Raw genomic sequence first — 57,671 nt, 5'->3', positions numbered from 1 at the left:
CATCCTCAAATCAAACGCCTCACACCCGTCATCCCGAGCGGAGCGCAGCGCAGTCGAGGGATCTTATGCCTCACACGATCTGGCAGAACTCGATGGTCTCGCCGTTGGGGCCGTAGACGTTGAAATAGCGGATGCCGTTGTCCCAGAACGAGGGAATGGACTGGATCTCTGTGTCTTTGAAATCGAGCCCCAGCGCCTTCGCGTTCTCGAACGCGGCCTCGATGTCCGGCGTGTCGAAGGCCCAATGGTTGATCGCGCCCGTGGTCATCGGCGCGGGATCGCCCTCCCAGGTTTCGATGGTCAGATGCCCGTAGCGCAGGAAGGCGCAGCGGTTCTCGCCGTTCTTGAACAGGCCGGCCAGTTCGAAGCCGAGCTTGGTGGTGTAGAACTCGATGGTCTCGTCCAGGTCCTTGGCCGGCATGCCGGAATGCTGCAGGTCGGTGGTGAACGCGGTCATAGGTGTGGTCATCATGGTCCTCCTTTGGATTGGATTGGGTTTTGTTTTCTAGGGTAAGTCCGCGGGCCAAACGTTTCATCAACGCAACGCCGTGCATATCGTCGTCGACCGGATCCGCCGTCCGGACCCGGCCCGCGAGCGTCGCCGCGTTATGCGGCCACGGCGCCCACGTCGAGTGCCTGATGCTTGAACGAGGGGAACACGTGCGTGTCGGCCCAGCCGGTGATGCCGCCCTGGAACAGGAAGGCGAACACGGTGCCCAGACCGAAGAAGTTCACCGTCAGACCCCCGTTGGACACCGACAGCAGCGCGATCGAGACGACGGCCACCAGCGCCGGCGGCACATACGACAGCCACATGGCCACCGCGGCGTTCCCCTTGCAGTATTTGAACCGCAGGATCTGCATGAGGTCGTCGGCCGGATGCAACGCGATGTTCGCACGCTGGTAGATCGAGATGGCGATGGCGATGCAGGCGACGCCGACGAAGTTCACCAGCACGTACGCCGCATGCATGGCGACGTTGGAGCCCGCATAGGGCAGACCGTCCCAACCGGGCGTGTAACGGCCGAGGAAGAAGTCGGTGAACACGCCCACCAGCAGCGAGAACGGCACGAGGAAGATCACATTGCCGAGGATGCGAGTCCAGTTCACACGGCCGACCAGCAGCTGGTTGACGACGATCACCGCCAGACCGACCAGAAAGAACGACCAGAACTGCAGGTTGAAGACGCCGCCGACGTTGAGCCATGCAGGCAGCACATCGGCGAAATTGTATTCGGCCGCGGTCCAGAACGCCGCGCCGAGATAGGAGGCCTGCGCGCCCTCGCCGGCGACGCGGTTGCTGGAGACGGCGGTGAGCACGTTGCCCAACGCGTTGAGCGGCAGGGACAGGATGAACAGGGCGATGGTGGTGCCCATCGAAGCGGTGCGGCCAGCCGCGTTCCGGGAAGACTCCTTCCGGGTCCGATCGGCCGGGGACGAGGCGGCGAGCGCGACGCCATCCGGGAGACGCGGCGAAACGGACGCGGACGCGGCGGTGCGCGAAGAGGTGAAAGACGAGGTCATCGTTGACTCTTTCCTTGACTGGGCATATGCCCGCCGGCGAGACGGTCTCGGCGGACATATGCGGCATGGATTACACGTGCCGCCGTCGCCCGGCGGGCGCGCCCGGCGTCGGCGGCGGGGAGGGAGGAGCTCACTTGCCGAGCTTGACGACGGCCTTGGAGACGCCGGTGATCTTGCCGTCGAGGAAGTCCTGCACCTGTTCGAGTTCCAGCTCGTGGCTGATCAGGCCGCCGATGTTCATCTTGCCGGCCGACACCAGCGAGATCGCGTCGCGGAAGGTGAGCGGGTTGATGAAGGAGCCTTGGATGGTCAGCTGCTTCTTGTAGATGTCGTAGGTGTTCATCTCGAAATGCGCCTCCTGCGGGCCGACGCCGAACATCAGCACCTGCGCGCCCTTCTTGGTGGCGGCCACGGCCTGCGCCTGGGTGGCGGGCAGACCCACGGCCTCGATCACCACGTCGTAGGAGTCGGCGGGGATGGCCTCGCGGGTGGTGTTGTAGATGTTGGCGACGCCGAACTCCTCCTGGTTGCGCTTGAGTTTCTCGTCGAAGATGCCGGCGAGGTCGACCTGGTGCACGCCGTAGGCCTGCAGCAGCTGGGCGAAGATCTGGCCCATGAAGCCGTCTCCGATGACCAGCGCCTTCTGGTAGGGATGCAGGTCGAGCAGGTCGAGGCCGTGCACGCCGCAGGAGACGGGTTCGATGGCGGCCGCGTCGCGCAGGGAGACGTTGTCGGGCAGCTTGTAGACCACGGTGGCGGGGGCGGTGAACTGTTCGGCGAGGCCGCCGTCGCGGGTCACGCCTACGGCGGAGAGATGGTCGCACAGTTCGGGGCGCTGCGTGAGGCAGAACTCGCACTGGCCGCAGTAGATGTTCGGGTCGACGGCCACACGGTCGCCGACGACCACATTGGTGACCTCCGAGCCGACGGCGGCGACCACGCCGGAGTTCTCGTGGCCGAGCACGATCGGCGGCACGGCGGCGGCGGAGCCGGGGCGGCCGGCGTACAGATCATGGTCGGTGCCGCACACGCCCGCATAGGCGGTGTTGATCAGCACCTCATTCGGCGCGATGGTCGGGGTCGGCAGTTCCTGGATTTCGAATTCCTTGACGCCGGTGAGCACGAGAGCCTTCATGATGGTTGTCCTTTCCACTGCGAAAGTGTGTGATCCACGATGATTTGTGTTTGCCGCCGCTCCGTCTGCGGTGCGGTGTTGATAACGAGCATATCTTATTTAATTCTGTTTTGCAAATTCGTTTTCTAAAACTTGTTTATACGGCGTGTCGGTAGAATACAAGCTATGAGGAATCCGAAACTTCACCGGTATGCGACGAGGCCCGGTCTGTACTTCACCGACGACGGCGGCGCCGACGCCGTCGTGCGCTCGGAAACCGCCGACCAAGTCTGGCTGTCCGTGCTGGAACCCATCGACCAGCCCAGCGCCTTCTTCGGGGAATCCGTCCGCCTGTTCGACACCCCCAACGTGCCCTTCGTGCGTCAGATCCAGGAATTCGCCGTCTGCTCGCGCGTCATCGAATCGCTGTACGTGCGCGAGACGCTGTTCCGCATGCAGGGGCCGAACTACGGCCTGTGGTACGTGCATCTGCCCAAAGCGTGGGACGGCATGCGCTACGGCTACCGCGTGGACGGCGCGTGGGACCCGAAGCACGGCGTGCGATTTAATCCGTACAAGCTGCTGCTCGACCCCTACGGCAAAGGCATCGACGGTTCCATGGAGCTATGCCCCGCCGCCTTCTCCTACGACTGCGACGTGGTGGACGGCAAAGTGAAGGGATCCGCGTTCGGTCCCATGAACACCATCGACTCGCTCGGACACATGCCCATATCGGTGGCGATCGACGACCGCGACTCCAAAAAACACGAGGGCGACCCGGACCATCCCCACGTGCCGTGGAGCAAAACGGTGATCTACGAGCTGCACGTCAAAGGCTTCACCGCCAACGCCCCATGGCTGCCCGAGGAACTGCGCGGCACCTACGCGGGCCTCGCGCACCCCATCACCTTAAGCTATCTGCAGAACCTCGGCGTCACATCCCTCGAGCTGCTGCCCATCCAGGCCAAACAGGACGAACTGTTCCTCCAAGAGCACGGCCGCAGCAACTATTGGGGATATTCCACACTGAACTACTTCTCCCCCGAACCCTCCTACGCCACCAAGGCGGCGCGCGAGCAAGGCGCCGGCGCGGTACGCCAGGAGGTCATCGACATGGTGCGCGCCCTGCACGAGGCGGGCTTCGAGGTCATCATGGACGTGGTCTACAACCACACCTGCGAAGGCGGCGTGGAGGGGCCGACCGCCTGCTGGCGCGGTCTGGACTCCGTCTCCTACTACCGGCATCAGAAAGACAACGCCGGCCGGCTCGAAGACACCACAGGCTGCGGCAACAGCCTCGACTTCACGAACACGCATGTGATCACCTTCGCCATCGATTCGCTGCGCTACTGGGCCAAACGCATCGGCATCGACGGATTCCGCTTCGACCTGGCGGCCTCGCTCGCCCGGCTCGACGGCGAATTCACCCGCCACCACCCCTTCCTGTACGCGCTGCGCTCCGACCTGCTGCTCGGCAATCTCAAACTCATCATGGAACCGTGGGATCTGGGCAATCTCGGCTGGCGCACCGGCCAGTTCGGCAGTCCCTTCGGCGAGTGGAACGACCGCTTCCGGGACACGACCCGAACCTTCTGGCTCACCGACACGGAGGCCGGCCCCGGATCGGGCCGCGTCGGCATGCAGGAAATGGCCACGCGACTGTGCGGATCGGCGGACCTGTTCGCCACCGACCCCGGACGCGGCGCCTCGTCCTCGATCAACTACGTCTCCTGCCACGACGGCTTCACCCTCACCGACCTGACGCAATACGCCGTCAAGCACAACGAGGTCAACGGAGAGAACAACAACGACGGCTCGAATGTGAACCACTCCGCCAACTTCGGCGTGGAGGGACCGAGCGACGACCCCGCCATCATACTCAAACGCGAGCGGGCGGCGATGAACATGCTGGGCACGCTGCTGCTCAGCCTCGGCACCCCGATGATGCTCGCCGGAGACGAGTTCGGCAACACGCAGCACGGCAACAACAACCCCTACAGCCAGGACAACGACATCACCTGGCTGACGTGGGACTGGCTGTACGCCCCGGAGAAGACGCCCCAGATGAACCGTCTGGACAACGTCTCACGGCTGCTGTCGCTGCGGCGCTCGCTGGACATGTTCCACCATGAGGATTTCTTCACGCGATTGAGCCAGCTGGGACTGCTCAAACCCTCCAGCCGCGTGCAGTGGTTCCTGCCCAACGGCACGACCCCCATGGAACGCGACTGGTTCGATCTGGGGATGCGCAGCTTCACCATGCGCCTGCTCTCCAACAACGAGGTGGACGTGCTGCTGCTCGTCAACGGCGTGAACGAGGATGTCCCCTTCCGCCTACCGTCCGACAGTGAATGGACGTCGTTGTGGAGCTCGGCGGAATCGACCGGACAGCGTCCCGGACATGGGTTGGCGGCGGAGGATCTGCCCACGGACGACTCGCAATCCACATGGACGAAAAACGTGCCGCCCGACAGCTCCGTGCATTATCTGATCAAGCGGATGCAGGAACGCTCGACGAACGGCGATGCGATCCATCTGGTGTCGATGGGCGAGGCGAAGGGCGGAGCCGGATCCCTGGCGATGCCGGCCGCACGCGACGCGGACGCGCATACCGGCGGCATGCACGACGCGGGCGCACGCGACGCCGCACGCGGATCATCGGCCGCCCAAACCAGCCCACAATCCCCGGTCCAATCGCAATCGCAATCGCAACCACAATCGGAGGGCGCGTCCACGGCGGAACAGCCCGACGACAATGTCTGGACGGCACCCGCCTTGAGCATCAGCCTGATGAAACAGGTGGGATAGCAGCCACCCGCAACGCCGTCATCCCGAGCGTAGTCGAGGGATCTCCTGGCGAAGGGAGATTCCTCGACTACGCTCGGGATGACGATGATAACGGTTATTCATCACGCTGAGCGGAGCGCGACGAGGCGCAAACATCTCCATGGGATGACGGTTCCCATCAAGAAACGAGAAAGGCCCCCGGATGATCCGGGAGCCTTTCGTATAACGCGTGTCGCGCCAAGCTTAACGCTTGGAGAACTGCGGTGCGCGGCGAGCCTTGTGCAGACCGGCCTTCTTGCGCTCCACGACACGGGAGTCGCGGGTCAGGAAGCCAGCCTTCTTCAGGGTGGCGCGGTTGGCATCGCGGTCGATGGCGTTGAGCGCGCGGGCCACGCCGAGACGGATGGCACCGGCCTGGCCGGTGGTGCCGCCGCCGTCGACGAGGACGATCGCGTCGAACTTGCCTTCGAGCTTGAGCAGCACGATCGGGGAGTTGACCTCACGCTGCAGCAGCTTGGAGGGGAAGTACTCCTCCAGGGTGCGGCCGTTGATGGTCCACTTGCCGGAACCCGGAATCAGGCGCACGCGGGCGACTGCTTCCTTGCGGCGACCGGTGCCGTAGCCCGGCTCGATCGCGGACGTGCCGGTGCCGGCACCCGCGTTGGTCTCGGTGGTGTAGCTGGTGAGCTCTTCGGTCTCCTGAACCTGGGAGTCGTTGGTGTTTTCAGCCATGATTCTTATCTCCTCCTACGGTTCACTTGGCCTGCTGCGAGACCTGGGCGATCTCGAAAGCCTGCGGCTTCTGGGCGACGTGCGGATGCTCGGCGCCGCGGAAGATGCGCAGACGATCAAGCTGCACCTTGGCCAGACGGTTCTTCGGCAGCATGCCCTTGACGGCGGAACGGATGATGCGCTCGGGGTTCTTCGCGAGCAGCTCGGCGTAGGAATCGCGACGCAGACCGCCCGGACGGCCGGAGTGCATGTAGAGTTCCTTGCCCATCTTGTTGCCGGTCAGAGCAATCTTGTCGGCGTTGATGATGATCACATGGTTGCCGGAATCGGCGTGGGGCGCGTAGGTCGGCTTGTTCTTGCCGCGCAGCAGGGTTGCGACCTGGGAGGCGAGACGACCGAGCACCACGTCGGTGGCGTCGACAACGTACCAGTCATGAGTCAAATCAGCTGGCTTCGGAGTGAAAGTTTTCACTAGTGTACCTTTTCTATTCATTGTGTTCCGGGCCGTCCAAATCCGGGCATGCGTTGAAGCGGCGCAAAGCCCGGCTTTTCAAGCCTCATTATCCGTGGGCTCCCTGAAAGTCCTCGATGGCGAGTGGGAAAGCGCTTTGAAGGACCCCTTAGGGAAACACAACAATCCACTAGTATATCGCCGGCCTTGACTTTAGGCAACCAGCGGGTTGCGCGTCAGCCCCGCATAATCGCGGCGATGCGCTGCACGGATTCACGGTCGAACAGCCCTTCGACCGGAACCACGTTGCCCCGCTCGTCGCCCAACGGGATACGCCAGTTCAGATACTCGTTGTTGGTGCCCGGCTGGTTCTGCGCGCGCTTCTCGCCCACCGCGTCGGTGATCGAGGCGGCGAGCAGCTTGCACGGCGAATCGGTGAGCGCGCGGTACAGAGCCTCCACAATCGCCTTCTCGTTGGCCACACGATCCGCCGCGGCCTGCGCGTCGAGATAGCCGTTGTCGACCAGCATCGCGATCATCGCGTCCTGCTCGGCCTGGGCGCTGGCCTGGAACTCCTCGACCGGCCCGGACAGCAATCCCAGACGCTCGCGGATCTTCACATGCTCGTATTCGAGATAACCGGCCGCCGGCGGCATATCATGCGTGTTCACCGAGGCGAGCGCGTATTCGCGCCACTGCTTCGGCGTGCGGAACACGCCGTCGCGCTGCTCGAACCATTCGACCGCGCAGCCCAGCAGGCCGTGCGAGGACAGCGAGTCGGCCACATACTCGGGAACCACACCCAAGTCCTCGCCGACGACGACGCCGCCGGCACGCGAGGCCTCCAGCGCGAGGATGCCCAGCATGACATCGGCATCGTAGTGCACGTAGGCGCCGTCCGTCGCGCTGCGGCCCTCGGGAATCCACCACAGGCGGAACAATCCGAGGATATGGTCGATGCGCACCGCGCCGGCGCGGGCGAACATGCCGTGCACCATCTGACGGTAGGCGGCATAGCCGGTACGTTCCAGATCAAGCGGGTTCAACGGAGGCTGGCTCCAATTCTGGCCCTGTTGGTTGAACATGTCCGGAGGGGCGCCCACGGTCGCGCCCTTGGCGAAGCGCTCGGGATTCCACCACACTTCGGAGCCGTTGGGATGCACGCCGACGGCCAGATCGGCCATCACGCCGATGGCCAGTCCCGCGTCGCGGGCGGCCTGCTGCGCCGCGTTGAACTGCTCCACGGCGATCCACTCCAGCCAGCGGTAGAAATCGAGCGTGTCGGGGAACTGCTCCCTCAACGCGACGACCTGCTCGGAATCCTTGGTGAGCACGCGCTCCCAGTTCCCTTCGCTTCCATCGGGCGCGCCCCACTTGTCATAGCACAGGCACCACGTGGCATAGGCTTCCAGATCATCGCCCTGCTCCGCTTTGAACGCGTCGAAGTCCGCCTGGCGTTCCGCGGTGCGCCCGGCTTTGAAGATCAGCCACAGCGCGCGCATCTTCACACCCCACATGGTGTCGCGGTCGATGATCTGCGAATCGCCGTTCAACGGATCGGTTTCGGCGTGAAGCGCGTCGACCTGGGCGCGCGAGGCCTCGTCCAGCCTCGCGTATTCGGCGACGGTTTCGGGGCGGATGTAGGTGAAGTTCACCAGGCTTCGCGAAACCGGCAGATACGGCGATGGGGTCAGCGGGGAGACGGGCTCGGCCGCATGCATCGGATTGATCAGCATGAAATCGGCACCCGTGCGCCGCTTGGACTCCACCAGCAGGGTTTTGAGATCCTCGTAATCACCCACGCCCCACGATCCGGCGGAACGGATGGAGTACAGCTGCGCCATCCACCCCCACAGGCTGCCGGACTTCATCCCATCCAGCAATTCCACCCGTTCGGGGGCGCTGATCAGCGTGGCGCTCTCGGTGCGGCCGGCGACCGTGACGTGCAGGGTATGGTAGCCGGCCGGCAGGTCTTCGGGAATGACGAGCGAGGCGGTGGAGACGAACCTGCCGTCCACCTCGTAGGCCTTCGAGCCGTCGCCCGGTCCGGGGACCAGCGCGCTTCCGTATTCCTCACCGCTCTCCAGGGTGATCGAGCCCGAAGGGATCTCCAGGATTCCGGTGTTCACCAGCACGCGGCCTTCACGGCCGGCGATATGCAGCACGGTGGGGGCGACCAAACGGCCATGGCGTTCGTGCAGGATTCCGCGGATGGAGTCGAGCGCGACGGCCTCGTCGCGGGCGTCGATGCCGAGCGCGGCCAGCACTTCGATCAGGACGTCATCGTCGATCTCATGCCAGTCATGACTCATGCCGGTGTAGCTTGTGGCGATTCCAACCAGCCGGGCCAAGCGAATCAGCGGCCGTGCCAGACGTTCTTCACTCTCATTGTTCTCTGTCATAGTCATTAGTGTAACCACCGACAAACCGCGCCACGCGACTGTTTTGCGGTTTCTGCAATCGTTGTCAGAAAAATGATGGGGGGGGGGATTCTTGGGCACAATCCCTGTCTCGTAGGAAAATACCCTGTTCACGGAATCCACATCCGCCCCCGCCAGCCCCCTCCAATGGAAACGACACAACGGCGTGCCGGCGAACGATCAGCTTTAACCCAGCGGAAACCACCGCCAAGCATCAACCTTCGCGACCAAAGGGTGGCGATTCGACCCCGAACACCGCCGGGACTTCAGCAGCCCGACTCCTTCCCGACGGACCGTCCACTCCCATCATCTACCGTCCGGCGGCGCGACGCACCTCTTCGGAGGGATCAGTCGCCAGCTTCTCCCGCATTTGCGCGCTGGTGTTGGGATTCAACGCCACGGCGCGACGCACCATGGACGAGAGGATCGGAGACGCGCCCGGCTCGATCTCCGTGCCGAGAACACCGAGATAATCCAGGGTCTTCGCGTCCGTTTCGGGGTTCTGCGCCCCCTCCAGACGCATCTTCCACGATGTGTGCTTGTTGACAAGCGCGGTGTCCCGCACCTCGGGAATCGGATCCTTGGTCAGACGGCCGAGCAGCCAGTTCTTGCTGTCCTCGTTGGCGGCAACGGCCTGACGCACCACAGGCTCCGCATCAACCGACAACTTGATGAGCACATTCGGAAACGGCATGGTTTGGGCGAGAAACAGGCGATCCTCGACGGGTGTGTGGGGATTGCCGGCCACGGCCTCCAACAACGCCGTGGCTCGCGAGAACGAGGCCTGATCGGCGCGGTCGGGCAACGGGCGACGTGCGAATTCGCTGAGTTCCGTGGAATCGGTGGAGTGACGCAAACGCTCGTAGGTTTCCGTCAGCGGCTCGAAGTCCTGCGCGGCCGTGGTCTCATTGCTGTTCTCGTCGGTCATACCGACCAGCTTAGTTCAGGGTCCGCGACGTTGACTCGCCGCGCCGTTCGCACCCGCACTGTTTCATACGCCGATCGGACCGGCATCCGCGCCCGAGCCCGCATCCGGCACGGCGCGGTTCACGCAATCCAACGGTTCCGGAATCAACGCGGCGTTGAACGATTCACGCACCCGCTCCTCGAAGCGCGCCGCACCCTCGACGGGCACGGCCACCACCAGTTCCACCTTGTCGGTGTAGGTCTCCTGATCCTGCGTGCCGTCGCTTTGCGCCAGCAACTGCCGCAATCGGGCCAACTGCGGATAATCCAACACCAGCCGATACCGCCGGCAGGGCACGATGCTCGCCGTGGCCGCGGCTTTCATCGCCAACGAAGCGGCCGACGAATACGCGCGCACCAAACCGCCCGAGCCCAGCAGAATGCCACCGAAATAGCGCGTGACCGCCACCACGCAATCCGTGGAGCCGCTTTGCCGCAGCACGTCGAGAATCGGCTTGCCAGCGGTGCCGGAGGGTTCGCCGTCATCACTCATACGCTCGCTCAGCCGGCCGTCCGCTCCACCTATCACCGCCGCATACGCCACATGACGGGCTTTGGGATGCCGTTCGCGGATCGTCTCCACGAACGCGAGCGCATCCTCAAGCGAGTCGATATGCGCGGCGTCGCCGATGAATTCGGATTTCTTCTCCACCAGCGAGGCGTGCGCCGGCTGGTCGACGGGATTCAGAATCGTGCGCATCAGCGTTCCGACACCACGACGTTCAGCCGCCCGCCTTGCAGGAACGCGGCCGCGCAGGCGACCATCTGACGGGTCAGTTCCACGAACGCGCCGTCGGTGCGCCATCCCACATGCGGCGTGAGCACGATGCCGGGAATCCGACACAGCGGATCGTCCGCGGTCAGCGGCTCATGGTCATACACGTCGAGCGCGGCGGGGATGTCGCCTCGTTGCAGTCGGGAGAGCAGCGCGCCCGGCTCGATCACCTCGGCGCGGGCCGTGTTGACGAACAGCGTGCCCGGGCGCAGGCGCTCCAAATGCTCGGCGGTGATGATGCCGCGCGTGCCATGCTCGCCTTCCAGCAACGGCATATGCACGCTGACCACATCCGCCCCCTCGATCAGCTCGCCCAAATCCGCCACGGGGGTCGCGCCGCAACCGGCGAACATCTCCTCGGGCACATGCTCGCTCCAAGCGCTCACCCGCATGCCGAAGGCGCGGGCGATGCGGGCCACGGTGGCGCCGATGCCGCCGAGTCCGATGATGCCCAGACGTTTGCCCGCCAGCTGCAGGCCGTCGCCGCCCGACCAGGACCAGTCGCCGCGTTTGGTGGCCGCGTCGAGCTCGCCGGTGCGGCGGATCAGCTCGAACAGCAACGCGAAGGTGAGTTCGGCCACCGCGTTGTCGCCGTAGTGCTCAGCGTTGCACACACGCAGGTTCAACGTTCCGGCCAATTCGAGATTGACGTAGCTGGCCACGCCGGTGCCGCAGAACACCAGGCATTTGACGCCGCCGTCGGCAAGACGGCGCAGCAGCGCGTCACTGATGTGGTAGCCGCCGATCAGCAGCACATCCGCGCCGCGCGCGCGTTCGGCAAGCGTGTTTTCGTCGGAGGTGAACTCCTCGAACATGCGCACGCGGGCGATGTCGCGCAGCTGCGGGAACTGGGCTTTAATCGGCTCGACCATCGCATCGAGCACCGCGGGCATCACCACAAGCGGCAGGTCGGCGTGGTCGGGCTGGGTTTCGAATACTTGCGTCATGGGCAACACCTTAGGCACACCAGCAGAAAAGGATGTCAGCAGGTGGCGGACGGAGCGGCGGACAGATGACGGACGCGACGGACGTCGGGATTGGGAGGCGGGGCAGGCGGCGGAGCGGCGGACGGCGGCGCTATTGCGCGGTCTGCTGCGTCTGCTCCTCGGTGATGTTCCATTCGCGCACCACATTCTGGTCGGCGCCCATCGAATAGACGACATCCCATATGCGTTGCCGCACCTGGGCGTCCTGGTCATCGCCCCAACATGGGCCATCCGGCTTGTCCGCGGCGATCGAGCACCATTGGTAGCCGCCTTGGCGCACATTCGCGGTGGGGATCCAATCGATGCGGTTGACGCGCCATGAGCCGGCGACGCCCTTCTTGCCGGCGAACTGGACACGGGCGGTGACGCCCTGGTTGTTGACGATGGTCGCGGCGGTGTTGGCGGATTCGGTGACCGCGTTGCCCAAACCGTAGATGATCCACGTGCCGTTGTAGTTCTCGATCGGCTGCGCGCAATGGCATCCGGCACCGTAGATCACATCGAACGCACCCGTGTCGGCGAGCGCATGGGCTTCGGAGATCTGCCAGGAATCGGCGTAGTCGATGTATTCCTGCACGGAGTGCATGGCCATGGCCACCACGTCGGCCCCTTGCTCGCGCGCGGCCTCGGCCTTGGCCACGGCCTTGTCGATATCCGACTGGTAGTTCGGGTCGCCGGATTCGCGCAGACGGTCCACCTGCCAGTCGTGGTCGGCGGTCATGCCGTTAAGCGACACCGTGCCGGTCACAAGCCCCAATTTGCCACCGCCGGTCGGCGAATCGATGACGAGCGGTTTGGTGGAATCCTCCTCGGTTTTATAGGATCCGGTCTGGGCGATGCCGTTCGCCTCCAGCGTGTCCCACAGGCGGGCGATGCCGTCGGCGCCCTGGTCCCACGAATGGTTGGTGGCGTGTGTGCAGGCGGTATAGCCCACGTTCTTGACCGCATCGGCCACTTCGGCGGGGATGTTGAAGATCGGGTACGCCGCGTAGGGGCCGCCGCGCTGGGCGATGGGCGTTTCGAATTCGCAAACGGCGATGTCGGAGGCCTGGATGTATTTGCGCATCGGCTCGAACAGCGGGTCGAAGTTGAATGCCGTGCCGTCGGTGGCGGAGGTGTCCGCGCCGGCGAACTGGCTCCACAGGCCTTCGTGGAACAGCAGGTCGCCGTTGACGAGCATGGCGATGCAGTCGGTGTCGGGGCAGTCCGGCGAGTTGCCGTGGTGTTCGACCACCGGGGTCGGCGTCGCCTCGGTTTTCTCCAAATCGGTTTGGACGCTGGCGTTGGGGGCCGCATTGGACGCGCTATCCGTGGTGTTGGTCCCGCGGGTGGCGAACCATGCCGCGACCACCACGAGGATGGCGACCACAATGCTTAGGGGGACCACCCATGCGGCGCCGCGATTGCGCGGTGCGCCGTATTGGCCGTAGCCGTTCGCGTGTTTCATACTGGACTCCCTGCTCTTCTCGCACTTTCCTCTACCAGACTACTGGCCGCCGCCTGCATTGGAAAATCGCATGCCGCCGCTGGCGAGGACTCGCCGCGCCCATCGCCAAGGGGCATGAGGGGCTAGGATGTCATGTGGAGACGGACGGACAATGGCGTACCTCCGCTCCACCTATCGGATCCCCACCGCCCACCGCGCGCCCGAAGCCATCGTCCGCGACGGGGTGCGTCTGCGAGATGATCTCCTGTTTCGCGCTCGACCTTCGGAGCGCGCTTTATTGCGATCGATCTCGACTGCGCCATCATCGGCATGGCCAAGATGACCCCGTCATTCGGATACGCAGGACGTCGGGAAGGCGACGCCCCGGAGATCTCTTCGGTTTTCGGCGCGACTTTCCCGATGCGGCGGGCGAGTCGCATCCACACCCAGTGGTAATGTAATATGCTGTTGCGCTCATATGAGCATGTATGAATGCAGCGCCGGAGTCATGCCTGAGTGGCCGATAGGGGCACCCTGCTAAGGTGTTAGTCGTTTATAGCGGCTCGAGGGTTCGAATCCCTCTGACTCCGCGAGGAGCGAAAGGACGGTACGCGGTACCGTCCTTTTTCGTATGCCTGCACCCCCTGAAAACCCAATGATTCCAAGGGTTTGCGAGCTGCCGCGCAAGGTTGCGCAGTGTCCGCCCAAAATCCGGCAAAACAGCGCGATACTGCATAATATGACACGAAAAAGCGCGACTAATGTACTTTTAATTGACTCACGAAAAGCGCCAAACGGAGTGTGGTCACGATGACGACACTCCGCAGCTTCGGATGCATCACCCGGGTCAAACGACAAGGCAAGGTCACCGCCATCAAAGCCTCGTACCCCACACCGGTAGAGACGTTCTCCCAGTGGGGACGTCCGTGAGAGCCATTGCCTCCCCTGTTTCCCGCGCGCCCTTGCCGTGGATTGGATGACCCGCCACGGATCACCCCGTGGCGGGCTGAGTGTGCCGCTACTGGCGGCTGATTCCTGCTCTGATCGCATACATGGTCAACGCCAGTATCGCGACATCGGCTGCGGTGGAGTCCACCTTGGCCGAAAGGGCAATGACGAGCACCGCCATGAGCCAGATTATCGAGCCGCCGCGCGGCTCCTCATTTGGATTATGCATATTGCATAACCTTTCTTACACAGCCGCGCCGCGTTGGACGCGGCAACGTCGTCCGGCGATCGCCGGACGGTCTAATCCGCCCCTGCTAGGAGACGTTTTCGATATACGCGATTCTATCGGCTATGATGGGTACCGCCGGAGCGAACACTGCTAGCGTTCCCCACCTCAAGGCGGGCAAACTGACTTCAGAGGGAACGGTTCGCAACGGTAGGTGCTTCTGGATGCACCTCCTTTCTTATACAGCGAAAAGCCGGTGTCTTCGGACACCGGCTTTTCGCTTTCTCCCCGCACGATGACGCCTCACCGAACCGCCCGCATCGAGGAGCCGAGAAACCCAAACCACTCAATCACTTCAACTTGATTACATTGAGGAATTGGGTCATGGACCAATTGCGATGCGCCCATCTCTATATGGGATTATGTGCACGAAATGGCGCGCCATGGGGCGAATCCCACATCGGGGTCGGAGATCGCGTCGAAGATGCTTAGCGGGACGCGGCGGAATCGCCGGAGAAGGTGACGACGACGGCCAGAATCACCAAGGCCACGCCGCCGAGCTCGCCGAGACTGGGGATTTCACCGAACGCAAGGCCGACGGCCACCGCGACGGCGGGATTGATCGACTGCATCACCGAGAACGCGCCCGACGTGGTGCGGCGCATGGTCACCTGCTCCACCATATAGGGGATGAACGAGGCGAACAGCGAAATCAGAAACAGCAGTCCGAGCAGCATCCACGAGCCGCCGGGCTCCAGCGCCCATGTGGCATCCGGCTTGGGGTGGATGACGTGGGAGACCGCCGGCACGGCGAGGAACAGCGATTGCACCAGCCATCCGATGGCGATGCCGACGGCGAGGTTATCCAAGGAGCTGCCACGCGAAGCCACTTTACGACCAGTGACGATATATACGCCCCACATCGTGCCGCCGATGAGAATCGCGACCAATCCGACCGCGAAATTGCCGCCCGACGACCCCGTGAGCGAGATGCCCGCCAGCAGCACCACACCGAGCGCGGCGATGCCGATGCCGATGCGTTCGCGCCAGCCGTTGCCGGTGATCACCGCCACCGCGAGCGGACCAAGGAACTCGATGGCCACGGCGATGCCCATATCCATATTGCTGATCGCCACATAGAACATGGTGTTCATCAGCATGATCGAGCAGCCAAGCAACGCGACCAGCGCCCAGCCTCGCGGCGTGCGGTGGAACATCGCCTCCCGTTTGGATTTGGACCATGGCCTGCGCCACGCCATCAGCAGCACCGCCATGAAACCGACGCGGTACCACACCGCATATAGGGGATCGAGCTGCGTGAACGCGAGTTTGGCGATGGCCGTGGCCACGTAGATGATCAACGCCTGTCCGATCACGATACAAACCACCGGCACACGGTTCAACACATCAAGCACAGCCTTCTTCACGGAGGACTAGGCTACCCCAACCACCCGAACGACGAGCATACGGCGTGGGAGATCCTTCGACTCCGCCCTTCGGACTCCGCTCGGGACGACGTCGGGCTTGGCATCCCTCATGCTGGGCCCACGGTTCGAACATCTGTACTATACTGAGGGGTTATGAGCACCGCACCGAGACTTGAGGCCGCCAAACGCGACTGGGGCCACGACGAGGCGGGATGCACGGTGCTGCATATCGACATGGACGCCTTCTACGCGTCGCTGGAGATCGCCCGAAGGCCGGAACTCAAGGGCAAGCCGGTGATCATCGGCACCGGCGTGCGTTCGGTGGTGTCCGCCGCGAGCTACGAGGCTCGCGAATACGGCGTGAATTCCGCGATGGCGACCGCCCGCGCGCGCCAGCTGTGCCCGAACGGTATTTTCCTGCCGGTGGATATGGCCTATTACCGCCGCGTTTCGCACGCCATCATGACCGACGTGTTCCACGCGGTCACGCCACAGGTGGAGCAGGTTTCGGTTGACGAGGGCTATATGGACGTCTCCGCCGCTTTGTTGCGATGGGGCTCGCCCAGCGCGATCGGCGCTTGGATTCGCCGCGAGGTGGAGCGCCGATTCCATGTGACCTGTTCCGTGGGCATCGCGGCCAACAAACTGGTGGCGAAAATGGCCTCGACCAACGCCAAACCGAACGGCATGCTGCTCATCCCCGCCGCGAAATCCGCCGAATTCGTGCAGATGATGCCGTTGCGCGGCATTCCCGGCATCGGCCCATCGCTGGAACAGCGGTTGAACGCATGGGGCGTGCATTCGGTGAAGGATCTGGCTGCGCTCGACGAGGACGCGCTCGCCCGCGCCACGGGATCGGCGGCGGCCGCACATGGGCTGTGGATGGCCTCGCACGGCCTCGACGAGCGGAAGGTCACGCCGTACACACCGGAAAAATCCATCGGTTCGGAGAACACACTGGCACGCGACACCACCGATATGCGTGTGGTGTGTGACCTGCTGCGCGTGGCATGCGATGACGTGGCCAGCACATTGCGCCGTCGCGGACTGGTGGCGCGCACGCTGACGGTGAAGCTGCGGTTCGCCGACCTGAGCTACCGCACCCGCTCGCACACGATGGACAGTCCCACGGACGCGGCGAGCACGCTGTACCCGCATAGCATGGCCCAACTGAAGGCCATGTTGGAGATGCCGCAATCGGCCGGCCCCGACACTCCCCTGCCCAAACTGATCCGCTTGGCCGGAGTGTCCGCCTCGGGACTCAGCGAGGCCGGAGACACCGCCGTGCAACCTTCGCTGGACGACATGCTGGAGGAATCCGCGAATCCGACCGAGCGAACCTCGGCCGCCCGGTTGCGCGACGCGGAGGCCGCGCTCGACGCGGTCCGCCGCAAATTCGGCAGGCGCTCGGCCAGTTTCGGCGCATAACCATACATACACCCGCCCCATGCAACCGCGTCGCACGGCGCATCATGCGGTACATCGTGCGGTGGCGCCCATGGTGCGGTGACCACATGGTGCGGTGGGTTGGAATTCCAACGTTTTCAAGGCACCGCACCATGGAAAGTACCGCACCATGGACGGCACCGCACCATGGACCGCACCATGCGGATTGCGGCGGGGCCACGTTATTGGGGAGGGTTAGCGGGTTAGGCGCGCGCAGGCGTCGGCGATGGCCTCGTCGGTGGCGGTGGCGGAGAACCGCAGGTGTTCCGGCGCTCCGTAGAACTCGCCGGGGCTGGCGACGATCCCCAATTCGGCCAGAGCGGCCATATCGGCCCAACAGTCGCCGGACAAGGCCTTCACCCACACGTACAGCGCGCCCTGCGGCATGGAGGCGTCGTATCCGTGCGAGCGCAGCGCCTCCACCAACATCCTCAGACGGGCGGCATACCGTTGCCGTTGCGCGCGCACCGCGTCCGCGTCGCGCAAACCCGCGGCCATGGCGGCCTGCACGGGGCCGGGGATGATCTGCCCGATCTGTTTGCGGTATTCTGCCATCTCGCCCACGAGCTGGTAGTCGCCGGCGATGAACGCGGTGCGGTAACCGGCCATATTGCTCTGCTTGCTCAGCGAATACAGCACCAGCACATTGCTGGCGCTCCCCTCGCACACTTGGGCGTTCAACGCGCACGGGGCGCAACTGGCACCGGAACGCCAATCCATCAGCGCATAGCATTCGTCGGAGAGCACCACGGCGCCGATACGGCGGGCGGCGGCCACGATGTCGGCCAGCCAGTCGGCGGAGATCACCGCTCCGGTGGGATTGCAGGGGGAATTCACCCACACCGCTTTGACGTTCGGCACGTTCGCCCACGATTCGACATCGGCCACGTCGTCGACCTTAAGCACACTCGCCCCGGCCAGCTGCGTGCCGATCTCATAGGTGGGGTACGACACCCGCGGCTGCACGACCACATCACCCGGTCCCAAATGCAGCAGGCTCGCCATCAGGGCGACCGCCTCTTTGGATCCGACCGTGGGCGTCACGCCCGCGTTCACCGATTTCAGATCCACGCCGCGCTGGTCGCGGAACCATTCGTCGATGGCCCGGCGCAGATCCGCGGTTCCCGCGGTGGCGGGGTATCCGTACGCGTTCGGCGCGTCGGCCGCGTCGGCGAGCGCCTGACGCACGCTGTCCGGCACCGGATCGGCGGGAGATCCGACGGAGAGGTCGACCATGCCGCCGGGCGCGGCCTTCGCGGTCGTCTTGTATGCGGCGATGCGTCCCCAATCGTAGGGGGATTCGTATGCGTGGAAACCCATAGGTCGGCCTTTCGTATTTGTTTCATGTGCGCGCCCCATCGGTGGGGAATCGCCTGATCATCCGGTTGCGCGGGAACCGGATGGCCGGGCGGATACCCGAAGAGGCCCCGGCATTGCGGCCGGAGCCTCTTCGTTCGCGTCTCGGATGCGATGGATGCGTCTGGTCCGCTTGCGCGGGATACGCGTGGATCCGCCGGCTCAGTTGCCCTGCGGGGGCAGGGCGGCCACCTGCTCGGGATCCTTGCCGATGGGGCCGTTGGCGGAGGCGCCGCCGAGGTCGCCGACTTCGGCGAAGAAGCTCACGGCCGCGTCCTTGTACCACGCCCACGCCTCGGGCAGGTCATCCTCGTAGAAGATGGCCTCGGTGGGGCACACGGGCTCGCAGGCGCCGCAGTCGACGCACTCGTTGGGGTTGATGTACAGCGAACGGGAGCCCTCGTAGATGCAGTCGACCGGGCACTCGTCCACGCAGGCCTTGTCCCGCACGTCCACGCACGGCTGGGCGACAACGTATGGCATAGTTCCTCCTTTGATGCGTTACTGCTCTAAGGGTACTACTGGCTCCGTCTTCTTGCCGAGCAGCGCGTGGCGGTATCCGTAGGCGAAGTAGATGGCGAAGCCGATGGCCAGCCAGACCACGAAGCGGATCCAGGTGAGCACGGACAGGTTCAGCATCAGCCACAGGTTGGCCACGGCGATGAGGATGGGCAGCCAGGGATTGCCCGGCACTTTGAAGGCGCGCGGCAGTTCGGGCCGTTTCCTGCGCATGATGGGCACGGAGATGGCCACCAGCGTGAACGCGGACAGCGTGCCGATGTTCACCATATCGCCCAGCACGTCGATCGGGAAGCATGCGGCGACCACGGCCACCGCCGCGCCGGCTGCCATCTGCAGTTTGGCCGGGGTGCCGTACCGTCCGGTCGAGGACAGGGCACGCGGCAGCAGGCCGTCGCGGCTCATGGCGAACACCACGCGGGTCAGGCCGAGCAGCAGCACCATCACCACCGTGGCCAAGCCCAGCACGATGCCGAAGCTGATGATCTTCGCGGCCCATGTGGCGCCCACCGCCTCGAACGCGGTGGCGAGCGAGGGGCTTTCGACCTGGGCGAGCTCCTTGTAGGAGACCATGCCGGTGGTGACGATGGCGACGAGTATGTACATCACGATGATCAGGGCCAGCCCCGAGCAGATGCCCAACGGCACGTTCCGTTTCGGATTCTCCACTTCCTCTGAGGTGGTGGCCACCACATCGAAGCCGAGGAACGCGAAGAACACCAGCGCCGCGCCGGAGAGAATGCCGGGAATGCCGTAGACGCTGGGCGTCATACCGGTGGCCCACTGCCACAGCGGCTGGGTCGTCAGCGCCTCGCCGCCGGTGGCCGAGGACGGCTCGCTCGGTGGGATGAACGGCGTGAAGTTGGAGGCTTTCACGTAGAAGAATCCGACGATGATGACGAAGAACACGATGGCGATTTTCAGCACGGTCATCGCGCCGTCGACGCGCGCGCCGATTTTCGTGCCGAACACGAGCAGGGTGGTGAAGAACGCGACGATGAGGATGGGCGCGACGTCGATGTCGAGCGGTCCGACGGCGACGGTGGTGTCGATGTCCCATCCCATCAGGTGCATGAAGTCGTTGAGGTAGACGCCCCAGTATTTGGAGATGACCGATCCGGCCATCATCATCTCGAGGATGAGGTCCCATCCGATGATCCACGCCACGATCTCGCCCACCGTGGTGTAGGTGAAGGTGTAGGCGGAGCCGGCCACAGGCATCATCGACGCGAATTCCGCATAGCACATCACGGCCGCGCCGCACACCAGGCCCGCGATGAGGAAGCTGATGATGACGGCAGGGCCCGCATGGAAGGCGGCGGCCTGCGCGCCCACCGAGAAGATGCCCGCGCCCACGGCGACGGCCACGCCCATCACGGCCAGATCCCACCATTTGAGATTGCGCTTGAGCGAGCGCCCTTCCTCGCCGGTTTCGGCCAGCGTCTGTTCGACGGATTTGGTGCGCAATACGTTCATGTCACTCTTCTCTCCTGCGAGGCCGGCCTCTCGCCGCCCGTCCGAGTATAGGCCCAGGCTGCTCCAAACCGTCGGAGGCGGGATCCACGCCGTCGGCGACCCGGTCCGGCGAGATCCGGTCCGTCGTTCCCACCCGCCGGCGCGAAGGAGGGCGTGGGATGCCGCCTACCGTAGGTCGATTCCGACGACCACCGGTTCCGGGACCAGGCGGATGCCGTAGCTCGCTTCGACCTGATCCTGCACGGCTTTGGCCAACGCGGCGATGTCGGCGGCCGCCGCGCCGCCGCGATTGGTCAGGGCGAGCGTGTGCAGCGTGGACAGGCCCGCCTTGGACTGAGGATCGAGCTTATGTCCTTTGTGCAGACCGGCATGGTCGATCAGCCAGGCGGCCGATGTTTTCACACCGGACGTGCCGTCGGGCAGAGTCGCGTCGAATCGCGGGGCGTCCTCGGGCAGACGAGCCGCCTGCTCGACGGAGAGCATCGGGTTCATGAAGAAGCTGCCGCAGCTGTGGCGATCGAAATCAGGAGCCGGCAATCCGGTTCCGGCGGCGTCTTGCGCGGCCTGCGCGGACTTGGCCTGCCCGGCGAGCGCCAATCCGATCTGCTCGTCGCGTTTGGTTTCGGCCATCGCCGGCGTGAGGTAGCGGGTGGCGTCCTCCAACATGCCTTTGGCGGCGCGCACCTTGAGCACGGCGTCGCGGATGGCTTGCGTGTCCATACGGTCGCCGACCTCGACGCCGAGCGCTTTGGCGAGCTGTCCGTAGCCCACGACGCCGGTGGCAGAATGGTTCAGCGCGAAGGTGACGGAAAGCACCACATAGCGCGGTGTGGGGAAGAACTCCGGATTCGGGGTGGCCGGAGCGGCGTACATGCTGGCCTTCAACGCACTCATGCGGTAGCCGAAGTCGAGTTCGGCGGCGGTCAGTTCTTTGGACTGCTTGTCCTGACGGTCCCACACCTCCACGGATTCGACCGCGGAGGCCACCTCCTGGCCGTACGCTCCGATGTTTTGCACCACGCTGGCGCCCACGGTTCCGGGAATGCCCGACAGGCCTTCGACGCCTTCAAGCCCGAGCTCCACGGTGAACGCGACGAAATCGTCCCAGTTGCATCCGGCTTCGGCGTTCACATGCACGGTGGTGTCGCCGCCTTCGACCGGCGCAGCCTCGTCGGGCACGGTGATCTGGCGGCGCGCGTCGCGCACGACGATGCCTTCGAAGGGCTCGTCCGAAACCAGCAGATTGGATCCGCCTCCGATCACGCACAGGGGCAGTCCGCGCTCGTCGGCGTCCTCGATGGCCTCAATCACGCCGACGCGGGAGGTGGGTTCGACGAAACGGGCGATCTCGCCGCCCACACCGATGGTGGTGATGTCTGCAAAACTCGTCATTCCTGTCACCTTACTCCACGACTCCCACGATGGACGGCACACTTCCGTAAAAACTGACGCCGAGTGCGACTCAGCGGCGGTTTTACGCGAGACTCCGTTAGGCCGTCCGGAATACGCAAAAGCCCGACCGGTCCGGTCGGGCTTTTATGAAGCTTGATGCTTAGCGGGTCTCGCGATGCGCGGTCTGCTTGCCGCAACGCGGGCAGAACTTGTTCAGTTCGAGACGGTCGGGCGTATTACGACGATTCTTCGTCGTGATGTAGTTACGCTCCTTGCACTCGGTGCATGCCAGCGTGATGCCGGGACGGATGTCGGCGCTCTTAGCCATTTCATTCACCTCTAGTCGTAATAAGCGCCTGCCGGTTGACAGGCGCGATTTGTAGCGAGGAAGAGGCTCGAACTCTTGACCTTACGATTATGAGTCGTACGCTCTAGCCAGCTGAGCTACCCCGCCAGAGAGCCCCGAGTGAGAATCGGACTCACGACCTCTTCCTTACCAAGGAAGTGCTCTACCACTGAGCTATCGGGGCGTGGCGGATAGTGGATTCGAACCACTGAAGCACGAAGCGCCTGATTTACAGTCAGGTCCCTTTGACCGCTTGGGAAATCCGCCAGCCGTTTCCTTCCGGACCGTGGGGCCCGTCAGGCAACTTGGTTAGTATGCCACGGCTTTGAGACAATCGCAAGTCGCGTGTCGCGTCACCGTGTGTCGCGTTAGAAACCGGCGGTTTTCAGCCGTTCGCACACCTCGATCACGGCCGTGTTCGCCTCGGGCTCCCCGATGGAGATGCGGATGCCCTCGCCGGGGAACACGCGTGTGGAGAGGCCGGCCTTGAGGAATTCGGCCGCGGCGGCCTCGGTGCGATCCCCCAGCGGAAGCCAGAAGAAGTTCGCGTACGGCTGGGGAAACTCCCATCCCTGGACTTGAAGCGCCGCGACCACACGGTCACGTTCGGCCACGATCGCCTCGACGCGGGCCTCAAGTTCGTCCTCGGCGTCCAGACTGGCGAGCGCGGCGGATTGGGCCACGTCGGTCACGCCGAAAGGTAGGGCGACCTTGCGCATGCCGTCGATCACGTCTTCCGGGGCGATCGCGTAGCCGATGCGCAGTCCTGCGAGTCCGTAGGCTTTGGAGAAGGTGTGGGCGACGACCACGTTGGGGTATTCGCGGAACAGGTCCATCGCCACGCTGGTGCCTTCGGCGGTGTTGAACTGGATGTAGGCCTCGTCGAACAACACGAGCACGTCGGAGGGGACGGCCTGCATGATGCGGCGCGCGTCGGCATCCGAGATGGAGGTTGCGGTGGGATTGTTCGGGTTGTTGACGATGACCAAGCGGGTGCGCTCGTTGACGGCGGCGATCAGCGCGTCGACGTCGTGGCCGCCGTCGGGCAGGTTCGGCACCTGCACGCTGGTGGCGCCCGCGCCGGTGACGATGATCGGATAGGCTTCGAAGCTGCGCCACGGGTAGACGATTTCGTCGCCGGGGCCGGCCACCAGGCTCACCAGCATGGTGATGACCTCGGTGGAGCCGCAGCCGAGCACGATGTTCTCCGGCTCAACGCCGTATTTGGCGGCCAGGCGCTCGACCACCGCCCAGCCGCGCATGTCGGGGTAGCGGTTGAGTCGGGTGAGCGCATGCGAGTCGATGGCGTCGACGACGCTGGGCAGCGGGTCGAAGGCGTTCTCGTTGCTGGAGATCTTGTAGGAGCGTTGGCCCTCGACTTGGGGCGCGGGCTTGCCCTGCTTGTAGCCGGGGATGGTGTCGATGATGGCGCGATGTTGGAAAGTCATGCCCCATATCCTATACCGGTTCTTGTTATATCGTGTTCAAAAACCGCATTGTGGAGCGGTTTTCGCCTCTTTTGCCCCACTTGCGTGAGCTGGGCGGCGCTGGCATGCTGGGCAGCATGACTTCACAACTGGTGCATCATGGGCAATCTTTCGACGATGAGCCGCTGGGATTCGGCACACTGAGCGTCCATCTGGGCAACGGCGTGGACGCCGAAACGGGCGCGATCCGCAGGCCGATCACGCTCGCCAACGCGTACGCGCTGCCGTACGACCCCTCCGACATCAACTGGTCGAGTTCCGACGTGAACCTGTACACGCGCAACGGGCATCCGAACCAACGCTACCTCGAGGAGAAGCTGGCCCGGCTGGAGGGCGCCGAGGACGCGGTGGCGCTGGCCTCCGGCGTGGCGGCGCTGTCGGCGACGTTCACCACGTTCCTGGGCCGGGGCGACCATGCGGTCTTCTCGGACACGACGTATATCGCGGCCTATCGTCTGCTCAACGAGATCCTGCCGGAGAAGTACGGCATCGAGACCTCGATCGTGGACACTTCGGATCCCGAGAACGTGCGGGCGGCGCTTAAAGGCAACACCAAGCTCGTGCATATCGAGACGCCGGCGAATCCGACGCTGAAGGTTTCGGACATCGCATCCATCGCGCGCATCGCGCACGAGCATGGGGCCGCGGCCGGCCACGAAGTGCTCGTCAGCGTGGACAACACCTTCAACACGCCGTACAACGTGCGCCCGCTCGATTTGGGCGCGGATATCGTGATCGAAAGCCTGACCAAGTACATCAACGGGCACGGCGACGCGCTGGGCGGCCTGGTCGCCACCACCAAGGCGCGCACCGACAAGATCCGCTTCACCGCGCAGGTGAACTACGGCGGCATCATCTCGCCGTTCAACGCCTGGCTGATCAACCGCGGCTCGGTGACGCTGCCGCTGCGCATCCGCCAGCACAACGCCTCGGCGCTGGCGATCGCCCGGCACCTGCGGTCGATCCCCACCGTGCGCTTCGTGGCGTATCCGGGTCTGGAAAGCCATCCGGGCCATGCGGTGGCCGCCTCGCAGTTGGCCCGCGCGGACTCCGGCTTCGGCGGCGTGCTCTCCTTCGGTCTGGACACCGACCATGATGGGCACAACCGTTTCGTCTCGAAACTCAACGTGATCACCTCGGCCGTCTCGCTCGGCCACGACGAAAGCCTGATCGTGTTCCTCGGCGAGGACGACGAGCGGCAATACCTGTATCCAAGCGACTTCCACCGCGGGTTCTTCCGTCTCGCGGTCGGTCTGGAGGACACGGACGATCTGATCCGCGACATCGACCACGCCTTGGCCGAGGCCGGTTTCGACGTTCCCTCCGTCTGACGGAGCATCCCGTTCAAGCTGAGGGGATGAGCGAGGCGGGGAGAATCCGCCGCAGGACGCTTGCGGGCGCGAGGGCGCGGACGGCGACGGCGAGTTTCTTCGCCAAACGCGCGTCGCAGGCCGTCACTCCGTCGCCGAACGCCGCGAGCATGGCCTGATCGGCGATTTCCCGCACGCTCGCCGCGGCATCGGCCATGGTTTCGGCGGCGGCCCTGGCGGAGTCGGCGGCGCTCCCATCACCGGACACGGCCGTGCCGTCCGGCGCGGAGTCCGGGGCGGATATGCCGTCCGGAACGGCTTCGGCATCGCGGACGGGAGCATCCGCCGTCAGATGGGCGATGATCCGCCCTGCGATGACGGCATCGCCGTCGGCGGGTTTCCACCGCACGCCGGCATCCCACGCGCTGTCGCGCAATTCGGACCAGGCGGCCCGCCAAGCCCGCTCCCAGCGTGTGTCGCTCTGCGTGGACGCCCCGACTGCGATGTCGATTCCGCCGCCGGCTTCGTCGTCATCGCCGCCTGCGGCGCCGCCATCACCGTGGGATTCACCACTGTCGCCGACGGTTCCGCCACCCTCATCGACGCTACGACACGCCTCCTCGACGATGGCGAACCGCCGGCGGCGACGCAGGGCGCGCGCTCCGGCGGGAAGCGAGGCGAGCGCGAGCACGCAGACCATGACGCCCGCCGCCAGCAGCGCCGCCCGTGCCCATGCCGGCAGCGCCGACCAGAACGACGCGCCCGTACCGGCATCGTCGGCCGCGTCGGAAGCGGCGTCGTCGGCGGCGGACCCATCCGAAGCGTCGGCGTCCTGGGCTCCCTCGTCGCCGGTCTCGTCGTCCACGGCCGCATCGTCGGACGAGGTGTCATCCGGAGCGACGTCGACGAGAGGATCGTCACCGGTTGAGGCGTCGCCGTCGGCCGAATCCGCCCCATCCGTCTCCCCCGTGTCGGAGGCGGCGCTGCCGTTCTCGCTGGTGGCGGGCGTCACGTCGAAGGGCACCCAACCCACGCCGTCGATATACGCTTCGACCCAGGCGTGCAGCTGCCGCGCCATGACGTTGTATCGGCCGGTCGAATCGCGCTCGCCCACGCCGGCGTTGTAGCCGAGCACCATGCGTGTGGGCACGCCCATCGCACGGCCCAGCACGGCCAGGGCGCTGGCGTAGTGCGCGCAATAGCCGGCGTGGCCGCCATCGGGGTCGAGGAAGTCGTCGAGCGTCTCCATATTGTTGCGGCCGTCGCCGTCGGGCGCGTCCAGCGTGTAGGTGAATCCGTTCGCCGGATCGGTGAAGTAGTCCACCAGCCAGCGCATCGCGGCGACCTGCTGGTCGTATCCCTCGCCGTCGGCGGCCACTCCGTCCGCCTGGGCCTGCTCGACCACCGCGCTGATATGCTCCGGCAGTTCGTCGGGCAGATCCGTATACCGTTCGTGGATTTCGCCTTCGCGCGCGTCGACCGCGTCGAGCAGCTGCTGGTATTGCTCGGCGAAGTAACGGCTTCTGTCCGTGCCGGTGCCGAACGTCGATCCGTATTCGGCGTAGCCCGACTGGTTCACCACGGCCCACAGCAGCGTTTGGGCCAGTCCTTCCGCCCCTTCCTGTTCCTCGATCGTGCTGAACCGCCATGTTCCGTTCACGGATTCCTGCCGGCAGAGGCTTTCGCCGGTGGCGCCGTCGACGATCGTCTCCTCGCCTTGGTCGTCTTGCACCACCTGCAGATCGTTCGCGTCGACCGCCAGCAGGGCGAGCGTCACCTGGTCGTCGCCGGAGAAGGCGAGCGCCCTGCTGTCGTCGTCGGTGAGTCCCAGCCTCTCCTCCAGCGCGTCGGTGAAGGTGTAGTCGGAGGGGAATCCGGACATGGCGACGCCGCCCGTTCCGGATCCGTCGTCGCCTTGGATGATGCCCGCGCCGCCCGAGGCCGTGGCCACCACCTCGCCTTGCGAGTCCACCAACGTGCCCGATTCCCGGTCGAGGGTGAAATGCGCGAGTATGACGCCACTGACGCGTTCCGCGTATCCGTCGGCCACGGCCTGCGCGCGGGCCGCGAGACGCTGCGCCGTATCCATGACCGTCTCGTCGTCGCCCGTCTCGCCGCGCGCGATCTGCCCCAAAGCCATGACGTCGTCGATTTGGGAGAAGCCGGAGTCGTCGCCGATGGGCGTGATGTACGAGCCGTACACCCGATAGCTGGTGTTCCCATCGGTGCCTCCCGTGCGGTTGTACACCGAACCATCCTCGTATTGCACCCAGTTGCTGTTCACGCCCGTCACGGACGCGGCGTCGCCGATCACCGGCAGGAACCGCGATCCCAAGGTGGTGATGTTCACCTGGGCCCCGGCTTGCAGGCGGCTCATCGTGTTGCGGTCGGCGTCCGACATTCCGTAGACGTCGTATCCCAGATAGTCGCTGTATCCCAGCATGTTGAGATAGGCGTTCAAGGGGCTGAGGCTTTCTCGCTGCCACCAGCTCAGCTCGTCCTCCTCGTTGGCGCCGAGGCGGATGCCGGAACCGTAAAAGCCGCCGTCGATGGCGAGCGACTGGTCGAAGCTCCACGTGTCGCCGTCGAAGTCGTCGAGCGTGGTCATGCGCAGATACAGCCGCCGCTCCGCCTGATAGCTGAGCACGGTCGACTCGGAGCCGGTCTGCAGCGTGCGTCTGAGGTCGATCATCGGGTTGATGGTGTTCGCGGAGAACAGTCCGGCGTTGCTGCCGATGGACAGGGGCACGCGGTAGGCCCAGGCGGTGGCGGCCGGGGTGAGCGCCAACGCGACCGCGGTGATGGCGGCGGTGGCGGCGACGGGCACGGCCGGGGCGATGCGCCGGGGATGCGCGGCCCACTGGCTCAGGGGGAACGACGCGATGACGAGCGCGAGCTCCCACCAAGGAGCGAGACGGCCGACGAAGGCATAGTCGGCGGCGAGCGCGGCGACCGGCAATATGACGAAGGCGGGCGCGGTGGCCCGTTCGAACAGCACGCCGCGCAGAAGGATGGCGACGAGCGCGATGACCAGGATGAGGAACAGGTCTCCGGACGCGTCGACGTTCAGCGGCGGCAATTGCAGGTTGAGTTGGTCGAAGCCGGCGCGCACGCTGTCGGCGAGCGTGGCCCACAGACCGGACGGGCCCGTCTCCACCAGCGAGGAGCCGTCGGAGGTGGCGACATCCGCCGCACCGGCTCCCACCAGCTCATGCGGCCAGACGCCGACGATGTCGTGCACCCGCACGACGACCAGCGATACGGTGGCGGCGAGTATCGCCAACGCCAGACCGGACACGCGCCAAGCGCCGCGTATGGCGGTTTTCGAAGGAATCTGCGATTCGATGGCGACGCAGCCCAACGCTCCGGCCGCGAACCACGGCCAGTAGACGCCGTCGGCGGAGGCCAGTCCCGTGAGCGCGTGGATGGTCACGCCGAAGAAGACCAGCAGCGCAGCCGCGGTCACGACCCGTCCGATGGTGTCGAGCGTCTCCGGTGAGGGCGCTTGCGGTTGGGATGGGGCCGGTTTGAATCCGAAAGTCGCGGCGGCGGGCGCGGCATCGTCCGGCAGAGGCGCGATGGCGGTGACACGCAGCTGGCCAGCAGGCACGACGGTACGCAACGCCGCGACGAGCGGACCGTGCGGATTGGCGGCGTACAGCGTCACATGCGCCGATTCATGGCGATGCGTGGCGAGCCAACGCTCCACGGCCGTCTCGCACGCGTTTGTCGACGAGGCCGTCCGCAACAGCTGTTTCGGCGACGATGGGTCGGCGGGGTTCGACGATGACGCGGCGCGGGATCCGCTGCCCGCCCCATCATCCGCCCCGTCATCCGCCCCGTCATCCGGCCGTATGGCGGCGAGCAGCATAAGGATGGATTCGATGTCATCGGCGGTATGCGCGCCGGCGATGACGGTGAGCCGTATACCCGCGTCATGGGCCGCGCGTGCGATGGCGGCGGCCTGTGCGGCGGCCGCGTCGAGTGTCCGCGAATCGCAGGCCGTATCCACGACGATCGCGCTGTTGACTTGGGATTCGCGTTCGGTTTCACGGGTCATCAGCGTGCCGCGGTGCGCGCTGTGCCGCCAGGAGATGGTTTTGGGCGGATCTCCCGGCACATAGCCGCGCACGCTTCCCGCGGTCTCGTCGCTGTTGAGTCCCTGCATCCGCAGATTCGCCGCCAGCCGGCGCGCGTCGTCCTCGGTCGCCACGTCATGCAGAACGGCGATCCGCGCCTGCCGGCGAACCACGCGCCGCATGGCGACCAGACCGAATGGGTCGCGCCAGGCGAGCGATGTGGAGACCAGCCGGTACAGTCCGCGCCCGCGTGGCGGCGAACCCACGAATCGGCCGATCGGAACGCCATCCGCATCGCATTGCTCGTATTGGTCGCGCACCGTCATATCCCGCGGCGCGAGCAGCCGCGCCAATCGGGAGAGGCGGCGCGACGCGAGCACGGACGAGTCGCCGACGTGGAGCAACGGCACGAGGACGAACTGGGCCACGGACACAACCAGCGACGCCGCGACCACAAGCGCGACGGCCACGAACATCCCCATCAGGGCGCGGTCGTCCAGCAGCAATCCGCCATAACAGACCAACGCGCCGAACAGCGATACCAACAACCCGGCGAACGTGGGACGCGCCATGCCGCGGGTATGCCAGCCGCGGGGGCGCATCGCCCGATTCGCGCGCCGCGACCGTCGCGCACGCTCCCGACCGCCGCCGTCTCGCTGCCTTCCACTCGCGCCTCTTGCCATATCGATCCCGTCGACCTGTCCGAGCGACGGTCACACGTTGGCGACCCGGGGCGCGGGCGTCGCGGAGACGATATCGGCGACCAACGCGCGCGACCGTTCCATCACGCCGGTGCCGTATCCGCCATGGTCCAGCACCAGACGGTGCGCCAGCACGGGAACGGCCACCGCCTGCACGTCGTCCACGAGCACGAAGTCGCGTCCGAGCGTCATCGCGCGGGACCTCGCCATGGCGGCCAGTCCCAAGCTGCCTCGCGGCGAGGCGCCGTAGCGCACGCCCTCCCACCGGCGTGTGGAGGCGACCAACGCGACGATGTAGTCCGCGATCGGCCGCGCGACGCGCACCCGACCGGCCTGCGCGCGCAGCCGCGCGATATCCTCGGCGGAACACACCCGCTCCAGATGGGCCAGCGGGGAGTCCGTATGATCGTTCGCCACCATGGCGGATTCCGCGTCCGCGGTGGGGTATCCGAAGCTCGCGCAGGTCATGAAACGGTCGAGCTGCGCCTCGGGCAGGGCGTACGTGCCCTCCAGTTCGATGGGGTTCTGCGTGGCGATCACCATATAGGGGTCCGGCAGCGGGTAGGTGTCGCCGTCCACGCTGATCTGGCCTTCGGCCATGGCTTCCAGCATGGCGGACTGGGTTTTGGGATTCGCGCGGTTGATCTCGTCGGCGATGACGATATTGGCGAACAGCGGGCCCGGATGGAATTCGAACCGACCGGTGGACTGCTGGTAGACGCTCACTCCGGTCAGATCGCCGGGCAGCATGTCGGGCGTGAACTGGATGCGTTTCGACGTGCCGCCCACGCCGCGCGCCATCGCCCGGGCCAATGTGGTCTTGCCCACGCCGGGCACGTCCTCAAGCAACAGATGTCCGCCCGCGACCATGGTGCATACGGCGAGTTCGATCACCTCGCGCGAGCATGACAGCACGGAGGCCAGCGCCTCGGTGAGACTGCCCAACACGGCGGTTTCTGGAGTGGATGTCATCACGACCTCGTTTCAGGTGGCCCGCTTCCCCTCGCCAATCAGTCTACGCGCATGGCGGTCGTCCTTCCAATGCCCGGATTGAAGGAGCCTCCATACTCGCCGCGTATGGAAGAACCCCGCTCCTGCCGAGGCGGGAAGCGGGGTTCGTGACGTGACGTTATTCGCGAGGGCTATCAGCCGAGGATGGCGAGCACGTCGCGGGAGGCGATGATCAGGTAGTCCTCGCCCTCGTAGTGCACCTCGGTGCCGCCGTACTTGGAGTACAGCACCTTGTCGCCGACCTTGACGTCGACGGGGATGCGCTCGCCCTTGTCGTCGCGACGGCCCGGGCCGACGGCCAGGACTTCGCCCTGCTGCGGCTTCTCCTTGGCGTTGTCCGGAATGTACAGCCCGGAAGCGGTCTGGGTTTCGGCCTCAGCCTGCTTGACGATGATCTTGTCTTCCAACGGTGTGAGCTTGATCGCCACTGTGGGTCACCTCTTACTGTTCGATACCGATAGTTACCGCGCCAGGACCGGACTCAAGAGGCTGACGATCACTTGCGCCGTCCTTGCACTAGGGAACATCGTAGCGCGGTTTTTAGCACTCTGCCAACTCGAGTGCTAACGCTGAGAGAGAAAAAACGGCGCTCCCGCAGGTCTGGAAACGCCCGCCTGTCAGGCGGAACGGCGGGAAAGAATGGATTCGAGACCCGCGCCCAGGGAATCCGACGTGGCGGCCGGCGGATCGATGTCCGTGCGCTCCTCGCGGGCGTGGAAGGAGGCCGCGTCCTGCTCGGCGACCTTGCGGGCCTGTTCGGAGATCAATTCGGCGGTCGCCTCGCCCACCGGTTCGGCCTTGGCGACCTGTCGCATCGACTTGATCTCAAGACTCTGAGGCTCGGCGGTGCGCTCCTCGGCGGTATTGCGCGGCGAACCCAGCGAGAAGGAGATGAGGTCCTGAGAGACGGCCATCTCGAACGCGTCCAAAGCCTGCGAGGGGCGGATCCGATCGAGCTGCGTGGTGTGGTCGTCCTGCGGTTCCTGCTCCTGCTCGCGCATCTGAGCCGGGGAATCAGCGGACGCAACGGCTTCATCGGACATGGCGGAATCGACGGCCGCACCCTGCCGATCCTGCACGTCATGGGAGAATCCTTCATCGGCCTCGGCGGCATCGGCGGCCTCACGCAACGCCATCGCCTGGGCTTTGGCGATCTGCGCCTGACGCAACACGCGGCGGACCTCACGCTGCTCCATCACGTCGGTAGCGGCCTCACCGCCCTCGACCACCACCTCGTCGGCGAGCGTATCCCCCGCGACCGGCCGCGCCGGAGCTTTGACGGCCTGCCCGTTCCTCGCCTGCGAGCGCTTGGCGAGACGCACCTTGCGCTCCCATTCGCGCGCCTGTTTCGCCGCGTTGACGCCCAACGCCAACGCGCCGGCGAGCAGCGCCGCCGGAATCAGCGCGAACAGCGGGCTGAACCGCAACACGATCGCCAGCACCAGCACCAGCACGGTGACGGCGGCCAACGACAGCACCAGGATACGGCGACGACGCGCGGCCGCACGACGCAACCCCCGCACGCGGGCAATATGTTCGTCGCTCAACCTGACCTGCGATGTTTCTGCCTGCACGGTCGTCCCTTTCGCCCATTGAGGTGGCTCATCCGTGAACCGCGTCCCGCTTTCGGCATCCACCAGATGCAGGGAGGGGGAGAATCGGTCCTGTCGATGTTCGGCCACTCGCTTCATGCCGTCGACTGTCCGGGCGGGCAACCAGACGGCTATGAGAATCACGACGATCACCAGCACGACAACCGTACTCAGTGACTCGTAACCCATAAGCTTCAAGAATAGGAGATGGCGTAACCATCTGTGTGAATGAGTTTGGGCGTGTCGGCATGAAAGCGCCGTGAATCGGCTTGGCGGCCCCTTTGAAAACCCCTATGAGGCCTCGTTCGATCCCCGCGCGAGACGGGCCGCGAATCCGCCTTCCCCGGAGTCCTCCGCCAGCAGCGCGTAGGTCTCATGGTCGCGCCATCGGCCGTTGACGTACATATACCGTTCGCGCACGCCTTCGAAACGCGCGCCCAGTTTCCGCGCCACACGACGGGAACGTTCGTTTTCGGGCAGGATGGCGATTTCCACACGATGCAACGCGGGACCGGTGAAGTCGGTGAGCGCCCAGTCCGCCAGAAGCGCGACGGCCATGGGCGCGATGCCATGCCCCGCATGCCTCTGATCGACCCAGTAGCCGATCACGCCGGTGCGCATCGCCCCATAGCAGATGGCGCCCAACGAAACCTGCCCGATGATGCGGGTCTGGTATTCGATCGCGAACACCGCGCCCACACCCTGCTGCTCGTTGCGTCGCAGGCGCTGCATCCACTGGTTGTAGGTCAGGCCGGGGCCGTGCATCGGGTCGCCGGATTCCCAAGGTTTGAGCCATTCATCGTTGGTCCAGCGCACATCGTTCCACTCGTCGGCGTCGTCCGCCGTCAACGGACGCAGCATGATCGGCACGCCGCCGGCCGGCGCATGCAATCGGTACGGCATGCGGATGGCGTTGGGAGAGGCGGGGGCGAACACGTCGCGGAGGCTTTGAAAAACGGACACGCCCCTATTGTGTCATCAGCGCAGACAAGTCGCGCGGCGAGCGCGGGGAGACCTCCGCCCCGACGTTCCGCGCATCCGACGCATTCCATTATCATCCCTCGCGTCCCGCGCCCGCGCACCCGCACACCCGCATTGATGCCGCCCCGCCCCTGCGCGATACGGGGATTCACTCCCGCACCCGCACGCCCACATGTCCGCGCCATCCAGCGCATGGTGAACCGCCGTGCGGATGGACTCCGAGCGATGCCGCGTCCACTAACGTCTCCCCGAAGACCGACCGGCATGGTAGAACGGCCGGTATGGAAGACCTGCGGACCAAAGCGGCGCTGCGCAAAGCCACGCTCACCCGGCGCAAAACCGTGCCCGTCGGGGAACGCGAGCGGGCAGGCGTCGCGTTGGCGTCCCGGATCGGCGAACTGCCGGCGGCGACGACGGTGGCGGCGTACGTGTCGATGGGCAACGAGATCCCGATGGCGCCCACATTGCAGGCCTGGCTTGACGCGGGCGTGCGCGTGCTGGTGCCGCGTCTGGGCTCGGGGCTGCGGATCGGATGGAGCGTGTTGCCCGCGGTCGCGCGTCTGCGGGATGTGGATGCCGACGGCGCTCCCATCGCATCAATCACGAACGATGGTGCGGGCGATGAGACGCCCATATCGTTCGAGACGCCCGCATCGCCCGAGGTGGCCGCTTCGCCTACGACACTCGCTTCACCTACGACACTTGCTTCACCTATGGCACTCGCTTCACCTGCGGCGTCCGCATCGCGGCCCCGGTCGCGCAATCCCCGCCGCCCCCAAGAGCCGGATGGCGAGGTACTGCCGGCCGAGGCGCTGGCTCAGGCCGATCTGATTGTGGTACCCGCCTTGGCGGTGGACCAGCAAGGCGTGCGCTTGGGGCGAGGCGGCGGATGGTACGACCGCGCGCTGGCGCATCGTCGCGCCGATACGCCGGTGTTCGCCGTGGTGTGGCCTTGGGAGGTCGTCGACGGTCCGCTCCCCCATGAGGCGCATGACGTGCCGGTGGATGGGGTGCTGGGCGTGGACGGCGTCGTCGCGTTCGCCAGAAGCGGTGCCGGCTGTCAGCCCCATGACTAGGATATGAACGGTTGCAACACTTGAAACAGACGTCGTAGCGGAGGATCCCATGCCCACGTATCATTATCGCTGCAAGAACTGCGGCTATGATTTCACCGAACACCAGTCGTTCGACGACGACCCGATCACCGTATGCCCCGAATGCGGCGAGGCGCAGGTGCGCAAGGTCTTCTCCGCCGTGCCGGTCACCTTCAAAGGCAGCGGCTTCTACCGCACGGACGGCGCGTCCGGCGGCTCCACGAAATAAGACGAGCCGCGCGACGGAGCGGGCGGCCGCCGTGGTCGCCCCGGGGTTTTTCGGTGGATAACTCGGAGGCTGGAACCACATAGGCCGTTCCGACTTGCGTCCACGTTCTTTTCCAGGTCATCATGCGAGCATGGTGACCTTTTTTCGAATGCGAATCCCCCAACGGGATTCCTTGATCCACCGTCGCGCGATGGCGCGGCTGCGACGGTGTCTTGCGGCATGCTGCGCCGCGGCGGCCGTCTGCGCGGTGATATCCGCGGTCATCTCCACGGTGGCGACCATGCCGGTGGTGGTGGCGAGGACGGCGATCCGACGCGGCGAGACGATCGCCGAGACGGATGTGATGTGGGCGGATATGCCCGTATCGACGACCAGCCGTCTGCTGGTCGACTCCACCGCATTGGTGGTGGGACGGGTGGCGCAGGTCGACATCGACGTCGGACAGCCCTTCACCACGCATATGGCGAGGGATTCCCCGGTCACGCCGGAGGGACACACGGTGATCGAAGTGCGTCTGTCCAGCGACGCCGGACGGCTTATCGCCGGAGACACGGTCGCGCTGGTGTCCGCCACGGGCTGCGACGCGGGCGATGGGGGCGACACGAGTGGCGGCGTCGACCCGGCGGGAGACTCGACGTTCGGCTCGACCGGTGGCTCCGAAGCCGGGGCCAATTCCGGTGAGGATGCCGCCCCTTGGGAGATCGGCCTTGGGGAGGGATCGTGCGTGTTGACGCGATCCGCCTTGGCGATGGAAACTCCCCGCTCCGATGAGGCGTCAGCCAACTTGGGGCCGTCCACCGGCATGGGTTCGGTGGTGCCGTTCGCCATGCCGCCGCGCGACGCGTTGCGGGTGATGGCCTCGCAGGAGGCCGGTGCCATCGTGGCGGTCGCGCGGTAGGACCGTCAGCGCTTGTCGTTGAACACGGCCCAGTGCGGCGGCAGCTCGCCGAGGATGCGCCGGTCGTCATCGGCGGCGCGCTGGCGGTCGGTGACCATATCGCCCGGTTCGAGTTTGACGCCGTCCGCGTCGAACAGTTCGGTGCCCTGCCGAACCACGCGCTTATGCTTGCGCGGGGTCCGACGTTCGGCCGAATACGGTTCGCGCTGTTCGGCCATGGCTACTTGACCTCCCGGTAGATTTCGGCGATGCGCGCCACGATGCGGTCGACCTCCTTGTCGGGGTTGACGAACGCGGCCACGCTCCACACGGCCATCACGTTCCATCCGAGCGTGTTCAGATGCTGCATCAGCAGACGATGGCGCTCACGGGTGGATTGGATGCCCATGAATCCCGCGTCGTCGGTCAGCACGGCCAACGCGTACGGCTTGCCCTTGAGCCCGACGACCAGCGGAATCGTCATGCCGCGCTCGAAACCGTATCCCACCGTGGCGTCAAGCCCGCGGGCGCGGATGCGGTCGGCCAGATCGGAGAACAACACATTGTCGCCGGAATCCCGCTCGGAGGGACGCGCGGTCTGGTCGCCGAGCCGCTGGGCCCATGCCAGCATGGACTTAAGCAGTTTGGGGCCGGGCTGGTGCAGGCGTTCATCGTCGAGATCCTCGGCGGTGAACGCGCTGACGATATCGAGGTGGCGGTCGGCCAAGGCCAGAGCGTCCAACAGCATGCCGCGGCCGCCTTCGTCCTCCAGCACGCCGAACTGCTGCAGCAGACGGCCATGCGAAGTCTTCGCGTAGCACAGCGACAGAATCACGTCGGTGGCGTGGGAGCCTGCCACCTCGCGCAGGGAAACCAGCCGCACATGGCGCAGGAACCGGCCCATCGACTTGTTCTTCGCGGCCAGCGACTTCAGCTCGGAGCCGAGACGCGTGCGGAACACCTCGGTAAGCGTCACGACGGACAGCGTATATCCGGCCGGCACGATGGTGAAGCTCGCGGCGCGCTCGGTGATGATGCGCACCACCTCGTCGATTTCACGCTGGCTGGATTCCACCAGACCGGACAGCATCACCGGCACGCCGGTCGCCTCGAGCGAATGCAGCCGCACATGGCCCCGCATGGCCTCGGCGGCGGTGTCATGACGCACCGCGCCATAGCCTTCGGATTCGAGGAACGCGCTCAGACGCTGGTCGCGGCGCACGGGGCGGGAGGTCGCGTCGATATGCGGCAGCATATCCATCAACAGCTTCAGGCTGGAGCAGGTCACCGTGGCGCCATGCGCGAGCACGACGATCTGACGGGCGCGGCTGACGATGGAGAGCATCTGCACGGCCGGGATATGCGCGCACGCGTCGAGAATCGCCACGTCGGCGAGTTCCGACGGCTCGGTGAGCGCGGCAAGCGTGCCCGGGGTGGCCACCAGCACCGGCTTCGCGGCGGCGAGGATTTCGGGATGGTCGCGGCGGATGCGGCTGATCGGCACGTTGGCGCGGCCGGCGAGCACCGTATGCAGCTGGTTCGCCTCCTGCGTGCGCGAGAACAGCATATCGCACAGACGACGCATCGACTCCTGCGCGACCATGGGGCCGATCGAACGCACATGCTCGATGTCCACCTGGGCGAAGCGGTCGGATGCGGTCTGCAGGGCGGAACCGTCCTGGTTGGAGATGATGGCGGAGGAACGCACGATGTCCTCGAACACCGTGGTCCACCATGCCAGCTGCAGCTCGCCGCGCACCGCTTCGGGGTCCACACGGCGCGCGCGCAGATCCCCGACGAACTCGCCAAGACCATGGGCGTCGAACTCCTGCTCCAGACGGCAACGCTCCGGCAGGGTGTCCAACGCGATATGGTCGTCGAACAGCATGGTCAGCCGCTGCTCGGCATCGTTGAAGTCCGAGGTTTCGAAATTGCCTCCCTGCGGAGTGGTGGCGAGCACCGCGTCCAGCGCGGTCATATGCTGCGACACGGCCTCCTGCGTGGCGATGATCTCGTCAAGCTTGCTCGGCAGCACGGGCCAGCCGCCGTGCGGCACGAACTGGTGCCACTGGTCGGCCTGCTTGGCCACCACCTTCAGCGCCTCGTGCAGGTTCTCGACCTGCGCGCCGGCGCGCAGCAGCCCACGGGCCTCCTTGACATGGCGTCTGCGTTCCCAGAAGCCCATCGACGTGCCTTCGGCCTTGCGTTGCGCCTTGGGCTTGCTCGCCTCGATCATCGCGTCGATATCGCGTTCGAAGATCTCCGGCTGGAACACGTCGAGCACACGGCGCAGATTCTTCAGCACGGTGACCTGACGCCCCCACTCACGGGCGGTGGGCGGCACGGGGAATCCGCAGGTCTCCACGGTACGGGTCACCTGCTCGCGTGTGGCGGGCAGCAGCTTGCCCAGCAGGTCGGACACCCGCTGATAGACGGCGACGGCTTCGTCCTCGGTGGTGATGGACGCGCCGAACCATGCGGTGTCTTCGGGGCCGATCACGAATTCGCCGAGTTCGCCGGCGCGCTCGAGTTTGCCGATCCACTCGTCCATCTGACCGCCGATGCTTTGCGCGCTTCCCTTGCTCAGGCGCACGCGCGTGGCGGGATGCGTGGGCAGCACCGCGATACGGGCCAGGTTCTGGATGGTCTGGTAGGCGGAGACTCCCCACTCCTCGTTGAGGCCGTGCAGGTCGCCGAGATACCGGGTCAGACGCGAACGCACGCCGACCAGCTCGTCGGCCAACTGGTCGAAGCGCTGGGTTGCGACGCCGGGCTGGAACCCGACCGCGGTGATGAGCTGGCGGTCGATGGAGGCGTTCATGCCGTCGTCGGCCACGTCGAGCATCAGTCCGCCGAGTTCGTTGGCGTTCATGGCCTGCGTGAAACGACGCTTCTGTTCGGCCACTCCGGGCACGTACAGCACGGAGCGTCCGTTCATCACGCACCGTGTGGCGATGGCGACCGCCTGCTGCTCGGTGTCTTTGGCCACGTCGCCGTCGAGAACGATGCTGCGCCCGGAAGCCGCGACATTGGCGGCGTAGCGCACGGTGTTGTCCACATCGCCGACCTCGTACTCGCCGTGCGGATCGGCGTCGAAGGGACTGAACTGAGGCAGGTCGGTATCACCCAGCGTGGCCATCGCGGCCTCGTTGCCCGCCAGCGCGTCCAGCAGCACATTGCCGGTCGGACCATCCTCAAGCTGGTCGATCAGCCGTTGGCTTTCGCTGAGCGTCAACGCGGAGGGCTCCATGAAGCAGCCGAGCACGATGCGCCGTTCAATGGTGAAGTCGGCGATCCGCGCCTCCGCCTCGGCGGTGATCTTCGCGAACATGGCGGAGGTCTCCGGAGTTCCGCTTTCGTAGTTCGCGCCGTCGAAGAGCGCGGCCTCGTCCAGCATGACGCCCTGGCTGTGCATGACGGAGACGAACACGTCGTTGAGCGCCACATGTCCGGTGAAACGGATCGTGGTGTTGCCCTCCGACTCACCCACCTGCGGCAGCGCGACGTCCACCGGATACAGCAGCACCGGCAGGGCGTTGCCATGCCAAGTGGCGACGCCGACCGCCAGCGAGAGTTCGGCCACGCCGCTGACGCGCTGTTTGGCGTTGCGGTCGTCGATCACGCGCGAGATGTGGCGGCCGGACGCTTTGAGCATGCCGCTGTCGCGGAACAACGCGGCGAGATTCGCATGTCCGCTGGCGAACAGTTGCGCGATGCCGGAGGGATGGGCGTGCGTCATATCGAGCTGCGCGCCCAGTTGTTTGATGTCCTCCAGCGGCGACGGTGGCAACGCCGCGCGATACTGCTCGCGCCACTGACGGATCGTGTCGAGACGGCTATTGGTGTTTTCGCTCATGCTACGACTCACTTTCCAACTGCCTCACAGTAGTCCTGATAGCCCTGATTATGGGCGAGCGCCTCGTCGATGTCACGGTTGCCCTGCGCGGACAGCCACGAATAGAGGTCGTCGTACAGCGATGGGTTCATTGCGAGGAACGGCAACAGTTCGGGATGGCGGGCCATTTCGAACTGCACGGAGAAATCCTCGGTGCGGCGCGCGTCGTCGGAGGTCAGCCCATCGACCTGCACCACTTGCTCCTGCGCGTCGAACTCCCCCTTGGACACACGCTCGAACACGGAACCGGGTTCGAAGGCGGGGGTATAGCCGGCCGTCTCCACGTCGGTGCCGGACTCCATCGCGGTGAATGCGATCGGAGTGCCCGTGGCAGGCGTCGTTTGCGCGCTCACGGGAGCGGCGTCCTCCATGGGAGTGAATACGAACTGCTGCGGCGCGGCCGATTGCGGCTCTTCCATCTGGGGGACCGACCGTTCGGCCGCCTGATCCGCCGGCTGCCCATCCACAGGCTGCGTCTCAACGGCGGCGTGCGAATCGGAAGCCCCCGTCCCGGCCGGAGCGAATTGATCGGATTCGACGGACTGGCTATCGGACTCAGGCAGCACGGTGGACGCGGGCCGCGCGTCGAACGCGGGCCACTCGGCGGATCGCTCGTTCTCCACGTTCGCGGGCGTCCCCACCGAAGCGAACGGCAGAGCGTCGGCAGGCGCGGCGTCGGCAGGTGTCTCAGCCTCGGCACCCACCTGCTCGAACGGGTTCGCCGGTTCAGGTCGCGCGGCGGCGTCATCAACGGTCAACGGCACCAACTGCGGCGCGGCCTGCGACTGGGCGTCCTCGGCCGTGGTGGTAGCCGCGTCGGCGAAGAGATCGCGGGGCTGCACGGGTTCGGGATCGAGCTGGGTCAACGGGTTGGAGAGATTGAGTTCGCTCACCTTGCGCTTCACGCTGGCGGCGTCGAACATGCTGGTGGGTTCGCCGGCCCGTAGGTCGAGAATATCGTCCACCGACATGTCGGCGGCATCCGGTTCCTGCTTGGCGGGCTCGACGGCGAAGCCGAACAGGTCGGGCACGGGTGCCTCCTCGGGCTCGTCCTCGGCCAGCTGGTCGACGCGGATCAGATCCACCGGCACATCGCCGAACTGCATGCGCATCGGCGATGTGGGCAGCAGAAAGTCGACGCCCGCGGGAAGCCGCAGCAGGTCGCCGTTATCGCGTACCACGTAGGTGCCATTGGTCGATCCCAAATCGCAGATGACCGCGCCGCCGGACTGCTGCACCTCGAACACCGCATGACGTTTCGACATCGACTTGGTGCCGTCGACCACATCGACGCGCGTATTGCCGTCATCCACCAACGGACGCAACGGCTTACGGCCGATTTCCACGCGCTCGCCCGGTTTGACGCTGATATGGTCGATCCCATTGATTCTCACCGTCCACTGCACCGTGCCAGCCTCCCTTTCACGCAAAAACACACTACGAGCCATTGTGTCATGCTTCCTTGAGAATTCGCGGATTGCCCTCAAGGATTGACAACTTCCGCCGATTTCCCTCCGCAGGCCGCCTGATCGCATATGGCCGCCTATGCGGAGAACCCCGCAGCCCATAAGGAACTGCGGGGTTCTTCCAAGCGTCGCAATAGGCGGGTTTCACACCCGCGCGTATTACTTGAGCTCGACGGTGGCGCCAGCCTCTTCCAGCTGAGCCTTGGCCTTCTCGGCGTCTTCCTTCTTGGCCTTCTCCAGAACCGGCTTCGGAGCGCCGTCCACGAGGGCCTTGGCCTCGGCCAGGCCGAGGTTGGTGATGGCGCGCACGGCCTTGATCACCTGGATCTTCTTGTCGCCGACGGCGGCGAGGACGACGTCGAACTCGTCCTTCTCTTCCTCAGCGGCGGCAGCGGCGCCCGGAGCGGCGGCAACGGCGACGGCGGCCGGAGCGGCGGCCTCGACGTCGAACTTCTCCTCGAAGGCCTTGACGAACTCGGAGAGCTCGACGAGGGTCATCTCACCAAAGGCTTCCAGCAGCTCTTCGTTGGTGTACTTAGCCATAATGGCTTCCTTTCCATCTTGGTCGCGGATGAAGTGGGTTCCGCAACCGAATAAACCTTGTTTGTTTTTAGTTATGAAGCTTCATGATTCACGCGGCGAGCCGCAGGCGAATCAGGCAGCCTTCTCCTGCTTCTCGCGCAGGGCGTCGATCGTACGCACGGCCTTGGTCGGCAGGGCGTTGAACAGGTACGCGGCCTTGGCCATCGTAGCCTTGACGTCGCCGGCGAACTCGGCGAGCAGCTGCGGGCGGGACTTGAGGTCCGCCAGCTTCTGAGCGGCTTCGGCGTCGTACACGATGCCGTCGGCGGCGGCACCCTTGACAACCAGAGCCTTGTTTTCCTTGGCAAAGTCACGCAGGATCTTCGCAACCTCAATGAAGTCGCCCTTCACGAACGTGACGGCGGTCGGGCCGGAGAGGATCTCGTCGAGACCTTCGATGCCCGCTTCCTTGGCGGCGATGCGTGCCAGCGTGTTCTTAGCCACAGTGTAGGAAGTATCGCGGCCTAGCTTCTCGCGCAGATCGGAGATCTGCGGAACGGTAAGCCCGCGGTACTCGGTCAGGTAGACGGCGTCAGCGTTACGGAACTGCTCCGTAAGCTGGGCGACCACCACTTCCTTTTCGGGCCTCTTCATGGCGTTCCTTCCTAAGTCGGCCGTTGACTTGAAGAAGGGATCGTCTCGCCGGGCAACAAAAAAAGCCCTGCGCACAGGCAGAGCAACATAATCTCGCAAGCGAACCTGCGTACCCTTGACGGGCTTATATCTCTCAACCTGCGCTGGCTTGGCGAACCAAACTTCGGGAATGCTTGCACACTCCAACCAACGGTCTGTGGTTTACAAGTCGATAACTATACCCAGCCGAGCGGACCCACACCCAATCCGGGCGTGTCGCGCTTGGCCGAGACGATGCGTTTTGGCCGAGACGTCGCAGACTTCGCACTTCAACGAAGGGTGTGCGAAATTCGCGACGTCCCAGTTCCTCGGAACGTCGTCGATTTCGCACACCCCTCGTCAATCCGCGAAATCCACGACATCTCTGGCGGCGGACTGACTCACTGCTAACGTTCGATGCTTTCGCTCACCTGTTGGATGGCTTCCAACGCGGATTCGACGGTGGCATCGCCGGTGTAGATGTTCTGCATCTGCACGCCAATCTCATCGTTAAGCTCCTGGGAGGTGAGCTTACGGTTGAGCGTGGCCTCGGATTGTCCTTCTGTCACCAGCGCGATGCTCTCCTTGGCGGATTCGGTGGCATCCTCAGGCACCTGGACCTCCATGCCCTTGGCGACCGGAGCACCTTGCAAGGTGTTGATCCACTCCTGCTGACCAGCGCCCGTGGTCATGAATTCCACGAACTTCATGGCGGCCTCCTGCTTCTTGGAGTCCTTATTCACGGCAAGCGCGAAGTCGACGCCCGTGGTCGGACCGGTCGCGTTGTCGCCCACGGTCGGGAACTCCATCATGCCCAGTTCATCGTTTTCGACGGAGGTGCCCTTGGTTTCATCGTTCGGCAACACGGCGGAGACATGCCAGGATCCGGTCGGGAAGAACGCGCTCTTCCTCGAGTAGAAGTAGTTGTCGCGGGCATCCGGATAGGTCGAGGTGCCAACCGCGCCATCCTGGAACAGCCCATCATCGATCATCTGCTGCCATGCTTCAAGGGTTTTGACGAACGTCTCATCGGTGAACGACTTCTTCCCCTCAGCGGCTTCGTAGACGTCGCCTTCGCCATACTGGTTGGAAAGCCACACGAAAATGTCGTCAAGATGCCAACCGTCCTTGGCACCAAGCGCCAACGGCATCAACCCCTTATCGGTAAGGGTCTTGTTGACTTCCACCAGCTCATCGTAGGTAGTGGGCAGCTCGGTGACGCCGTTCTCCTCCAACAGCGTCTTGTTGTACAGCAGATACTCGGAGCCGGAGGTAATGGTCGGCATAGCCACCAGTTTGCCGTCAGCATCCGTCACCTGTTCGACGGCGCCTTCAGAGACCTCGGAATCCCAACCGGACATATACTGGTCGGCCAGCTCCTGCATATCCGCGGCAAAGCGGCCATACTGCTCGACGGTGCTGCCCGCCTGCAAACCGAACACATCCGGCCCTTCGCCGCCGGCCATGGCGGTCTGCAGCTTCTTCTGGTAATCCGACATCTCCGACGTACGCCACCAGTCGATCTTGATGTTCGGATATTCCTTCTGGAATTCGGCGTAGATGGTCTCCCACTGGGTGTCAGTGGGCTGCCAGGTCCAGAATGTCAGGGTCACGGGATCATCTGCGGTGCCGGTGCCTTCATCGGACGACGAGCTGGAACCGCAACCGGCGAGCAGACCGACCGACATGGCCAGCGCGCCAAGCGCGGCCACGACCTTTTTTGCGTTGAACATGATATGTTTCTCCTTCTTATATACGTTCGTTGGTATGTTCACTTCGTTGTGATGAAACGCTGCCAATAGGCAGTCAACAGAGATGTGCGGTTATTCGGCTCCTTCCTTCCCGTCCAGTCCCAGAGAGGTTCGGGTGTATCCGACCAGCGACGCGCCATTGAGCGTGACGCCCAGTCGAGAGCAAGGCTCGCCCGCAAGAGGAACCTGCCACGTATGGTTACGGATATGGATGGTGGCTTTCCCGTTCGCTGACGAAATGCGTACCGTACGCAGGGCGCGCCCAGCCTGGTCGCGTCGCACGTCACTGCTGAGGGAGCGCAATCGCACGGGTTGGGAGGCTCCTTCAAGCGCGACTCCGTCGCACATCACACCACATTCGTTTTCAGCCAAGGTGATCCGATAGTCACCGAATGTCACCAACACCTGCGACCGCGCCGTCTCCAGAGCGAAGTCCAGCACGAAGCGGCGCTTTTCAAGAGACTTCTCGACGACGAGTGTCGCCGGACGCACGCCTCGCATAGTGACTCCATGATTCACTCGCAGCGGATCAATCGCCGTCACCTCATGATGAATCTGCGCAAGCGTCTCTCCCCACAAATTCACATGGTCGGTAGCCACGAAGGCGCTGAACGACGCTCCCGTGCGATTGGAATACAGACCAACGGCGCCGGGCTCATCACTGATCATCGCCTCAGCGACGTACCGCCCATCGATGCGAATCTCAAGCGAGCGGTAAGCGCGGCTCACAGAGAGCTCATGCCATGCGGTCAGGTCGATATCCAGAGGAAGCGCAGTGACGGCGCGCATTGACAGTCCGTTCACGATATCGATGACATGCAACTCATGCGTGCCGCCATCAAGTTCGATTATCGTACGGTTATCAGCGTCCCGATGACGGACGATTACGCCGCACCGAGCCCCCAGCGGGTCGCATATGCCCCGAATCCATACGTCAATCCCCACCGTGGATGAATCCAACGGCGCGATTGTCTCGAATATGCCACGCTGATCAGCGACCAACGCAGGCTCGCCTTCAACCTCGGCAGCGCGGGCGTTTCCCGACAGCGTCGTCCATGAGGCGGGGATTCCGTTGGAGAAATCGGCGGACACGTCAGCCAACAATGGCGCATCGACTTCAACGCATGTGGGACCATCGGTGTCAAGCAGACCTTCCGAGAAATACAGCGGATCTATACGCATCACACGCTGTTCGGTGCCCACATACAGTTCATCGTCGGCGTTGCGCCCGTGATAGACGATCCAATCGTCAATCGCATTGGGCGCTCGCACGATGGAGTTATGGCCGGTGCCTTCAACACGGTCGGATCGAATCAGCAACGGATCAAAACCACCATTGTTAAGCTGCTTGTTCCAGACAAGTCCATCGATATGAACCTCTGCGGGGACGGAAGGCAGAACGGCCGTCGAGTATCCCACGAAATAGTCTTCATGCTCATACGCATTCGCGGAATAAGTGATGAACGCACGGTCACGGTACGTGAAATAGGTGGCTCCCTCGATGGTGTGCCAGTCGCGTCCATCACCGAACCGGTTACGGGCGAAGATTTCCTCATCCATCGTCGGCACAATCAACGCCCTGGGATTGCCTTCGCGTTTCAACGGGGTGGACAGGCGGTCGATCATCACCGACGTTCCAGGCCGCACATCGCTTAAGCCCACCTCCTGATTATCGGCATACAGCAGGTACAGCTGGCCGTCATCGCCCATCACCACCTGGGAGTCGATGGCGAAGGTGTCGAAAAGCTCGGCCTGCTTTTCAAACGGTCCCAGAGGGTCGACGCTGGTCGCCACTCGCATGATTTCGGTGTGGGTATCAGACTCTCCCTCAGGCATATTCGAGAAGTACATATGGAATACGCCATTGAGCAGAATCACCGATGGCGCCCAGAAGTTGCGGCGTCCTTGTTCAACATAGGCATACCCATGGGATGTCCAGCGCACCAAATCCGGCGAGGTGCTCACCAAAATACCATGCTCGTCGGTGGCGTAGCAGTAGTACCTATTGCGGTAACGCAACACAAACGGATCGGGAGCGGTGTGCTTCCCTCCATCGCTGTATGGAACGGGATTGGCGTAGCTGCGTCCCATCAGTGGTTTCGGCGTGATCGGCGCTTCGACATGAATGTCCTTGTCTAGGCTCGTAAGTCGCATGGAAGGCGCAATGGTAGCGATAGTCATATCCGTTCCCCTCAGCTCTTGACCGCACCGGACGTGATGCCCGCCTGCAACCACTTCTGGCTGATCAGGTAGACGATGATGGATGGAATCGTCATCAGAATCAGCGCAGCGTATTCCTGAGCCACCATTTCGGGGGTCTGGCTACGTGTTTCCATGAAGTAGGTGGAAGCAAGCGTGACCGTATATTTCGACTCGTCGCGAATCAGCAGCAACGGAATAAGGTATTCGTTCCAGCTGTAGACGAATGTGAGCACGCCGGTGGTCGCGATCATCGGAGTGGACAACGGCATGAGGATACGCCCATAGATGCGCAGAGTGGAGCATCCGTCGACTCGGGCGGCCTCGATAATCTCATCGGGGATGCCGTCGAAATAGTTCTTCCAGAGCAGCAGCATCTGCAACGCGTTGAACGCGACCAGAGGGATGATGATGCCGAGATAGGTGTTGGTCAGATGGAAGGTTTTGATGGTGAAGAACAACGGCATGGTCACCGAAGCAATCGGCACCGCCATACAGGCCAGCAGCAGCACATACAGCACTCGTGAGCCGGCAAATTTCATCTTCGCGAATGCGAAGCCGGCCAACGAGGTGATGAGCACGACAATCGCGGCAGTGGCCACCGAGATGAAGAAGCTGTTGAACACCACGCGGAAGTAGTGCACATCTTCGTTGCTGATTACGGAGAGATAGCTATTCCACCCTCCGACCTGCAATGATTTGGTGATGGCGGTATAGATCGGGAAAATCCAAATGATGAAGAAGAACGCGAGGACGGCGTACATAATCACCGTCGTGCTGGTTTTGCGCCTCATAATAGTCTGTCCTTCCTTCTGTGCCTATTTGCTCATGCGATTGGAGACCGCCATCTGGATGAGGGACAGCGCCACGGCGATGATGAGCACCATCACTCCGATGGCCGCGGACAGCCCTCCATTGAATTGCTGAACACCGGCTTTATAGAGGTAGGTGTTGAGGAATTCGGTGGATCGGCCAGGGCCGCCGCCCGTGGTCTGGATGACGATGTCGAAGGTTTTGAGCGAACCGACGATGCCGAGGACGATAAGTGTGTTCGTCGTGCCGGAGAGATTGGGGATGGTGATGCGAAACAGGGTGTTCCAGAATCCACAACCGTCGATTTTCGCCGCCTCATAGATGTCTTCTGGTATGGACATCAATCCGGCATAATATATGATCATCGAGAACCCCATCCATTCGAAGATGTTGATGGCGCAGATGGAGAACAGTGCGATATCCGGATCACCAAGCCAGCTCTGAGCGAGAAAATCCAAATGGAGGAAACGCAAAGCCTCATTGATGGCACCTACATTGGGATCCATGATGATGCGGAAGATGGCGGCGATGATGACGGGGGCCATGGCGATGGGCATGAAGAAAATCGCTTTGAAGAAGTTGGAGCCGCGCAGACGCTCCTTGAGAATCACCGCGATCAGCAGACCAAGACCTGCCTGCACCAGCACGGTGACGACCATGAAGATGATGTTGTTGCCCAGCGCGGTCCAGAACACGGAGCCAGGTGCGAGCAGCTTGGCATAGTTCTTCAGTCCGATAAAGTCCATCTCGTCGCTGATGCCATCCCAATCGGTGAACGAAGTCGCGATGGTGAATCCGATGCAGTAGTAGATGAAGAAGCCAGAAAGAATCACCAACGGAGCGATAAACAGGTAGGGACGGACCTTGCTTCGCCATGAGTGCATCGATTCCGGCTTGCGTGATTTCATCACCTTACGGCCGTTGACATGATGCGATTCGTTTGATGCGCTGACGGCGGATGACGAACTGCCCATATTCCCTCCCTCGGATTGTGCTCTTTTATGTGAAACGTTTCAGAAAAAGTGAACACTCAACGAGCATTCACCGGAAAACAATTGTTCTGTAACGTTTCAACTTCGTTGTTGATATGAAAATATATAACGTTTCAGAAATAAATGCAAATTTGAAACGACGCATGTGGTTTCTATTGGGAAACAGCCTTTTTCAGACCCACATCGGCGTGTCGCGCGACGTGATGACCATCCCCTCCCACAACGGCTTTCGCATATTGCGAATCCACTGGCCTCAGAAGCAAGAGACCGTCAGCTGGACATGATGGGAGAGGAATCCCTATACACCAACGTGAACGGGACGGGATACTTGTCGGCGGAGGCACGCCTGCCCGTCATGACCTGGCCAAGAATTAAATCCACAGCCAGTTCGGCGATTCTCGCCCGATCTGGGTTCACACTAGTCAACGAAGGAATGGTGTACTGTGCCTCATTGATGTCATCAAAACCCACCACCCTCACGCTTTCCGGCACACGCACGCGCATCTCGCGAAGCTGGCTGATCACACCGAGAGCCAGCAGGTCGTTCAACGCGAATATGGCGTCAGGCCGGATACCCTCCCGATACATCCGCTCCACGGCAAGAGCGCCATTCTTGCTGGTCCACTCCCCCACCTCCCGCACCAACGCAGGATCCACCGTCAGCCCCCGATGCCTCATAGCCTCGACGTACCCCTGCGTTCGCAACGAACGCGATGACGAGTTCGAGCCGTCCAGAGTGCCGCCAACCACGGCGACAGTGCGGCACCCCGCATCTAAAAGATGTTCCGTGACAGCCCGGGAAGCGGCCTCATTAGGCATCATCACGTGCGGAGCCGGCGCTTTGAAAACACGCTCGCCCAACATGACCAAAGGGAAGTCCCCTTCCATGGACGCAACATCGTCATTGCTCATTTTGACCGGGCTGAGAATCAGACCATCGGTCATATTCCGCGCCATAGAAGCGATGGAGTCCAGCTCCCGCTGCTTATCGTTACCCGTCGATTCGACGATGACGCCATACCCGCGCGTGCGCGCCGCCTTGATCACTTCCTCGGCAAGCTCCGCGAAATAAATCTGGTTCAGGTCGGGAATCGACAAAGTGATTAGGCCTGTGCGTCCAGAACGCAGATTACGGGCCTGCTCGTTAACCACATAGCCCAACTCATCAATGGCGTTCTGAATGCGCTGCTTCGTGGTAGGACGCATATGCGGGTAATCGTTGAGGTAATTGGACACCGACGCAACCGACACCCCGGCCAGCTTCGCCACATCCGGCAAAGTGACCTTGGCTTTACGTCGCTCGCCCACCAGAACACCCGCCTTCCCGATAATCACCTTTGCAATATCTCGCTATAGAACACTATATCGTTTCACAAAAGCACGAGAACACACCATCCACGCTTCAGCGCCAGACGGAGCCGCACCTCCTCGCATCAACCACATCACGCTCGGCTTCAGTCAGTAAAACTCAACATAGGTAAATCAGCAACCACAGGGACAGAGCTTCCCCACGTGGAATCAGCCAAGCATAACTTGCATTGCTTAGGATTGGAATGGGCATGGACGATGCGGGGAGCTGCGACGTCGCGGATTTCGCACTTCAACGGAGGGTATGCGAAATCCACGACGTCCAGGCTTCCCGAAACGTCGCGAATTTCGCACTCCTCTCGTCAATCTGCGAAATCCACGACGCTGCCGTCGGAGGACCGCACCGGACGCGCATCGCCTTTGTGGATAACTCGAAGGCTCGAACCACACAAGACTGTTCGACTGGACACCATTGCCTTCTTCCGTTCACAATCGAACTATCACATGCGAGACGGGAGGCTATTATGCCAATTGACTTTCTGTATCCAATCGGATCCACTTTGAAGTGGACGATTAACACTCCCGCCAGAGACGGAGGGAATGATGACGGACACCGCATTTTCCACTTGGCATATCAAAGATGACATCCGATCCGACGAGGATGCCATCGGATATCTCAACGCAGCGCTTGAAGAGCGCGACTCGGCCTCGCTGCAGGATATGCTCGACGTGGTCGCGCGCGCCCGGGGGATGACGGGCGTCGCCCGGACGTCCGGATTGGGCCGCGAACCGCTGTACAAGGCGCTACGCCCCGATTCCAAACCTTCGTTCGACACCATCATGCGCGTGGCCGACGCCTTGGGAGCGCAGCTGTACTCCTTCCCCCAAAAACATCAACATGGAAGCGGTGCATAACGCCATCGAAGAAGTGAAACGGCATGCCGCCAAGCAAACGACCATCCCCACCACCGCAACAGGAAGTCCGCGACTGTCATGATGTCATCGTAACGGTCTCGACCACCCCACCACCGCAACAGGAAGCCCGACATGAGCCAAACCACAGAACCAACATCCCACCGAATGCCGAATGACCCGCAGAAGTCACAGAAATCCACCACCCAAACAGTCGCCGCCCGAACATGGCCGTACAAGGAGCGGCAATCACGCAATCCTTTCACCGTCAATCCACGAGCGCAGGGAGTCAAAGGCAAAGGCGGCGGCAAATCACTAGGTAAAGGCGCGATGCCGTTCAAGGCCACCGGCCACAAAGGCGGCATCAGCAGACAGGGATCGAAACGCGGCTGACCGACGTCACCCAATCATCACAATCGAAGCGCACAGCCACCACACCAGGCAAGTCAACCGCCCAGTCGCGGCGTACAACCGCACGACAAAACCAGCCGACCTCCCAGCAAAGCGAACCGGCCGTCCGGAGGAGACCACCAGTTGCGCCCCTCCGAGTCACGGACTCCGATTAGGACTCAACCAGCCCGCAAAGCGTCGAATACAACCGACACTTTGCCAATAGCACCATCATTTTGTCGAGCATAGTCGACATTTTGCCAATATAATCTCCAAAATGTCGACTATGCTCGACAAATTAATCTTAAACACGATATAATGTAGGGTATAGCCGGCACCTCCGAGAGATTGGGATACTCATGAATGCCAAATACCGCGTTCTCCGCCCCGCCTATCTCCGACAGCTGGAGCCCTACATCGACACCGAACAGGTGAAAGTCCTGCAGGGTGTTCGGCGCTGCGGCAAATCGACGATTCTCGACATGCTGCGTACCTCCTTGCTGGAACGTGGCATACCCCAGCGCAATATCATCCATCGTCGATTCGACGAATTCGGCCTTCCCCAGCACATCACAGCGCAACATCTCACCGAAGACCTCACAGCCGCATTCGCCGGCAGCGACCCGGGTGTCAGCCGCTATGTGTTCCTGGATGAAATCCAGGAAGTCGAAGATTGGGAAACCGTGGTGCGCGGCCTGCACACGACCCAAGGCATCGACGTATATATCACCGGATCGAACGCCCATTTTCTTTCCAGTGATCTGGCCACCCTGCTCGCCGGGCGCACCATCGCATTCGACATCTACCCACTGTCATTCGCCGAATACCGAGAATTCACCGCGCAACGCGACCCCAGCCAGACGCGCTCCAACGATGAGCTGTTCGCCGATTACCTTCGATTCGGCGGTATGCCCAGCCTGTTTTCGCTACGCTCCATGGACGAGGACGGCATCACGAGAGAACTCAGCTCGATCTATAACACCGTCATTCTCAAGGACGTGGCGGAACGATTGGGAATACGTGATATCGCTCTGTTGAACAGACTGGTCGCCTATCTGTTCTCCACCTCGGGCAACCTGTTCTCCACCCGCAAAGTCGTCGGAGCGCTGGCCAGTTCCGGACGACGCACCACCTCGGAAACGGTCGAAAGCTACATCGAAGCGCTACGGCAGGCGTACATCCTGCACGAGGCGCCGCAATTCGGGCTGCAGGGCAAGCAGACCCTCAATCCCTTAAGGAAGTTCTACGCCGTGGACACCGGTCTGCGCAACATGTCGACGGGGTTTTCCACCAACGATTTGGGGTTTCAGCTGGAAAACGTGGTGTACAACGAACTGCTGCGCCGCGGATGGCGCGTTTCGGTCGGCACGCTGCGCTCAGGCAAGGAGATCGACTTCATCGCCACCAAACTCGACGAGCGCGAATACATCCAAGTCACCGAAACCATACTCGATGAGACCACCCGCAAGAGAGAACTCGCCGCGTTCCAGGAATTGCACGATGCCTTCCCGAAAACCCTGCTCACTTTGGATCGATACCGGACCGGCATCACCGAGGACGGCATTCGCATCATCAACGTGGTGGATTGGTTGTTGGACAAGTAGCCGCGCGACGGGAGGCTACGGGATGAGGTTGCCGGCGGCGACGTAGAGATCCCACCAATCCTGACGCTCGAGCGTGACGTCGGCACCGTCGAGCATCTCGTTCAGGCGGCTCGGACTCATCGAACCGAGCACGATCTGGATGTTCGCGGGATGGCGCAGCACCCAAGCGGCGGCGATGGCGTTGGCGCCCACCCCGTACTTGGCGGCCTTGGCGGCCTTGGCGTCCAACGCGGCATTGAGTTCGGCGAAATGCGGGTTGCCGACGAACGGCCCGACCGCCCGGCGCGACTTACCCGCCGCACGATATAATCGCCTCTGTTCTGGCCGGCCGCGCCCTTCCGGCGATGCCGGCGGGGCGAGTCGCAATTCTCGCCGGGGCCCGCGGCTCCGCACAACCCAGGAAAGAGAAGAGAACATGGAGAAGTTCTTCCATCTCAAGGAGAGCGGGACCACCATCCCGACCGAGATTCTTGCCGGTCTGACCACATTCTTCGCGATGGCCTACATCTTCGTCGTCAACCCGCAGATGCTGTCGCAGACGGGCATGCCGTGGGGCGGAGTGTTCCTCGCCACCATCATCGCGGCCATCATCGGCACCCTCGTGATGGGCCTGTTCGCCAACGTGCCCTACGCGCAGGCCGCCGGCATGGGACTCAACGCGTTCTTCACCTACACCGTCAGCATCGGCCTTGGATTCTCATGGCAGGAGACGCTGTGCATGGTGTTCATCTGCGGCATCGTCAATATCGTCATCACCGCCACCAAAATCCGCAAAAGGCTGATCATGGCCATCCCTGTGGCGCTGCAGCACGCCATCGGCGGCGGCATCGGCCTGTTCATGGCCTACGTCGGTATCCTCAACGTCGATCTCATCACCTTCACGCCCGATGCGGCGACCACCGCGCCCGTCGGCGCCACCCCGGGGCTGGCGAGCTTCGACACGCCCGTGCTGTGGGTGTTCCTGATCGGCCTCGTGCTGGCGATCGTCTTCACCGTGCTTGAGGTCAAGGGCGGCATGCTGCTCGCCATCGTCATCGCCACCATCGTCGGCATCCCGTTCGGCGTGACCACATGGTCCGATTCGCAGCCACTGGGCCAGACCTTTTCCGAACTGCCGGTGGTGTTCGGCGCGATATTCTCTCCCGAAGGATTCCCCTCGCTGTTCTCCGACCCGACCAAACTTCCGCTGGTGCTGGTGACGGTGTTCGCCTTCTCCATGTCCGACGTGTTCGACACGATCGGCTCGTTCATCGGCACCGGACGCCGCTCCGGCATCTTCTCCGCCGACGACGAGAAGGCCCTTTCGGACGGCCGGGGATTCTCGTCCAAGATGGACAAGGCGCTGTTCGCCGACGCCATCGCCACGTCGGTCGGTGCGATCTGCGGCACCTCGAACACCACCACCTTCGTGGAGTCCTCCGCGGGCATCGCGGTGGGCGGACGCACCGGCCTGACCTCCGTGGTCGTATCGATCTGCTTCGCCCTGACCGCGTTCTTCGCGCCCGTCATCGCCGCGGTCCCCTCCGCCGCCACCGCGGGCGTGCTGATCATCGTCGGATGCATGATGGCATCGTCGTTGAAGGCCATCGACTGGGGCGATATCTCCGAGGCGATTCCGGCGTTCTTCGCCACCGCGTTCATGGCCTTCTCGTATTCCATTTCCTACGGCATCGCCGGCGGCTTCATCACCTATTGCATTGTGATGATCTGCAAGAAGCGGGCCGGTCAGGTCCATCCGATCATCTGGGTCGTGTCCGCGCTGTTCATTCTGGACATCGTGACGATGGCCGTGCTGTGATTGCGACGGGACACCGGACTGCCGCCACGTTTCGGCTGATGAATCAGCCGACTTCAACAAAGAAGCCCCGCCTTGGCGGGGCTCAATTCTTTGTCGAGCTGAAGCTCGATTGCGACAGCCCACTGGGCTGTCGCTACGTTTCGGCTGATGGATCAGCCGAAACGTCCAGAGATATACCGTTCGGCTTCGGCGTTTTGCGGATTGTTGAACATCGTGGTGGTATCCGCGAAATACTCCAGATGGCCCGGCTGGCCCACGGCCTTCAGATTGAAGAACGCCGTGTAGTCGGCGATGCGGGCGGCCTGCTGCATGTTGTGGGTCACGATCACGATGGTGTAGTCGCTTTTCAGCTCGTTGATCAGATCCTCGACGGCGAGCGTGGAGATCGGGTCGAGCGCGGAGCAGGGCTCGTCCATCAGCAGCACCTGCGGGTGCACGGCCACGGCGCGGGCGATGCACAGACGCTGCTGCTGGCCGCCGGACAGACCGATGCCGGGATTGTCGAGACGGTCCTTGACCTCCTCCCACAGGTTCGCGCCGCGCAGGGCCCACTCGACCAGATCGTCCGCGTCGGACTTGGCGAGGCGCTTGTTGTTCAGACGCACGCCGGCGAGCACGTTCTCGCGGATCGACATGGTGGGGAACGGGTTCGGACGCTGGAACACCATGCCCACGTCGCGGCGCACGGCCACGGGGTCGATGTCCTTGGCGTACAGGTTCTTGCCTTCGAGCAGCACCTCGCCCTCGACGCGGGCGCCGGGGATGATCTCGTGCATGCGGTCGAGCGTGCGCAGCACGGTCGACTTGCCGCAGCCGGAGGGGCCGATGAACGCGGTGACCTTGTTCGGCTCGATGTTGATGTTCACGTCCTCCACGGCCAGGAAGTTGCCGTAGTAGATGTTCTCGTGGATGACGTCAATGCGTTGTCCCATGTTGGTTCCTTCTGATTCCTAGGGTCTGGCGTTCTAGCGTTCCGACTTGACGGCGAAGATCTTCGCCACGACGCGGCCGATCAGGTTGAGCAGCAGCACGATGATGATGAGCACGAGGGCGGCGGCCCAGGCGCGCTCCATCGGGATGGTGGTCACGCAGGTGGCGTCGGCGCCCGCCGGACAGTTGGCGTTCAGCTTCGAATACTCCTGGTAGACGTACACCGGCAGGGTGGTCATCTGCCCGGAGAACAGGTTGAAGTTCGTCGAGGAGATGTAGCCCGCGGTCATCAGCAGCGGCGCGGTCTCGCCGATCACTCGCGCGATGGCGAGGATCGCGCCGGAGACGATGCCCGGCAGTGCGGTGCGCAGCACGATTTTGGTGATGGTGCGCTGCTTGGTGACGCCCAACGCGTAGGATGCCTCGCGCAGATCGTTCGGCACGATTTTGAGCATCTCCTCGCAGGACTTGACCACGGTGGGGATCATCAGCAGCGACAGGGCCACGGATCCCTCGAAACCGTTGATGGTGCCGGGGCCGAGCAGAATCGTGAACATCGAGAAGGCGAACAGGCCGGCCACAATGGAGGGGATGCCGCTCATCACGTCGACCAGCAGCGAGATCACCTTGGCGAGCTTGCCCCGGTTGGAATACTCCACCAGATACACGGCGCACATCAGGCCGATGGGGATGGAGATGAGCATCGCGCCCGCGGTGATCTCCAGCGTGCCGATGATGGCGTGCTGCACGCCGCCGTAGCCGCCGGACGGGGTCTGGTTGCCGCCGATCACGTTGGTCATGTTGTAGCTCAGGAAGTTGAGGTTGAGCCGCTTGACGCCGTTGGAGATGGTGGTCCACAGCACGGAGACCAGCGGCACGAGCGCCACCACGAAGGCCAGCGCGATGATGACCCGCATGGCGATGTCCTTGGTCTTACGCGCCTGCTCGGAGGAACGGGTGGGCTTGAATTTGTCGAAGTCGATGACGGGCGCGCCGCTCATCGGGGATTTTTCGGCGGCACTCATCACGCACTCGCTTTCTCGGTGATCTTACGGGCGATGAAGTTGACCACGAAGGTGATGAGGAACAGGATCAGACCGGTTCCGATCAGCGTGGAGACGCCCAGATCGTTGGCTTCGGGATACTGCGCGGCGATGTTCGCGGCGATCGTCTGGTTCTGCGAGGCCTGCAGCAGTTTGATGGAGTAGTTGAGTCCCGGCGAGAGGATCATCAGCACGGCCATCGTCTCGCCCAGCGCGCGGCCCAACGCCAGCATGGAGGCGGACACGATGCCGGATTTGCCGAACGGCAGCACGGCGAGCTTGATCATCTCCCATTTGGTGGCGCCCAGGGCCAGCGCGGCCTCCTCGTGCAGGCGCGGGGTCTGCAGGAAGATGTCGCGAGACAGCGAGGTGATGATCGGCAGGATCATCACGGCGAGCACCACGCCCACGGTGGCCACGGTGCGCGACGGATTGGCGGCGGGGCCTTCGAACAGCGGGATCCAACCGAGGTAGGTGCCCACCCAATTCCAGAACGGGTAGATGGCCGGCACCAGAATCAGGCCGCCCCACAGGCCGTAGATCACCGAAGGGATGGCGGCGAGCAGATCGACCACGTAGCTCAACGCGGCGGCGAGCTTCTTCGGCGCGTAATGCGAGATGAACAGCGCGATGCCGATGGAGATGAAGAATGCGATCACCAGCGCCAGCAGGGAGACGAGCACCGTGCCGAACAGCAGGGGCCCGACGTACTGCCAGAAATTGGAGGCCTTGCCGCCGGTGAAGCTGGCGATGGTCTCGCTGTTGGCCTGCTGGTCGCCGCCGATCAGAGGCCAGGCGCGGAAGAACAGGAACAGGAACACCGCGGCGAGCACCGCGAGGATCAGGATGCCGCAGGCGTAGGCCACGCCTTTGAACACCTTATCCGCGGTTTTGCCGCCGGCCGCCTGTCCGGCCGTTGTGCGTTGCGAACTCACAGGTTCTCCTTCATTGCGAATCTGATGCAACCATCGTAACCCAAACGGCGGGCGCGCCGCAGACACGGGGGGATGATTCCGGCCCGTGCCTGCAGCGCCTATGCCCGTCGCCCGGGTTCGTCCGATGGATGGTGGGTCACCACTTGGAACACTACTTGGTCTGAATGGCCTCGATGGACGCGGCGACCTTCTCGCTCAGGCTGCTCGGCAGCGGAGCGGTGCCGGCGGCGTTCTGCGCGGCCTGCTGGCCTTCGTCGGAGGTCACGTAGGTGAGCCATTCCTTGACGAATTCGGCGGTGGAGGCGTCGGCGTAGGCCGGGCAGGCGATGTCGTAGGAGACCAGCACGATCGGGTAGGCGCCGTCGGCCTCGGTGTTGTGGTTGAGCTTGACGACCACGCGGTTCTCGCCGGTGACGGTTTCGTCGATCTCGGAATCCTCGACCACCTTGGAGCCGGCGTCGGCGGAGATCTCGGTGTACTGGTCGCCCACCTTGACGGCCACGGTGCCGAGGTCGCCCACCTGGGAGAAGTCGGCGTAGCCGATGGTGCCGTCGGCCTGCTTGACGGTGGAGATCACGCCGGAGGTGCCCTTGGCGCCCTGACCGACCTCGTTGGGCCAGTTTTCGGACAGGTCGTAGGTCCAGTCGTCCGGCGCGACGTCCTTGAAGTAGCTCACGAAGTTCTGCGTGGTGCCGGACTTGTCGGAGCGGTGCACCACGGTGATCGCGGTGTCGGGCAGGTCGAGGTCGGGGTTCTGGTCGGC

At 63.7% G+C, this 57,671-nt stretch carries 48 protein-coding genes and 4 tRNA genes (1 of these 52 running past the window's edge); 11 read left to right on the top strand and 41 right to left on the bottom strand.

What is annotated here, in order from left to right:
* Positions 1-70 precede the first annotated feature (70 nt).
* The 3 genes from BL8807_RS06265 to BL8807_RS06255 form a co-directional block, all read right to left on the bottom strand.
* Positions 71-469, bottom strand: coding sequence for a VOC family protein (locus BL8807_RS06265; RefSeq protein WP_072725092.1), 399 nt, complete (start codon positions 467-469; stop codon positions 71-73).
* A gap of 137 nt (positions 470-606) precedes the next feature.
* Positions 607-1,524, bottom strand: a complete 918-nt coding sequence (locus BL8807_RS06260; RefSeq protein WP_205408851.1) for a DUF6198 family protein — start codon at positions 1,522-1,524, stop codon at positions 607-609.
* Between the two features lie 130 nt (positions 1,525-1,654).
* The gene (locus BL8807_RS06255) at positions 1,655-2,659 is read right to left on the bottom strand and encodes a zinc-dependent alcohol dehydrogenase family protein (RefSeq protein ID WP_072724831.1); all 1,005 of its coding nucleotides are present in this window, start codon (positions 2,657-2,659) and stop codon (positions 1,655-1,657) included.
* A 165-nt stretch (positions 2,660-2,824) separates the two neighbouring features.
* Here BL8807_RS06255 and glgX point away from each other — a divergent pair, with 165 nt between their 5' ends.
* Positions 2,825-5,446 (top strand): glycogen debranching protein GlgX, encoded by a 2,622-nt coding sequence (gene glgX / locus BL8807_RS06250; protein WP_072724829.1) that lies wholly within the window; start codon positions 2,825-2,827, stop codon positions 5,444-5,446.
* 222 nt (positions 5,447-5,668) lie between these two features.
* Here glgX and rpsI read toward each other — a convergent pair whose 3' ends face one another.
* The 7 genes from rpsI to BL8807_RS06215 form a co-directional block, all read right to left on the bottom strand.
* A complete protein-coding gene (gene rpsI, locus BL8807_RS06245; RefSeq protein ID WP_072724827.1) occupies positions 5,669-6,157 on the bottom strand; it encodes a 30S ribosomal protein S9 in 489 nt (162 codons plus the stop codon).
* A 22-nt stretch (positions 6,158-6,179) separates the two neighbouring features.
* Entirely contained in the window at positions 6,180-6,629 is a 450-nt protein-coding gene (rplM, locus tag BL8807_RS06240; RefSeq protein ID WP_072724825.1) for a 50S ribosomal protein L13, read from the bottom strand.
* A 215-nt stretch (positions 6,630-6,844) separates the two neighbouring features.
* Positions 6,845-9,010, bottom strand: a complete 2,166-nt coding sequence (malQ, locus tag BL8807_RS06235) for a 4-alpha-glucanotransferase (RefSeq protein WP_072724823.1) — start codon at positions 9,008-9,010, stop codon at positions 6,845-6,847.
* Positions 9,011-9,338: 328 nt separating this feature from the next.
* Entirely contained in the window at positions 9,339-9,956 is a 618-nt protein-coding gene (locus tag BL8807_RS06230; protein WP_072724821.1) for an AbrB family transcriptional regulator, read from the bottom strand.
* Between the two features lie 63 nt (positions 9,957-10,019).
* Positions 10,020-10,694, bottom strand: coding sequence for an IMPACT family protein (locus tag BL8807_RS06225; protein WP_072724819.1), 675 nt, complete (start codon positions 10,692-10,694; stop codon positions 10,020-10,022).
* Positions 10,694-11,716, bottom strand: a complete 1,023-nt coding sequence (locus tag BL8807_RS06220) for an NAD(P)-dependent oxidoreductase (RefSeq protein ID WP_072724816.1) — start codon at positions 11,714-11,716, stop codon at positions 10,694-10,696. Before BL8807_RS06220 ends, BL8807_RS06225 begins: the two co-directional genes overlap by 1 nt.
* A gap of 130 nt (positions 11,717-11,846) precedes the next feature.
* Positions 11,847-13,202: a CapA family protein gene (locus BL8807_RS06215; RefSeq protein ID WP_072724814.1), complete on the bottom strand. Its 1,356-nt coding sequence runs from the start codon at positions 13,200-13,202 to the stop codon at positions 11,847-11,849.
* 481 nt (positions 13,203-13,683) lie between these two features.
* On the opposite strand from BL8807_RS06215, the gene BL8807_RS06210 reads away from it, so the two are divergent.
* Positions 13,684-13,771, top strand: a tRNA-Ser gene (locus BL8807_RS06210).
* 428 nt (positions 13,772-14,199) lie between these two features.
* On the opposite strand, the gene BL8807_RS06205 is transcribed toward BL8807_RS06210, so the two are convergent.
* Together BL8807_RS06205 and BL8807_RS06200 are read right to left on the bottom strand one after the other, a co-directional pair.
* Positions 14,200-14,358, bottom strand: coding sequence for a hypothetical protein (locus BL8807_RS06205; protein WP_162841413.1), 159 nt, complete (start codon positions 14,356-14,358; stop codon positions 14,200-14,202).
* Positions 14,359-14,843: 485 nt separating this feature from the next.
* On the bottom strand, positions 14,844-15,782 hold the full coding sequence (locus BL8807_RS06200; protein ID WP_072724812.1) for an EamA family transporter: 939 nt from the start codon (positions 15,780-15,782) through the stop codon (positions 14,844-14,846).
* A 153-nt stretch (positions 15,783-15,935) separates the two neighbouring features.
* Between BL8807_RS06200 and dinB the strand changes: the two genes are divergently transcribed.
* Positions 15,936-17,210, top strand: a complete 1,275-nt coding sequence (dinB, locus tag BL8807_RS06195; RefSeq protein WP_072724810.1) for a DNA polymerase IV — start codon at positions 15,936-15,938, stop codon at positions 17,208-17,210.
* 213 nt (positions 17,211-17,423) lie between these two features.
* On the opposite strand, the gene dapC is transcribed toward dinB, so the two are convergent.
* The 9 genes from dapC to BL8807_RS06150 form a co-directional block, all read right to left on the bottom strand.
* Positions 17,424-18,548 (bottom strand): succinyldiaminopimelate transaminase, encoded by a 1,125-nt coding sequence (gene dapC, locus BL8807_RS06190; protein WP_072724808.1) that lies wholly within the window; start codon positions 18,546-18,548, stop codon positions 17,424-17,426.
* Between the two features lie 198 nt (positions 18,549-18,746).
* The gene (gene fdxA / locus BL8807_RS06185; RefSeq protein ID WP_072724806.1) at positions 18,747-19,067 is read right to left on the bottom strand and encodes a ferredoxin; all 321 of its coding nucleotides are present in this window, start codon (positions 19,065-19,067) and stop codon (positions 18,747-18,749) included.
* A gap of 18 nt (positions 19,068-19,085) precedes the next feature.
* Entirely contained in the window at positions 19,086-20,579 is a 1,494-nt protein-coding gene (locus BL8807_RS06180) for an amino acid permease (RefSeq protein WP_072724804.1), read from the bottom strand.
* Positions 20,580-20,744: 165 nt separating this feature from the next.
* Complete coding sequence (locus BL8807_RS06175) at positions 20,745-21,971, bottom strand: UDP-N-acetylmuramate dehydrogenase (protein ID WP_072724802.1); 1,227 nt, start codon at positions 21,969-21,971, stop codon at positions 20,745-20,747.
* A gap of 160 nt (positions 21,972-22,131) precedes the next feature.
* Positions 22,132-22,299: a 50S ribosomal protein L33 gene (gene rpmG / locus BL8807_RS06170; RefSeq protein WP_072724800.1), complete on the bottom strand. Its 168-nt coding sequence runs from the start codon at positions 22,297-22,299 to the stop codon at positions 22,132-22,134.
* Positions 22,300-22,351: 52 nt separating this feature from the next.
* Positions 22,352-22,425: transfer RNA gene (locus BL8807_RS06165), tRNA-Met, on the bottom strand.
* Positions 22,426-22,429: 4 nt separating this feature from the next.
* Positions 22,430-22,501 (bottom strand) — tRNA-Thr (locus BL8807_RS06160).
* 1 nt (position 22,502) lies between these two features.
* A tRNA-Tyr gene (locus BL8807_RS06155) sits at positions 22,503-22,584 on the bottom strand.
* A 101-nt stretch (positions 22,585-22,685) separates the two neighbouring features.
* Positions 22,686-23,765: a histidinol-phosphate transaminase gene (locus BL8807_RS06150; protein WP_072724798.1), complete on the bottom strand. Its 1,080-nt coding sequence runs from the start codon at positions 23,763-23,765 to the stop codon at positions 22,686-22,688.
* Between the two features lie 116 nt (positions 23,766-23,881).
* Here BL8807_RS06150 and BL8807_RS06145 point away from each other — a divergent pair, with 116 nt between their 5' ends.
* The gene (locus BL8807_RS06145) at positions 23,882-25,135 is read left to right on the top strand and encodes a trans-sulfuration enzyme family protein (RefSeq protein ID WP_072725088.1); all 1,254 of its coding nucleotides are present in this window, start codon (positions 23,882-23,884) and stop codon (positions 25,133-25,135) included.
* A 13-nt stretch (positions 25,136-25,148) separates the two neighbouring features.
* Here the strand turns inward: BL8807_RS06145 and BL8807_RS06140 are convergent, their stop codons facing one another.
* From BL8807_RS06140 to BL8807_RS06120, 5 genes are all read right to left on the bottom strand, one after another.
* Entirely contained in the window at positions 25,149-29,765 is a 4,617-nt protein-coding gene (locus BL8807_RS06140; RefSeq protein ID WP_158217110.1) for a transglutaminaseTgpA domain-containing protein, read from the bottom strand.
* A 141-nt stretch (positions 29,766-29,906) separates the two neighbouring features.
* Complete coding sequence (locus tag BL8807_RS06135; protein WP_072724793.1) at positions 29,907-30,866, bottom strand: AAA family ATPase; 960 nt, start codon at positions 30,864-30,866, stop codon at positions 29,907-29,909.
* A 173-nt stretch (positions 30,867-31,039) separates the two neighbouring features.
* Entirely contained in the window at positions 31,040-31,333 is a 294-nt protein-coding gene (groES, locus tag BL8807_RS06130; protein WP_072724791.1) for a co-chaperone GroES, read from the bottom strand.
* A 189-nt stretch (positions 31,334-31,522) separates the two neighbouring features.
* The gene (locus tag BL8807_RS06125; RefSeq protein ID WP_370737542.1) at positions 31,523-32,479 is read right to left on the bottom strand and encodes a magnesium transporter; all 957 of its coding nucleotides are present in this window, start codon (positions 32,477-32,479) and stop codon (positions 31,523-31,525) included.
* Positions 32,480-32,788: 309 nt separating this feature from the next.
* On the bottom strand, positions 32,789-33,400 hold the full coding sequence (locus BL8807_RS06120) for a GNAT family N-acetyltransferase (protein WP_083570163.1): 612 nt from the start codon (positions 33,398-33,400) through the stop codon (positions 32,789-32,791).
* Between the two features lie 359 nt (positions 33,401-33,759).
* Here BL8807_RS06120 and BL8807_RS06115 point away from each other — a divergent pair, with 359 nt between their 5' ends.
* The 3 genes from BL8807_RS06115 to BL8807_RS06105 all read left to right on the top strand — a co-directional run bounded on the left by BL8807_RS06115 (position 33,760) and on the right by BL8807_RS06105 (position 35,699).
* Positions 33,760-34,554: a 5-formyltetrahydrofolate cyclo-ligase gene (locus BL8807_RS06115; RefSeq protein WP_072724785.1), complete on the top strand. Its 795-nt coding sequence runs from the start codon at positions 33,760-33,762 to the stop codon at positions 34,552-34,554.
* A 49-nt stretch (positions 34,555-34,603) separates the two neighbouring features.
* Positions 34,604-34,801: an FmdB family zinc ribbon protein gene (locus BL8807_RS06110; protein ID WP_072724783.1), complete on the top strand. Its 198-nt coding sequence runs from the start codon at positions 34,604-34,606 to the stop codon at positions 34,799-34,801.
* A 148-nt stretch (positions 34,802-34,949) separates the two neighbouring features.
* Entirely contained in the window at positions 34,950-35,699 is a 750-nt protein-coding gene (locus BL8807_RS06105; RefSeq protein WP_158217109.1) for an SAF domain-containing protein, read from the top strand.
* 5 nt (positions 35,700-35,704) lie between these two features.
* Here the strand turns inward: BL8807_RS06105 and BL8807_RS06100 are convergent, their stop codons facing one another.
* From BL8807_RS06100 to BL8807_RS06055, 10 genes are all read right to left on the bottom strand, one after another.
* Complete coding sequence (locus BL8807_RS06100; RefSeq protein ID WP_072724779.1) at positions 35,705-35,917, bottom strand: hypothetical protein; 213 nt, start codon at positions 35,915-35,917, stop codon at positions 35,705-35,707.
* 2 nt (positions 35,918-35,919) lie between these two features.
* Complete coding sequence (locus BL8807_RS06095) at positions 35,920-39,534, bottom strand: helicase (RefSeq protein WP_193057460.1); 3,615 nt, start codon at positions 39,532-39,534, stop codon at positions 35,920-35,922.
* Positions 39,535-39,542: 8 nt separating this feature from the next.
* Positions 39,543-41,021 carry an FHA domain-containing protein gene (locus BL8807_RS06090; RefSeq protein WP_072724775.1) on the bottom strand — a complete coding sequence of 493 codons (1,479 nt, stop codon included), beginning with the start codon at positions 41,019-41,021 and terminating at the stop codon, positions 39,543-39,545.
* 177 nt (positions 41,022-41,198) lie between these two features.
* Complete coding sequence (gene rplL, locus BL8807_RS06085; protein ID WP_072724773.1) at positions 41,199-41,582, bottom strand: 50S ribosomal protein L7/L12; 384 nt, start codon at positions 41,580-41,582, stop codon at positions 41,199-41,201.
* Positions 41,583-41,693: 111 nt separating this feature from the next.
* The gene (gene rplJ / locus BL8807_RS06080) at positions 41,694-42,215 is read right to left on the bottom strand and encodes a 50S ribosomal protein L10 (protein WP_072724771.1); all 522 of its coding nucleotides are present in this window, start codon (positions 42,213-42,215) and stop codon (positions 41,694-41,696) included.
* Positions 42,216-42,640: 425 nt separating this feature from the next.
* Entirely contained in the window at positions 42,641-43,966 is a 1,326-nt protein-coding gene (locus BL8807_RS06075) for an ABC transporter substrate-binding protein (protein ID WP_072724769.1), read from the bottom strand.
* Between the two features lie 90 nt (positions 43,967-44,056).
* On the bottom strand, positions 44,057-46,165 hold the full coding sequence (locus BL8807_RS06070; protein WP_072724767.1) for a glycoside hydrolase family 43 protein: 2,109 nt from the start codon (positions 46,163-46,165) through the stop codon (positions 44,057-44,059).
* 11 nt (positions 46,166-46,176) lie between these two features.
* A complete protein-coding gene (locus BL8807_RS06065; protein ID WP_072724765.1) occupies positions 46,177-46,977 on the bottom strand; it encodes a carbohydrate ABC transporter permease in 801 nt (266 codons plus the stop codon).
* A 24-nt stretch (positions 46,978-47,001) separates the two neighbouring features.
* Positions 47,002-47,970: a carbohydrate ABC transporter permease gene (locus tag BL8807_RS06060; RefSeq protein WP_083570149.1), complete on the bottom strand. Its 969-nt coding sequence runs from the start codon at positions 47,968-47,970 to the stop codon at positions 47,002-47,004.
* Positions 47,971-48,258: 288 nt separating this feature from the next.
* The gene (locus tag BL8807_RS06055; protein WP_072725084.1) at positions 48,259-49,299 is read right to left on the bottom strand and encodes a LacI family DNA-binding transcriptional regulator; all 1,041 of its coding nucleotides are present in this window, start codon (positions 49,297-49,299) and stop codon (positions 48,259-48,261) included.
* 597 nt (positions 49,300-49,896) lie between these two features.
* Here BL8807_RS06055 and BL8807_RS06050 point away from each other — a divergent pair.
* The 3 genes from BL8807_RS06050 to BL8807_RS06040 all read left to right on the top strand — a co-directional run bounded on the left by BL8807_RS06050 (position 49,897) and on the right by BL8807_RS06040 (position 52,202).
* Entirely contained in the window at positions 49,897-50,211 is a 315-nt protein-coding gene (locus BL8807_RS06050; RefSeq protein ID WP_072724763.1) for an addiction module antidote protein, read from the top strand.
* A gap of 132 nt (positions 50,212-50,343) precedes the next feature.
* The gene (locus tag BL8807_RS06045; RefSeq protein ID WP_143147967.1) at positions 50,344-50,601 is read left to right on the top strand and encodes a hypothetical protein; all 258 of its coding nucleotides are present in this window, start codon (positions 50,344-50,346) and stop codon (positions 50,599-50,601) included.
* Positions 50,602-50,957: 356 nt separating this feature from the next.
* Positions 50,958-52,202: an ATP-binding protein gene (locus tag BL8807_RS06040; RefSeq protein WP_072724759.1), complete on the top strand. Its 1,245-nt coding sequence runs from the start codon at positions 50,958-50,960 to the stop codon at positions 52,200-52,202.
* 15 nt (positions 52,203-52,217) lie between these two features.
* On the opposite strand, the gene BL8807_RS11985 is transcribed toward BL8807_RS06040, so the two are convergent.
* Complete coding sequence (locus BL8807_RS11985; RefSeq protein ID WP_226847280.1) at positions 52,218-52,619, bottom strand: aldo-keto reductase family protein; 402 nt, start codon at positions 52,617-52,619, stop codon at positions 52,218-52,220.
* On the opposite strand from BL8807_RS11985, the gene BL8807_RS06030 reads away from it, so the two are divergent.
* Positions 52,618-54,000: an NCS2 family permease gene (locus BL8807_RS06030; protein WP_072724756.1), complete on the top strand. Its 1,383-nt coding sequence runs from the start codon at positions 52,618-52,620 to the stop codon at positions 53,998-54,000. The two genes, BL8807_RS11985 and BL8807_RS06030, sit on opposite strands and share 2 nt — an antisense overlap.
* A gap of 152 nt (positions 54,001-54,152) precedes the next feature.
* On the opposite strand, the gene pstB is transcribed toward BL8807_RS06030, so the two are convergent.
* The 4 genes from pstB to pstS all read right to left on the bottom strand — a co-directional run.
* Entirely contained in the window at positions 54,153-54,932 is a 780-nt protein-coding gene (gene pstB / locus BL8807_RS06025; protein WP_072724754.1) for a phosphate ABC transporter ATP-binding protein PstB, read from the bottom strand.
* A 33-nt stretch (positions 54,933-54,965) separates the two neighbouring features.
* Positions 54,966-55,955 (bottom strand): phosphate ABC transporter permease PstA, encoded by a 990-nt coding sequence (gene pstA / locus BL8807_RS06020; protein ID WP_072724752.1) that lies wholly within the window; start codon positions 55,953-55,955, stop codon positions 54,966-54,968.
* On the bottom strand, positions 55,955-56,908 hold the full coding sequence (gene pstC, locus BL8807_RS06015) for a phosphate ABC transporter permease subunit PstC (protein ID WP_072724750.1): 954 nt from the start codon (positions 56,906-56,908) through the stop codon (positions 55,955-55,957). Before pstC ends, pstA begins: the two co-directional genes overlap by 1 nt.
* 151 nt (positions 56,909-57,059) lie before the next feature.
* Positions 57,060-57,671 carry the 3' portion of a phosphate ABC transporter substrate-binding protein PstS gene (gene pstS, locus BL8807_RS06010; RefSeq protein ID WP_072724748.1) on the bottom strand. Its footprint extends 510 nt past the window's final position, so 612 of the gene's 1,122 nt are visible here — the last part of the coding sequence; its start codon lies off the right edge, out of view — the gene reads right to left on this strand; the stop codon is at positions 57,060-57,062.

The sequence above is a fragment of the Bifidobacterium lemurum genome (assembly GCF_014898175.1).
GTDB classification, from domain to species: domain Bacteria; phylum Actinomycetota; class Actinomycetes; order Actinomycetales; family Bifidobacteriaceae; genus Bifidobacterium; species Bifidobacterium lemurum.
Note: the sequence above shows the minus strand (reverse complement) of the source record. Positions and strands in the feature narration are given on the sequence as shown.

Coding starts and splice junctions, on each gene's coding strand:
- BL8807_RS06225 (WP_072724819.1), bottom strand. CDS start 10,694: ATGCGCACGATTCTGAATCCCGTCGACCAGCCGGCGCACGCCTCGCTG.
- BL8807_RS06045 (WP_143147967.1), top strand. CDS start 50,344: ATGAGCCAAACCACAGAACCAACATCCCACCGAATGCCGAATGACCCG.
- BL8807_RS06120 (WP_083570163.1), bottom strand. CDS start 33,400: ATGCCGTACCGATTGCATGCGCCGGCCGGCGGCGTGCCGATCATGCTG.
- BL8807_RS11985 (WP_226847280.1), bottom strand. CDS start 52,619: ATGTTCTCTTCTCTTTCCTGGGTTGTGCGGAGCCGCGGGCCCCGGCGA.
- BL8807_RS06175 (WP_072724802.1), bottom strand. CDS start 21,971: ATGACGAGTTTTGCAGACATCACCACCATCGGTGTGGGCGGCGAGATC.
- BL8807_RS06215 (WP_072724814.1), bottom strand. CDS start 13,202: ATGAAACACGCGAACGGCTACGGCCAATACGGCGCACCGCGCAATCGC.
- BL8807_RS06105 (WP_158217109.1), top strand. CDS start 34,950: ATGCGAATCCCCCAACGGGATTCCTTGATCCACCGTCGCGCGATGGCG.
- dapC (WP_072724808.1), bottom strand. CDS start 18,548: ATGGGTTTCCACGCATACGAATCCCCCTACGATTGGGGACGCATCGCC.
- rpsI (WP_072724827.1), bottom strand. CDS start 6,157: ATGGCTGAAAACACCAACGACTCCCAGGTTCAGGAGACCGAAGAGCTC.
- BL8807_RS06070 (WP_072724767.1), bottom strand. CDS start 46,165: ATGACTATCGCTACCATTGCGCCTTCCATGCGACTTACGAGCCTAGAC.
- BL8807_RS06095 (WP_193057460.1), bottom strand. CDS start 39,534: ATGAGCGAAAACACCAATAGCCGTCTCGACACGATCCGTCAGTGGCGC.
- BL8807_RS06220 (WP_072724816.1), bottom strand. CDS start 11,716: ATGACGCAAGTATTCGAAACCCAGCCCGACCACGCCGACCTGCCGCTT.
- BL8807_RS06050 (WP_072724763.1), top strand. CDS start 49,897: ATGATGACGGACACCGCATTTTCCACTTGGCATATCAAAGATGACATC.
- BL8807_RS06140 (WP_158217110.1), bottom strand. CDS start 29,765: ATGGCGCGTCCCACGTTCGCCGGGTTGTTGGTATCGCTGTTCGGCGCG.
- rpmG (WP_072724800.1), bottom strand. CDS start 22,299: ATGGCTAAGAGCGCCGACATCCGTCCCGGCATCACGCTGGCATGCACC.
- BL8807_RS06060 (WP_083570149.1), bottom strand. CDS start 47,970: ATGGGCAGTTCGTCATCCGCCGTCAGCGCATCAAACGAATCGCATCAT.
- BL8807_RS06230 (WP_072724821.1), bottom strand. CDS start 9,956: ATGACCGACGAGAACAGCAATGAGACCACGGCCGCGCAGGACTTCGAG.
- pstB (WP_072724754.1), bottom strand. CDS start 54,932: ATGGGACAACGCATTGACGTCATCCACGAGAACATCTACTACGGCAAC.
- BL8807_RS06110 (WP_072724783.1), top strand. CDS start 34,604: ATGCCCACGTATCATTATCGCTGCAAGAACTGCGGCTATGATTTCACC.
- BL8807_RS06100 (WP_072724779.1), bottom strand. CDS start 35,917: ATGGCCGAACAGCGCGAACCGTATTCGGCCGAACGTCGGACCCCGCGC.
- BL8807_RS06260 (WP_205408851.1), bottom strand. CDS start 1,524: ATGACCTCGTCTTTCACCTCTTCGCGCACCGCCGCGTCCGCGTCCGTT.
- BL8807_RS06150 (WP_072724798.1), bottom strand. CDS start 23,765: ATGACTTTCCAACATCGCGCCATCATCGACACCATCCCCGGCTACAAG.
- BL8807_RS06180 (WP_072724804.1), bottom strand. CDS start 20,579: ATGAACGTATTGCGCACCAAATCCGTCGAACAGACGCTGGCCGAAACC.
- BL8807_RS06135 (WP_072724793.1), bottom strand. CDS start 30,866: ATGACATCCACTCCAGAAACCGCCGTGTTGGGCAGTCTCACCGAGGCG.
- fdxA (WP_072724806.1), bottom strand. CDS start 19,067: ATGCCATACGTTGTCGCCCAGCCGTGCGTGGACGTGCGGGACAAGGCC.
- rplJ (WP_072724771.1), bottom strand. CDS start 42,215: ATGAAGAGGCCCGAAAAGGAAGTGGTGGTCGCCCAGCTTACGGAGCAG.
- BL8807_RS06030 (WP_072724756.1), top strand. CDS start 52,618: ATGGAGAAGTTCTTCCATCTCAAGGAGAGCGGGACCACCATCCCGACC.
- malQ (WP_072724823.1), bottom strand. CDS start 9,010: ATGACAGAGAACAATGAGAGTGAAGAACGTCTGGCACGGCCGCTGATT.
- BL8807_RS06040 (WP_072724759.1), top strand. CDS start 50,958: ATGAATGCCAAATACCGCGTTCTCCGCCCCGCCTATCTCCGACAGCTG.
- BL8807_RS06255 (WP_072724831.1), bottom strand. CDS start 2,659: ATGAAGGCTCTCGTGCTCACCGGCGTCAAGGAATTCGAAATCCAGGAA.
- BL8807_RS06205 (WP_162841413.1), bottom strand. CDS start 14,358: ATGCATAATCCAAATGAGGAGCCGCGCGGCGGCTCGATAATCTGGCTC.
- BL8807_RS06115 (WP_072724785.1), top strand. CDS start 33,760: ATGGAAGACCTGCGGACCAAAGCGGCGCTGCGCAAAGCCACGCTCACC.
- pstA (WP_072724752.1), bottom strand. CDS start 55,955: ATGAGTGCCGCCGAAAAATCCCCGATGAGCGGCGCGCCCGTCATCGAC.
- BL8807_RS06265 (WP_072725092.1), bottom strand. CDS start 469: ATGACCACACCTATGACCGCGTTCACCACCGACCTGCAGCATTCCGGC.
- rplL (WP_072724773.1), bottom strand. CDS start 41,582: ATGGCTAAGTACACCAACGAAGAGCTGCTGGAAGCCTTTGGTGAGATG.
- glgX (WP_072724829.1), top strand. CDS start 2,825: ATGAGGAATCCGAAACTTCACCGGTATGCGACGAGGCCCGGTCTGTAC.
- BL8807_RS06075 (WP_072724769.1), bottom strand. CDS start 43,966: ATGTTCAACGCAAAAAAGGTCGTGGCCGCGCTTGGCGCGCTGGCCATG.
- BL8807_RS06145 (WP_072725088.1), top strand. CDS start 23,882: ATGACTTCACAACTGGTGCATCATGGGCAATCTTTCGACGATGAGCCG.
- BL8807_RS06065 (WP_072724765.1), bottom strand. CDS start 46,977: ATGAGGCGCAAAACCAGCACGACGGTGATTATGTACGCCGTCCTCGCG.
- dinB (WP_072724810.1), top strand. CDS start 15,936: ATGAGCACCGCACCGAGACTTGAGGCCGCCAAACGCGACTGGGGCCAC.
- BL8807_RS06090 (WP_072724775.1), bottom strand. CDS start 41,021: ATGGCTCGTAGTGTGTTTTTGCGTGAAAGGGAGGCTGGCACGGTGCAG.